This window comes from Trichocoleus sp. DQ-U1 (assembly GCF_039961925.1).
Taxonomy (GTDB): Bacteria; Cyanobacteriota; Cyanobacteriia; order Cyanobacteriales; family FACHB-T130; genus FACHB-T130.
On record NZ_JAMPKB010000004.1, the window covers coordinates 57,672 to 115,342 of the forward strand.

At 47.0% G+C, this 57,671-nt stretch carries 50 protein-coding genes and 1 riboswitch (2 of these 51 cut by a window edge); of the genes, 22 read left to right on the forward strand and 28 right to left on the reverse strand.

Features of this window, described 5'->3' with window-relative positions; genetic code table 11:
- From NDI34_RS02750 to NDI34_RS02780, 7 genes are all read right to left on the reverse strand, one after another.
- Positions 1–824: the 5' portion of a carbohydrate ABC transporter permease gene (locus NDI34_RS02750; RefSeq protein WP_348231776.1), read on the reverse strand. The gene continues 55 nt to the left of window position 1, outside the view; only the first 824 of its 879 coding nucleotides appear in the window; it begins with the start codon at positions 822–824; the stop codon falls past the left edge of the window.
- A gap of 241 nt (positions 825–1,065) precedes the next feature.
- Complete coding sequence (locus NDI34_RS02755) at positions 1,066–1,638, reverse strand: 5-formyltetrahydrofolate cyclo-ligase (protein WP_348231777.1); 573 nt, start codon at positions 1,636–1,638, stop codon at positions 1,066–1,068.
- 161 nt (positions 1,639–1,799) lie between these two features.
- A complete protein-coding gene (locus tag NDI34_RS02760) occupies positions 1,800–2,744 on the reverse strand; it encodes a GDP-L-fucose synthase (protein WP_190410679.1) in 945 nt (314 codons plus the stop codon).
- A gap of 129 nt (positions 2,745–2,873) precedes the next feature.
- Positions 2,874–3,953 (reverse strand): GDP-mannose 4,6-dehydratase, encoded by a 1,080-nt coding sequence (gene gmd, locus NDI34_RS02765; RefSeq protein ID WP_190410680.1) that lies wholly within the window; start codon positions 3,951–3,953, stop codon positions 2,874–2,876.
- Between the two features lie 553 nt (positions 3,954–4,506).
- Positions 4,507–5,256 carry a sugar transferase gene (locus NDI34_RS02770; protein WP_190535423.1) on the reverse strand — a complete coding sequence of 250 codons (750 nt, stop codon included), beginning with the start codon at positions 5,254–5,256 and terminating at the stop codon, positions 4,507–4,509.
- A gap of 160 nt (positions 5,257–5,416) precedes the next feature.
- A complete protein-coding gene (locus tag NDI34_RS02775; RefSeq protein WP_190530367.1) occupies positions 5,417–6,571 on the reverse strand; it encodes a glycosyltransferase in 1,155 nt (384 codons plus the stop codon).
- A gap of 252 nt (positions 6,572–6,823) precedes the next feature.
- Positions 6,824–7,135 (reverse strand): hypothetical protein, encoded by a 312-nt coding sequence (locus tag NDI34_RS02780; protein ID WP_190410682.1) that lies wholly within the window; start codon positions 7,133–7,135, stop codon positions 6,824–6,826.
- A gap of 27 nt (positions 7,136–7,162) precedes the next feature.
- On the opposite strand from NDI34_RS02780, the gene NDI34_RS02785 reads away from it, so the two are divergent.
- Positions 7,163–7,309, forward strand: coding sequence for a hypothetical protein (locus NDI34_RS02785; protein ID WP_190432807.1), 147 nt, complete (start codon positions 7,163–7,165; stop codon positions 7,307–7,309).
- Between the two features lie 44 nt (positions 7,310–7,353).
- On the opposite strand, the gene NDI34_RS02790 is transcribed toward NDI34_RS02785, so the two are convergent.
- The 3 genes from NDI34_RS02790 to NDI34_RS02800 form a co-directional block, all read right to left on the reverse strand.
- On the reverse strand, positions 7,354–7,755 hold the full coding sequence (locus tag NDI34_RS02790) for a hypothetical protein (RefSeq protein ID WP_190410684.1): 402 nt from the start codon (positions 7,753–7,755) through the stop codon (positions 7,354–7,356).
- Positions 7,748–8,746 carry a UDP-glucose 4-epimerase GalE gene (galE, locus tag NDI34_RS02795; RefSeq protein WP_190410685.1) on the reverse strand — a complete coding sequence of 333 codons (999 nt, stop codon included), beginning with the start codon at positions 8,744–8,746 and terminating at the stop codon, positions 7,748–7,750. Before galE ends, NDI34_RS02790 begins: the two co-directional genes overlap by 8 nt.
- A gap of 248 nt (positions 8,747–8,994) precedes the next feature.
- On the reverse strand, positions 8,995–11,649 hold the full coding sequence (locus NDI34_RS02800) for a filamentous hemagglutinin N-terminal domain-containing protein (protein ID WP_348231778.1): 2,655 nt from the start codon (positions 11,647–11,649) through the stop codon (positions 8,995–8,997).
- A 652-nt stretch (positions 11,650–12,301) separates the two neighbouring features.
- Here NDI34_RS02800 and NDI34_RS02805 point away from each other — a divergent pair.
- From NDI34_RS02805 to NDI34_RS02820, 4 genes are all read left to right on the forward strand, one after another.
- On the forward strand, positions 12,302–13,792 hold the full coding sequence (locus NDI34_RS02805) for a choice-of-anchor Q domain-containing protein (RefSeq protein WP_348231779.1): 1,491 nt from the start codon (positions 12,302–12,304) through the stop codon (positions 13,790–13,792).
- Positions 13,793–14,018: 226 nt separating this feature from the next.
- On the forward strand, positions 14,019–15,506 hold the full coding sequence (pap, locus tag NDI34_RS02810) for a polyphosphate:AMP phosphotransferase (RefSeq protein ID WP_348231780.1): 1,488 nt from the start codon (positions 14,019–14,021) through the stop codon (positions 15,504–15,506).
- Between the two features lie 75 nt (positions 15,507–15,581).
- A complete protein-coding gene (locus NDI34_RS02815) occupies positions 15,582–16,628 on the forward strand; it encodes a YdcF family protein (RefSeq protein ID WP_190410690.1) in 1,047 nt (348 codons plus the stop codon).
- A gap of 128 nt (positions 16,629–16,756) precedes the next feature.
- Positions 16,757–18,505 carry an ABC transporter ATP-binding protein gene (locus NDI34_RS02820; protein ID WP_190410691.1) on the forward strand — a complete coding sequence of 583 codons (1,749 nt, stop codon included), beginning with the start codon at positions 16,757–16,759 and terminating at the stop codon, positions 18,503–18,505.
- 12 nt (positions 18,506–18,517) lie between these two features.
- On the opposite strand, the gene NDI34_RS02825 is transcribed toward NDI34_RS02820, so the two are convergent.
- On the reverse strand, positions 18,518–18,643 hold the full coding sequence (locus NDI34_RS02825; RefSeq protein WP_277877478.1) for a hypothetical protein: 126 nt from the start codon (positions 18,641–18,643) through the stop codon (positions 18,518–18,520).
- 95 nt (positions 18,644–18,738) lie between these two features.
- Positions 18,739–18,889: riboswitch (cobalamin riboswitch) on the forward strand.
- 21 nt (positions 18,890–18,910) lie between these two features.
- Between NDI34_RS02825 and NDI34_RS02830 the strand changes: the two genes are divergently transcribed.
- The gene (locus tag NDI34_RS02830; protein WP_190410692.1) at positions 18,911–19,573 is read left to right on the forward strand and encodes a HupE/UreJ family protein; all 663 of its coding nucleotides are present in this window, start codon (positions 18,911–18,913) and stop codon (positions 19,571–19,573) included.
- 97 nt (positions 19,574–19,670) lie between these two features.
- On the opposite strand, the gene NDI34_RS02835 is transcribed toward NDI34_RS02830, so the two are convergent.
- Together NDI34_RS02835 and NDI34_RS02840 are read right to left on the reverse strand one after the other, a co-directional pair.
- Positions 19,671–20,513 (reverse strand): M56 family metallopeptidase, encoded by an 843-nt coding sequence (locus NDI34_RS02835; protein WP_190410693.1) that lies wholly within the window; start codon positions 20,511–20,513, stop codon positions 19,671–19,673.
- Complete coding sequence (locus NDI34_RS02840; RefSeq protein ID WP_190410694.1) at positions 20,504–20,935, reverse strand: BlaI/MecI/CopY family transcriptional regulator; 432 nt, start codon at positions 20,933–20,935, stop codon at positions 20,504–20,506. Before NDI34_RS02840 ends, NDI34_RS02835 begins: the two co-directional genes overlap by 10 nt.
- A 222-nt stretch (positions 20,936–21,157) precedes the next feature.
- On the opposite strand from NDI34_RS02840, the gene NDI34_RS02845 reads away from it, so the two are divergent.
- The 3 genes from NDI34_RS02845 to NDI34_RS02855 all read left to right on the forward strand — a co-directional run bounded on the left by NDI34_RS02845 (position 21,158) and on the right by NDI34_RS02855 (position 25,248).
- On the forward strand, positions 21,158–21,838 hold the full coding sequence (locus NDI34_RS02845; protein WP_348231782.1) for a tetratricopeptide repeat protein: 681 nt from the start codon (positions 21,158–21,160) through the stop codon (positions 21,836–21,838).
- A 92-nt stretch (positions 21,839–21,930) separates the two neighbouring features.
- Positions 21,931–24,288: a TonB-dependent receptor gene (locus tag NDI34_RS02850; protein ID WP_348231783.1), complete on the forward strand. Its 2,358-nt coding sequence runs from the start codon at positions 21,931–21,933 to the stop codon at positions 24,286–24,288.
- 180 nt (positions 24,289–24,468) lie between these two features.
- Positions 24,469–25,248 (forward strand): superoxide dismutase, encoded by a 780-nt coding sequence (locus NDI34_RS02855; RefSeq protein WP_348231784.1) that lies wholly within the window; start codon positions 24,469–24,471, stop codon positions 25,246–25,248.
- Between the two features lie 153 nt (positions 25,249–25,401).
- Here NDI34_RS02855 and NDI34_RS02860 read toward each other — a convergent pair whose 3' ends face one another.
- Positions 25,402–25,530, reverse strand: a complete 129-nt coding sequence (locus tag NDI34_RS02860; protein WP_348231785.1) for a hypothetical protein — start codon at positions 25,528–25,530, stop codon at positions 25,402–25,404.
- A gap of 278 nt (positions 25,531–25,808) precedes the next feature.
- Here NDI34_RS02860 and NDI34_RS02865 point away from each other — a divergent pair, with 278 nt between their 5' ends.
- Together NDI34_RS02865 and NDI34_RS02870 are read left to right on the forward strand one after the other, a co-directional pair.
- Complete coding sequence (locus tag NDI34_RS02865; RefSeq protein ID WP_190666488.1) at positions 25,809–26,915, forward strand: extracellular solute-binding protein; 1,107 nt, start codon at positions 25,809–25,811, stop codon at positions 26,913–26,915.
- 125 nt (positions 26,916–27,040) lie between these two features.
- The gene (locus NDI34_RS02870) at positions 27,041–28,627 is read left to right on the forward strand and encodes an iron ABC transporter permease (RefSeq protein WP_348231787.1); all 1,587 of its coding nucleotides are present in this window, start codon (positions 27,041–27,043) and stop codon (positions 28,625–28,627) included.
- A gap of 338 nt (positions 28,628–28,965) precedes the next feature.
- Here the strand turns inward: NDI34_RS02870 and NDI34_RS02875 are convergent, their stop codons facing one another.
- Positions 28,966–30,207, reverse strand: a complete 1,242-nt coding sequence (locus NDI34_RS02875) for a hypothetical protein (RefSeq protein WP_348231788.1) — start codon at positions 30,205–30,207, stop codon at positions 28,966–28,968.
- A gap of 582 nt (positions 30,208–30,789) precedes the next feature.
- On the opposite strand from NDI34_RS02875, the gene NDI34_RS02880 reads away from it, so the two are divergent.
- A complete protein-coding gene (locus tag NDI34_RS02880) occupies positions 30,790–31,848 on the forward strand; it encodes an ABC transporter ATP-binding protein (protein ID WP_348231789.1) in 1,059 nt (352 codons plus the stop codon).
- Positions 31,849–31,979: 131 nt separating this feature from the next.
- On the opposite strand, the gene dacB is transcribed toward NDI34_RS02880, so the two are convergent.
- Positions 31,980–33,485 carry a D-alanyl-D-alanine carboxypeptidase/D-alanyl-D-alanine-endopeptidase gene (gene dacB / locus NDI34_RS02885; protein WP_348231790.1) on the reverse strand — a complete coding sequence of 502 codons (1,506 nt, stop codon included), beginning with the start codon at positions 33,483–33,485 and terminating at the stop codon, positions 31,980–31,982.
- 343 nt (positions 33,486–33,828) lie between these two features.
- On the opposite strand from dacB, the gene NDI34_RS02890 reads away from it, so the two are divergent.
- The 5 genes from NDI34_RS02890 (at position 33,829) to NDI34_RS02910 (ending at position 39,796) form a co-directional block, all read left to right on the forward strand.
- A complete protein-coding gene (locus NDI34_RS02890; RefSeq protein ID WP_199300549.1) occupies positions 33,829–34,980 on the forward strand; it encodes a hypothetical protein in 1,152 nt (383 codons plus the stop codon).
- 124 nt (positions 34,981–35,104) lie between these two features.
- Entirely contained in the window at positions 35,105–35,743 is a 639-nt protein-coding gene (locus NDI34_RS02895) for a hypothetical protein (protein WP_190535458.1), read from the forward strand.
- Positions 35,744–35,957: 214 nt separating this feature from the next.
- Positions 35,958–37,040, forward strand: a complete 1,083-nt coding sequence (gene uvsE, locus NDI34_RS02900; protein ID WP_348231792.1) for a UV DNA damage repair endonuclease UvsE — start codon at positions 35,958–35,960, stop codon at positions 37,038–37,040.
- Positions 37,041–37,519: 479 nt separating this feature from the next.
- Entirely contained in the window at positions 37,520–39,067 is a 1,548-nt protein-coding gene (locus tag NDI34_RS02905) for an alpha/beta fold hydrolase (RefSeq protein WP_348231793.1), read from the forward strand.
- 279 nt (positions 39,068–39,346) lie between these two features.
- A complete protein-coding gene (locus NDI34_RS02910; RefSeq protein WP_190410707.1) occupies positions 39,347–39,796 on the forward strand; it encodes a hypothetical protein in 450 nt (149 codons plus the stop codon).
- Between the two features lie 73 nt (positions 39,797–39,869).
- On the opposite strand, the gene NDI34_RS02915 is transcribed toward NDI34_RS02910, so the two are convergent.
- The 4 genes from NDI34_RS02915 to NDI34_RS02930 all read right to left on the reverse strand — a co-directional run bounded on the left by NDI34_RS02915 (position 39,870) and on the right by NDI34_RS02930 (position 42,895).
- Entirely contained in the window at positions 39,870–40,220 is a 351-nt protein-coding gene (locus NDI34_RS02915; protein ID WP_190985621.1) for a hypothetical protein, read from the reverse strand.
- 278 nt (positions 40,221–40,498) lie between these two features.
- A complete protein-coding gene (locus NDI34_RS02920; RefSeq protein WP_190410709.1) occupies positions 40,499–40,924 on the reverse strand; it encodes a thioesterase family protein in 426 nt (141 codons plus the stop codon).
- Positions 40,925–41,004: 80 nt separating this feature from the next.
- The gene (locus NDI34_RS02925; RefSeq protein ID WP_190430590.1) at positions 41,005–42,075 is read right to left on the reverse strand and encodes a CHAD domain-containing protein; all 1,071 of its coding nucleotides are present in this window, start codon (positions 42,073–42,075) and stop codon (positions 41,005–41,007) included.
- Positions 42,076–42,181: 106 nt separating this feature from the next.
- Positions 42,182–42,895, reverse strand: coding sequence for a hypothetical protein (locus NDI34_RS02930; protein ID WP_348231794.1), 714 nt, complete (start codon positions 42,893–42,895; stop codon positions 42,182–42,184).
- A 454-nt stretch (positions 42,896–43,349) separates the two neighbouring features.
- Here NDI34_RS02930 and NDI34_RS02935 point away from each other — a divergent pair, with 454 nt between their 5' ends.
- A complete protein-coding gene (locus tag NDI34_RS02935; RefSeq protein WP_348231795.1) occupies positions 43,350–43,652 on the forward strand; it encodes a DUF6464 family protein in 303 nt (100 codons plus the stop codon).
- 118 nt (positions 43,653–43,770) lie between these two features.
- Here NDI34_RS02935 and NDI34_RS02940 read toward each other — a convergent pair whose 3' ends face one another.
- A complete protein-coding gene (locus tag NDI34_RS02940; RefSeq protein WP_190679057.1) occupies positions 43,771–44,334 on the reverse strand; it encodes an NUDIX hydrolase in 564 nt (187 codons plus the stop codon).
- A gap of 43 nt (positions 44,335–44,377) precedes the next feature.
- Here NDI34_RS02940 and NDI34_RS02945 point away from each other — a divergent pair, with 43 nt between their 5' ends.
- A complete protein-coding gene (locus NDI34_RS02945) occupies positions 44,378–45,469 on the forward strand; it encodes a dipeptide epimerase (RefSeq protein ID WP_190410714.1) in 1,092 nt (363 codons plus the stop codon).
- 38 nt (positions 45,470–45,507) lie between these two features.
- Positions 45,508–46,557 (forward strand): DUF1611 domain-containing protein, encoded by a 1,050-nt coding sequence (locus NDI34_RS02950; protein ID WP_348231796.1) that lies wholly within the window; start codon positions 45,508–45,510, stop codon positions 46,555–46,557.
- On the opposite strand, the gene NDI34_RS02955 is transcribed toward NDI34_RS02950, so the two are convergent.
- The 4 genes from NDI34_RS02955 to NDI34_RS02970 form a co-directional block, all read right to left on the reverse strand.
- Positions 46,547–48,202 (reverse strand): glycosyltransferase family 39 protein, encoded by a 1,656-nt coding sequence (locus NDI34_RS02955; RefSeq protein ID WP_348231797.1) that lies wholly within the window; start codon positions 48,200–48,202, stop codon positions 46,547–46,549. The two genes, NDI34_RS02950 and NDI34_RS02955, sit on opposite strands and share 11 nt — an antisense overlap.
- A 609-nt stretch (positions 48,203–48,811) precedes the next feature.
- Positions 48,812–50,086, reverse strand: coding sequence for a recombinase family protein (locus tag NDI34_RS02960; RefSeq protein ID WP_348231798.1), 1,275 nt, complete (start codon positions 50,084–50,086; stop codon positions 48,812–48,814).
- 164 nt (positions 50,087–50,250) lie between these two features.
- Complete coding sequence (locus NDI34_RS02965; protein WP_348231799.1) at positions 50,251–50,610, reverse strand: VOC family protein; 360 nt, start codon at positions 50,608–50,610, stop codon at positions 50,251–50,253.
- Positions 50,611–50,795: 185 nt separating this feature from the next.
- Positions 50,796–51,494 carry a pirin family protein gene (locus tag NDI34_RS02970; protein ID WP_348231800.1) on the reverse strand — a complete coding sequence of 233 codons (699 nt, stop codon included), beginning with the start codon at positions 51,492–51,494 and terminating at the stop codon, positions 50,796–50,798.
- A gap of 522 nt (positions 51,495–52,016) precedes the next feature.
- Between NDI34_RS02970 and NDI34_RS02975 the strand changes: the two genes are divergently transcribed.
- Complete coding sequence (locus NDI34_RS02975) at positions 52,017–52,337, forward strand: helix-turn-helix domain-containing protein (RefSeq protein ID WP_190410721.1); 321 nt, start codon at positions 52,017–52,019, stop codon at positions 52,335–52,337.
- Between the two features lie 29 nt (positions 52,338–52,366).
- Here the strand turns inward: NDI34_RS02975 and NDI34_RS02980 are convergent, their stop codons facing one another.
- The gene (locus tag NDI34_RS02980) at positions 52,367–53,938 is read right to left on the reverse strand and encodes a phenylacetate--CoA ligase family protein (RefSeq protein WP_348231837.1); all 1,572 of its coding nucleotides are present in this window, start codon (positions 53,936–53,938) and stop codon (positions 52,367–52,369) included.
- Between the two features lie 151 nt (positions 53,939–54,089).
- On the opposite strand from NDI34_RS02980, the gene NDI34_RS02985 reads away from it, so the two are divergent.
- Positions 54,090–56,276 carry a serine/threonine-protein kinase gene (locus NDI34_RS02985; protein WP_348231801.1) on the forward strand — a complete coding sequence of 729 codons (2,187 nt, stop codon included), beginning with the start codon at positions 54,090–54,092 and terminating at the stop codon, positions 56,274–56,276.
- Positions 56,277–56,342: 66 nt separating this feature from the next.
- Here the strand turns inward: NDI34_RS02985 and NDI34_RS02990 are convergent, their stop codons facing one another.
- Both NDI34_RS02990 and NDI34_RS02995 read right to left on the reverse strand, forming a co-directional pair.
- On the reverse strand, positions 56,343–57,350 hold the full coding sequence (locus NDI34_RS02990) for a DnaJ C-terminal domain-containing protein (RefSeq protein WP_348231802.1): 1,008 nt from the start codon (positions 57,348–57,350) through the stop codon (positions 56,343–56,345).
- Between the two features lie 76 nt (positions 57,351–57,426).
- On the reverse strand, positions 57,427–57,671 hold the end of the coding sequence (locus NDI34_RS02995; protein WP_348231803.1) for an AAA family ATPase. It continues 271 nt past the right edge of the window; the window shows 245 of its 516 coding nt (coding positions 272–516); the start codon falls outside the window, past its right edge; its stop codon occupies positions 57,427–57,429.

Genomic DNA, 57,671 nt, shown 5'->3' on the forward strand with positions numbered 1-57,671 from the left:
AGGAAGACAAGCAGCACTGGAGTAATGGAAATGACAGAACCCGCTGCAACCAGTCGCCAATCTAGAGATAATGCCCCGGCAAGGGTGGCGACGCCTAAGGGGAGGGTGTAATATTCGGGTCGGTCGAGGACAATTAAGGGCCAGAGAAAGTCACTCCAAGAACCGATAAAGACAAAAATTGCCAGCGTTACCAGTGCTGGGCGAATTGCTGGAAGCATGACGTGCCACCACAAGCCTAGCTCCGAGCAGCCATCCATCCGAGCCGCTTCTTCTAGTTCTTTGGGCACGCCCTGAAATGCTTGCCGCAGCAAGAAAATCCCGAAGGCAGAGGCGATGCTTGGCAAAATAACACCCAAATAGGTATTTCTCAAACCTAGCTGTACGGTCAAGATGTACAGGGGAATCATCACGATTTGGAACGGAATCATAATCGTGGAGACGACAGCCGCAAAAACCATGTCCCGCCCCCGAAAATCCAGCCGTGCCAAGGGGTAAGCGGCAAGCGAGCAGAATAGCAGATTTAAGCCCACTGTCAGCACTGCCACCAGGGTACTGTTGAACAAATACTGACCAAAGGGATTGGTTTGCCAAACGGTGATGAAGTTCTGGAATGTCGGCTCTTGTGGCACTATCTGGGGTGGGAACTGAAAGATATTTTCAGTGGGAGATTTTAAGGAAGTACTGATGAGCCAAAGTAGAGGAAAAAGCATCACTAGCGCGATCGCTCCCAGGAACCCATACATCCAAAAAGTTTTAACTTTTGAGTTTTGAGTTGTAAAAACGCGATATATCGCGTTTGTTTTTTGAGTTTTGGAATTTATCATTGGGTGACAATAGCTGTTTTCTTTAATTGGAATCAGTCAATAAAAAATAAATAATTATTTCTATTATTATTAATAATTTATGATGTTTATTTTTGGAAAAATCTTGCTTTTAATCTAATTAAGTCATATTATAGTAAGTGTATTGGTCTAATCAAATGCTTGTTCTAAGTAGGTGGTTGGAGCGCAGAGGACAATGTCCTCTGCGCGGAAATTAAAAAATAAAAATTGAGAAATTGAGATTTCATCGCATCATCCTCAACCCCGTTTCTGTACAGATGCCCTGCAAAGATTTATCCCAGCTATCAATTGGCAACTCTAGGGAAAAAGCAAAGTCAAAGACAATGCCGATAGTTAATTTGGTTGCCCATTCAGATGAATTGAGCAAGCGATCGTAATAACCACCACCATAACCTAAACGATATCCCCGCACATCACAAGCTACAGATGGCACAAGAATTAAATCTACCTCTGTTGAGTGTAAAACAGGGCTATCTGGGTGCGGTTCAAGAATACCATAGGCACCTTTTTGTAGGGAGTCTCCAGGTTTCCAGAGATGCCAAATAAGACGATCGCCAACACACCGAGGAAATCCCCATTGGCGACGAGCGCTAATGAGAGGGCTAAGGTCAGGTTCTTGCCGAAAACTGAAATAAGCTAAGACCGTTTTGGATTGGGTAAATAGGTGGGAAGATTCCAGGTGGGTACAGATGCGATCGCTCTTTTCTCTCCATTCCTCTACAGGCAGCAATTGCCGTGTTTTGAGAAGAGATCGCCTCAATTGCTGTTTATCCAGTTGATGATCGACTTTGTTCACAAGTCTTATAACTTAAGGTTTGTGGCGAGGGGGGGCTATCGTCCATTCCGTGACTCGATATCCTGCGGACTTATTTTGCGATCGCTATTTTCGCTCCTGACAACGCAGAAACCCGTTTTGTTCGGCAAAACGGGTTCTTTACACTGGCGAGTTTTTCACGCTTACTCAGCGTGCTGCCGATACCAATCGATCGTGTTCTTCAGCCCTTGCTTGAAGTCCACTTGGGCTGTGAAGCCAAACTCTTGCTTCGCCCGTTCTGTATCTAAACAGCGGCGCGGTTGACCGTTCGGCTTATCGGTTTCCCAGATAATTTCGCCCTGATAGCCCATCAGTTCGCAAATCAGTTCTACCAAATCCTTAATAGAGATTTCATAACCCGTTCCCAAATTGACGGGTTCTGCGCCATTGTAGTCCTGGGTACCCATGACGATACCCAAAGCCGCATCTGTAGAGTAGAGAAACTCACGAGTGGGACTCCCATCGCCCCATACAGGTAGCTGCTTATCGCCTCTAGCTTGAGCTTCGTGGACTTTGCGAATTAAGGCGGGGATCACGTGGGAACTCTTGGGATCGAAGTTATCTTCCGGGCCGTACAAGTTCACTGGTAACAGGTAAATGCCGTTAAAGCCGTACTGCTGCCGGTAGGATTGGAGTTGCACCAGTAAAGCTTTCTTCGCAACGCCATAGGGGGCGTTAGTTTCTTCCGGATAGCCATTCCAGAGGTCATCTTCTTTGAATGGTACTGGCGTGAACTTGGGATAAGCGCAGATAGTCCCTACACAAACAAATTTTTGAACCCCTGCTTGATAGGCAGCATGAATCAGTTGAGTGCCCATCATCAGGTTGTCGTAGAATAATTCAGCGGGTTTTACCAGATTCAGACCGATGCCACCGACGTGAGCGGCGAGGTGAATCACGACATCCTGCTGCTCAACGGCGCGTTGACAGTGTTCTAAGGAGCGGAGATCGTACTCGCGCGATCGCGGTATCGTAATCTTGTTTTGATCGGCTCCGGCTTTACACAACCGATCTACGACCTGACGCCCCAAAAAACCAGCTCCGCCAGTGACGAGAATCCGTTTATCGCTTAAATCTAAAGTAGCCATATCTCTTGCCATCCTCCACTGGATTCAGGATATCTCCAAAAATTGATGAGTGATGAGTTTTGCATTAACTCATCACTCATTACTCAGTAGGGAACGGGGATCGCTCTTGCCCCTACAAGTCAAAACGACTTAATCGTGCATACTACCTACATTCTGGCGAATCGTAGCAAGATCCAGAGGTGAGTGCGAACCATTACCATTTGGACAATTCAAGCCCAAAGCTTGCATATCCGCTTCTACCATCAAGCGAACTAATTCTTCAAAAGTAACCGATGGTTTCCAACCCAGCTTTTGGTGCGCCTTCGTGGGATCGCCAATCAGTAAATCTACTTCCGCTGGGCGCAAATAGCGTTCGTCAAACTCTACGTAGTCTTTCCAATCTAGATTGACGTGTTCAAAGGCAATATCCAGGAATTGACGAATGGAGTAAGTTTCTCCTGTGGCTACAACGTAATCATCCGCTTCCTGTTGCTGTAGCATCAGCCACATTGCTCTTACATAGTCTTTTGCATAGCCCCAGTCCCGCTTGGAATCGAGATTGCCCAGGTAGATTTTTTTCTGCTTCCCGGCAACAATGCGAGCGATCGCTCTGGTAATCTTGCGCGTTACAAACGTCTCTCCTCGCCGCGGACTTTCATGGTTAAAAAGTATCCCGTTACACGCAAACAGCCCGTAGGATTCTCGGTAATTCACCGTTTGCCAGTGAGCGTAAAGCTTCGCACAAGCATAAGGACTGCGAGGATAAAACGGTGTGGTTTCCTTCTGAGGCACTTCTTGTACCTTACCAAACATCTCAGAAGAACCCGCCTGATAAAACCGTACCTCAATGCCAGTACGTTGTTGGTAGTCCCGAATCGCTTCCAAAAGGCGTAGCGTCCCCATCCCAACCGCATCAACGGTGTATTCCGGCGAGTCAAAACTAACGCGGACGTGGGATTGGGCACCTAAATTATAAATTTCTACCGGCTGGACTTGTTCTAAAATCCGGCGTAGAGTTGTGCCATCGGTTAAATCGCCATAGTGCAGAAACAACCGCACCCCCTCTTTGTGAGGGTCTTCATACATATAATCGATTCGGTCTGTATTAAATGTAGAAGTCCGGCGAATGATCCCGTGAACCTCATAGCCTTGCTCAAGCAAAAATTCGCTCAAGTAAGAACCGTCTTGTCCCGTAATGCCCGTAATTAGCGCTCGCTTGCGTTGCGTCATACTTAGTATTCCCTATAGCCTGTGACGAAACAATCGTCTTAACAGTAACTGGTAATTATCCTGTAAGCTTTCTCTCGCTAACATTGCAGCAAGAGTCACTTGCACCCAAATTTATGAAAAATCCCTCTGTAAGTAGAGGAAATCCTTAATTCACTCCTTACGTTAACGCAAAATCTCTGGCGCAACATCAGGAATATACGTAGATTCTTCTAAGCCTCGGCAATAAGACTTACGTATTTCGACGGTGGACTAAATGTTGAGCAAAGAAGAGGGGAAAAGCTTCTTGCAAGAGTACCTACAATACCTGTTGCATAAATTCTGAGCGACACAAATTAATTAATCGCCATTACAACAACCAATTTATCTAAACTCTGAAATTAGACATGAAGAGTTTACCTGCTGTAGAGGCAAGCGTAACTCCCAGCGCTGTACTAACTCATCAAACGATGAACGACAAAATACTACAGCTCTCTCTACACAAGGAGGAAAGCTGTAGGAGCCGTTGTTCAAAGAACTTGACTTGAGTTATAGATTGCCGAACATTAGCTATGTTTCAGTAGGCACCATTGTCTTTGGGGGAAACGACAACGCCAATTGTTTTTACAACTAGCCACAAATCCAGCCAGAAATTCCTGGCATTGACGTAATAGACATCTATCTGGACTCGGCGCGGATAAGGGATGTCATTGCGCCCAGAAACTTGCCATAATCCGGTGATTCCAGGTCGAATCGTCAGCACTTTGTCAATGTGATGTCCGTATTTTGACAACTCCTCGGCAACGAGAGGTCTTGGCCCGACAACGCTCATGTCCCCTTTAAGAACGTTCCAGAATTGGGGAAACTCATCCAGGCTAGTTACCCGTAGGAATTTACCAATCCATGTAATTCGAGGGTCGTCTTTGAGTTTGAAATTATCCTCGAATTCCTGACGCAGATGAGGTGAGGTTGCCATCATTTGCAGCAAAACTTCGTCTGCATTTGGCACCATCGTTCTGAATTTGAGACAGCCAAAAGGCTGATGATTTTTCCCGATTCGTTCCTGGACATAAAAAATGGGACCTCGTGTGCTAAGAGCAATCAGCAAGGCCAACAACAGGTAAACGGGAGAAAACAAAATCAAAACCGACAGTGAAAACAGAACATCAAAACATCGCTTAGCGAAATCTCGGTCTAGACGCTGTAGGGGGAGGTCTTGCTGTTTGCTCAAACCTCTGGGCCTACCTGTCGGCGCGAGTGGTTGAAAACCTCGCTTCACGAACGCCCACAACATCTTGCCGGAGATAAGTTGGCTTTCGGCAGTCATCTTACTCCTTCACTTCACACCACACAGTCCCGATCATAAAGCCACAAGACGCCTGAAGACAGCTAATGGAGTCCCAGAAAGTAGAATTTGGTCATTAGTCATAGGTCATTGGTCATTAGTCATGGGTTTTTAGCAATCGGCTAAAGAGCATGACTGATGATTAGGGACGAATGGCTGAGGATGACTGAAATTCTTGATAACAGCTCTCTAGAAAGGCTAGATAGCGCTTCTGGAAAGTTTGAGGGGCAAACTGAGAAGCGCGGACTCTAGCAATCTCCGGATTAAATAATCCTTGCGATGCTTCAAAGGTTTTTACCGCTTCTATCAAAGCCGCTTCTGTTTGGGCTGGAAAAAATAAGCCAGTTCCCTGTGTCGGGTGTTCCCGAATATCCAGAACGGTTTCTAATGCCCCACCAGCACCATAGGCGATCGCAGGAGTGCCACAAGCTTGGGCTTCTACCAACGCCATGCCAAAGTCTTCACAGGCTGCATATACAAATGCTTTTGCTTGAGCCATATACTGCTCAACAACATCATCTGGTTGTGACCCTAGCACTTTTACATTGGGTTTCGCTAGCTGGCGCATTTCGTCAAGTTCCGGCCCCGTGCCAATCACCACAAGCGGGCGTCCCAGTTGGTTAAAAGATCGGACAATTAAAGATACTTGCTTGTAACTCACCAGCCGGGAAACGGTGAGGTAAAAATCTTCTTTTTGGGGCTGAAAGGAAAACCGCTCAACATTGACGGGTGGATAAATGACTTCTGCTTGCCGCCGATAGCAGCGCCAGATGCGACGTGCGGTGTGTTGGGAGTTGGCGATGAAATAATCAACGCGGTTTGCGGAGAGTACATCCCACTGACGCAGTTGATGAAGGAGATACCGCGTCAGGATGCCTGGGAGACCCCGCCCTAGTCGGCTACTGTCTAGATAATCAAAAGTTAAATCCCAGGCGTAGCGCATGGGCGTATGGCAGTAGCAGATATGCAGTTGTTGTGGGCTGGTGAGGACTCCTTTGGCGACAGCGTGGGCAGAGGAGAGAATTACGTCATAGTCGCGTAAGTCTAGTTGTTCAATTGCTAGCGGCAATAGAGGGAGATATTTTTGGACGCCACTACGGGCTTTCGGGAAGTGTTGCAGGAATGTGGTGCCAATGGGGCGATTGAAGAGATAACTTTCAGGATTGGTGGATTCAAAGTCAATTAGGGCATAGAGGTCGGCATCAATGTGCTTGAGGATTTCACGGACAACGAGTTCTGACCCGCCAGTAGCTTCGGGGGTCAACCATTCATGGACGAGAGCATATTTTAATGACAAAGCTGACTTCACAGTTGCGCGTACTTAAGGGCTGAGTGTAAATTTTACTCACTCCTCAGCCCGCGATCGCTAGCTCAAGAGCGATCGCTGTAGACTCTAAGTGCATTACCGCACTTTTGCACGCCTGACACTGGATTACAGGGAATTAAAAATAGACTTCCTAGAACTTAGCTTAGAAAAATAGCCTGATTCTTCTCTTCTACTACTTTTTTGAGCTTTAGAGAGCGAGTGGAAATCGCAGGCAGCTTTTGGTTAACTTCCACAGTAACTGTTTATCCCGTTTACTAAATTTTTTTCTGGATTATAGGATTTCTGCAATTTTTTAAATCCAGCGTCAACTGCGGGAAAATCCCTTTTTTTGAGAGCTGAAACATATTCGCGAGTTGCCTTACTACTCTCTCGATACATTCTAATAAAATCAGCTTGAAACTTTTTAAGCTTTGGATCGTTGACGCTAATATTTTTCATTTTTTGAGCTGATTTATCCCAAATCTCGGCTGTTTTAGCTAGCGCTTCTGGAGAGCTATTCTGACCTCCATTGGTCACGGTTTTGGTTTCATTCACCGTTTCATTGGTAATCTTGAAAATCTTTTGACACTGAGTGATTTTGCTTTCGGTGCAACTGACAATCGAGAAACTGACGGCGGCAGTCACGGGAAGGATGACAGCGTACCGACGAAGAAAGTGCATGAAAACTCTCCTGATGAGTTGATGGGTACTTCCACTTTATTTCCCTAGGATTGACAGCCAATCGGGATACGATGGCAAACCAGAGACCGAGATTAAGATTCGGTCTCTTCGGTTGCTTCAATGGCATCCACAAGGCGTTGTAAAGCTTCTGTTAGCTGCATCAACCGCACAAGAGAATCATCTTGGGTTTCTGCCAAGGTTTGCACCGCATCGCTTAAGGCAAAAATTTGATAGTGCTGCTGTTGGACTTGATGCCCCTGTTCTTGTACTTGAATGGTCAGGGCATCCACTCGGTCAGCAAGGCGGTTAATTGTCTCATTAGTGGCAATTACTGCCTCCCTAAGGTTTCCCTGTTGTTGTACTTGAATTGTGAGAGCATCTACTCGCTCGCCAAGACGGTCAATTGTGTCAGCGCTGGCAAGTACTGCCTCTGCAATTTGTTCAACAATCGATTCTAAACGACCTAATCTAACTTCCACTCCAGAATTATCCATGACGATGCTGATGCCATTGCCAAGCGTCAGCAACGATTTTACTCAGGTCTGCGTATTGCGGACACCAACCGAGGATTTTTTTTGCTTTATCGCTGCTGCCGACTAAAATAGGGGCGTCCCCGGCACGGCGATCGCGTTCTACTGCTTTGATCTCCCGCCCCGTGACCGCCTTGGCTGTCTCAATCACTTCTCTGACTGAGAAACCGTTGCCATTGCCTAAGTTAAAGACATCGCTCGTTCCCCCTTGCAGGAGATACTCTAGCCCTAAAACGTGAGCATCTGCTAAGTCGCTGACGTGGATGTAGTCCCGAATTCCGGTGCCATCTGGGGTCGGGTAATCGGTGCCGAGAATGAAGATAGATTCCCGTTTGCCCAAAGCTGTCTGAAGTACTAGGGGAATCAGGTGCGTCTCTGGCTCGTGATCCTCACCGAGTAAGCCATCGGGATTCGCACCAGAAGCATTGAAATAGCGGAACGCCACGGACTTTAAATCGTAGGCAATATCAAAATCTGCCAGAATTTTCTCTACCATCCACTTACTCGTCGCGTAAGGACTGAGGGGATTTTGGGGATGGTGTTCGGTCATGGGAACTTCCTGGGGCATCCCGTAGATGGCGCAAGTGGAAGAAAAGACAAATTTCTTCACGTTTGCTGCCACCATTGCTTCTAGCAGTGTCAAAGTGCCAACGACGTTGTTCTGGTAGTATTTGGCGGGATCGGTGACGGACTCTCCCACCGCAATATAGGCGGCAAAGTGCATAACTGCCGCAATGTTGCGAGTGGCAAAGAGTTGGTCGAGGAGAGCGCGATCGCTCATATCTCCCACTACCAGTTCTACTTTGAGTACATTTTCCACCAATTCCCGATGTCCGTACACCAGGTTATCTAATACCACTACCCCATAGCCTGCCTTGATCAGCGCCAGTACAGCATGGGTTCCAATATATCCAGCTCCACCCGTCACCAGAATGGTTGGTTTGACTTGCGACACGTTCAATACCTTCTCAAACTTTGAATCAGTGCTTTATAAGGATAGCTAACTGAGGGCAATGCGTTGTCCTCAGTAAGAGAGCCTGTGTTCCTTATAAATACTTTCCTTCACCAAACTAGCGATCGCATACCTCTTTCGTCTGAAAATCGCACAGAAACGCGGAAGCATCCCCATTTCTGTGCGATTCAAAATTATATCTTAGAGATTTTTGCGGCTAAGCTTACAACCCAGCGCTTTAGTGACCTTGATTACTTTTGAGGGAGCGCGCGATCGCTTTGTTGTCGGGGAACAAACAGGGTTTTAGAGCTTGCCGGTGGTTGATTGCGGCGATCGCGGTGTTCTTGACAGCGAGGCAACCTGTGTAAAAGTGGCAGCTTTTCATCTTCGAGACTCTCTACCGTACACAAAATCGGTCTTTGATTTTCTGCACCCGCTACTGGTACAGGTGAGAGTGTATTTCCTTGAAAGTCTGTCACAATTTCTGTCTTGGGTTGGTTCCCAGGTTCCGGTTGGGGATTTGAACTGGGTATGGGGGTAGGAGTTGGCGCAGGACTTGGCACGGGAGTTGGCGCAGGACTTGGTGCAGGAATTGGCGCGGGAATTGGCGGTGGAGGAGTGGTATTGATCGTAATATTGCCCTGAACAGTTCCACCGGGGAAAGATTCGGGGGGCGAAATTGTCGAAGTGCCCGTGGTGATGGCTTGGGCAGTTCCATTCGTCGTGGGATCGCCAACAACAAATGGAGTCGAGGGGACTGGAACTCCCCCGTGATGATTGATATTAATGGCTCCACCCCCGCCCGTTCCGGTCGTGTTAATGCTGGGGTTATTGTAGGTAAAAGTAACAAACTTATTATCAACGGTGAGATTCTGTCCCGCCGCGATAGTTACATTACCGCCAGTGCCACTGCCAAGACTCTGAGCATCGATGATTTTGGCGGCGATATCATTACCAGCAATCAGCGTGATGTCACCGCCATTGCCAGAGGAAGAGCAAGAATTGCACTTAGAACTGGAATCTATGGTTTCAGTCTTGATATTGCCTCCGGCGCTAATTGCGATCGCGCCGCCAGTCCCAGCAGCAGCCGTGCCAAAGTTATCAGAAGAGGAAAAGATATCTCCGGTTGTAATATTTCCCGATGGGGCGCTGAGGGTAATTGCACCTGCATTACCAGGGCGATTGCGAGAGTCTAAATTGTAAACTTGATTAACTGGATCGGCGGCATTAATAGAACCGCTGGTGCTGCTAATACTTATATTTCCACCAGACGACTGAATGGTTTGAACATTAATATCACCCGGTGCCGAAAAGGTAACATTTAAAGGTTCCGCTGGTCCCAATAAATCATCAGATTTAATGGTTCCTGCAACTGTAATCGTTCCATCTGAGGTAGGAGATTTCACAAAGGTTGTGTAGGAGGGATTTGCCCCTGCATCGTCAAAATATTCGGGAGGGGCACCCGGAAAGGGTTCGGCGAAGGGTACGTTATCAGTTGTCCCAGTCGCACCTGCTTGTAAAATCAGGGCACGACTATTAGGATCTACCTCTGGATCGATCGCATTAATGACGATATCTCCACTAATCGTAATTTTTCCGGCTGCGATTATCTTCAGGGAAGCACCCGTATAAGAATCAAGCATGACATCACCATCAGACGTAATGATGGGGTCATAAATACTTTGAAACTTGCCGCCAGCTCCCGATAAGTTGAGAATTGAGAAATTCCCCCCTGCTGAATAGTGAGCATCTCCAGAAATCACTCCATCACTGATTAAACTGAGATTGCCGCCACTTTGAAAGGGTGTTTCTGGGTGATTCAGTGCCAAAATATCAACCGCTTTATTGCCTTGAACGGTGAGATTCCCTCCCGCCTTTGCCACAAAAGGAGTCGCGACGCTATCCCGCACTCGCACGGTATCTTTTGCCAGCAAATTCATATCCCCAGATGTCTGTATTTGGCTTTCAACCAGAGTCAAATTATGGTTGGCTGAAAGTGTAGCTGTTCCCGCATTGAGCTGACGGACTACCACATCCCCCGCTTCTACTTTGATACCAGAACCTGTTAGTTCTACCTCTCCTTTGCTATTTGTAGTCAGTCCAGTGGCATTTCCCGCTTTGCTACCTGTTAGTAGCTGGGGTAGAGAGGAAACTGTTGCGGTTGAGGACTGACTAGCATCAGGAGAAATGGGTTGAATCTCCAAACTTAGCAATTGTCCGGGTTGACTAATCCGGACTGTATTCTGACCCGGTACTGCTGCCACAATTAGTTTACCGCTTGGTGCTGACAGAGTTCCCTGGCTAACAACAGTGCCACCCAGCAAGGTAAGATTTTGCCCTTCTTTAACTGCTAGTTCTCCGGAGTTGACAATAGCACTCGGTTGAGCAGTATTAAACGAATAACTGCTGGGCATTCCCGTTAAGGTTGCGTAATTATTATCGCCGCTAGCATTAAAAGAATTAGAGCCAAAACCAATCCCTGTGGCACTGGTTGCGGTAAAGCTTCCCGGCACATCCAATCTGGCATTGGCACCAAATATAATCCCCGATGGATTCATCAGGTATAAATTAGAATTTCCTCCGCTGACTTTAATTAAGCCATCGATTGTAGAGGGATTGCCACCCACCACTCTACCTAAAATATTTTCAATTTTTGGATTAGAAATAAAGTTAGCGATTTGGTCTGCATTGAGGTTAAATTGCTCAAAGCTGTGGAAAAGGTTTGCTCCATCACCAGACAGTTTTCCTCCGCCGATATTGATTGTATTGCCTTCAGGAGCGGCAATTGTGCCCGTACCGTCTTGAGCTGGAACAATCGTTTCTGCCTGTGCCGGTTTCACAGCGATCGCTGGTGCAACGGCTAGTAAGCCAAGCAATACGCCAGAACTTTCAAAAGCTGATTTCATCTGGTGTTAACCCATTGGGATCATGATTTATCCTGCTCCTCATTACCAGGATTGATAGAACTATCAGGATCTCAAACAGGCTTCATTAATAAATAAATTAAATATTTTTAAAAGCGAATTTTATTAAACTCTATTTGTGTAAATATAGGGATAAAAATACTTTTATATTGTACGCAAAAATACGAATCAATAGCTAATTCTACGGTTAACTATAATTTCTATTTTTAAATAAAAATATATTTGTACTTTGGCAATGCTTTAATAATATAAAACCTGTGTAAATTTACTGAAAATCGAAAAGTTTTCCGGATTGACAGCTATAACAAAGAACTATTTAACAAGGCTTGTTGCAAGAAATTTTACAAAGTTAAAATTACGTATATTCGCGGAGGATTAAAATTCCTATTTTTGGTAAAGGCTCTATTTCAGATTACAACTTATTCCTCGATCTGAGACTGCCGGATTTGTTAGGAAACCGACAAATATTGAGTCTGTCAAATATCTGGGTTGTTAGCTCAGCTTCTAACCTTTCTCACTTCCAACCTTTTTTTGCAATTGCACCATATTCTACATCTAAAAATAAGTAAGCTCATTTGGTCATGCAATTGCAAACAATAAATCTCTTCTAATATTGAATAATGAGGTTTTTGGTATGAAACAACCACTCTATTTCTTAACTCTCGTTTTCTGTGTTGCCTTAACGATTTCCTCACATCAAAAAGCTGAGGCGGCTGGAACTGTCGGGAACGGAACCGCTGCAAGTTGTACTGAAGCTGCTTTAGATACTGCTTTAGTAGGCGGGGGGACTGTAACCTTTAATTGTGGTTCTAGTCCGCATACGATTGTAGTGAAAGAAAAGGTACTTTCCGCGAATACAGTAATCGACGGACGAAGTGTAGTAACTCTCAGCGGAAATGGAACTAATCGGATTTTTTCCACTGATAGCCTCGTTCAACTGACTCTAAGAAATCTCACTATTGCGAATGGCTTTAGTACCGAAAATGGTGGCGGCGTTTATAGCGGCTACAGAGGTAAGTTAGTGGTACTGAACTGTACCTTTAACAACAACAAATCAACAATGCCGGGAGAGGCGGGAGGCGGTGCAATCTATAGTAAGAGTGAAAGTACAATTGTTGTAGATAAAAGCACTTTTACCGGAAATCAAGCTAGCCTCGGCGGAGCAATCTATGACTTGCTCAGCGACTTAACCGTAACGAATAGCACTTTCAAGGGAAATACCGCTGGAATTGTGGCTCCTGGTGGGGCAGGTGGTGCTATTTATAATGATGGTGTGAATGGTAATCTAGGTAAAATTATTCTCCGGAATAACACCTTCACAAACAATATTGCCACCAATCAAGGTGGGGCTTTCTTTAACCAACTTTATAACAACAATACGACGACAATCGAAAATAATACCTTCTCTGGAAATAGCGTTACGGGCACTGGCGACAAAGGATTTGGCGGTGCTATTTTCGTGGTCGGTGGCACCACAACTGCCCCTAATTACACTGCCGGAACAAACAGCACTATTTTTGTAGTGAGGAACACTACTTTTTCTGGCAACATTTCTGCGAATCAGGGCGGGGGACTATGGACGGGAAATGACGTAAGCGCAGAAGTTTCTAATACTACTTTTTCAGGGAATCGTGCTGTGACTCCAGATGCCAAGGGGGGTCTAGGCGGCGCAATCATGAGAACCAGTGGCAAGATGACCATCAATAATGTCACGATTGCTAACAATTATGCTGGGTTTATGGGGGCTGGTATTTTTGGCAGCAGTCCAGATATAACGCTGAGGAACACAATCATCGCTAACAATAAGGCGGACAATGGGGGGAATACCTGGAATATTAAACAGAATTGTTCTGACGAAATGACTAATGGCGGCAACAATATCCAATTTCCCGCCAAAAACCCAAACGATCCCACTGACAAAAACTGCGCGGTTGGCATCACGATTGTTGAACCAATGCTAGGTGCACTTTCTGCGACTGGTGGTTTGACTCAGACTCTACTCTTATTAGCAGGGAGTCCAGCGATTAATACAGGAAATAACGCGACTTGCTTGGCAACGGATCAACGAGGTGTTGCCAGACCGCAAGGTGGTGTTTGCGATATCGGAGCATTTGAAGCAAAATAATCAGATGGGTAGTTGGTAACGGGATGTAATTTACCAATTACCGATTTTCAAACTATCTAGTGCTTGGAGCCAAAAACAAGAAGAAAAAAGCACTTTTTCTTCTTGTTTTTGGCTCCTGTATTTTTATGTCTAAGCTTTGACATTTGCAGATTGTTACTAAATAGTCAGCGCAACAAGTGCAAGACTAGGAGATAGTTAAAGGTACTGCTCTTTTCTAGTCAACATCATGCTAGATACGCTGGACTTGGATCTTTGCCTCGATAAAAATATCTATGATTCTCAGATTGAGACGCTAATGCGTCAAGTGCGATCGCTCCAAAAGGCTTGCTGGGACAAAAAGCTACCCATGATTGTCGTGCTGGAAGGTTGGGCGGCAGCGGGGAAAGGTGCTTTAGTCAAGAAAATGGTCAATTACATGGACCCGCGAGGGTTTACGGTTCACCCGATTTGGCCTCCCAACCAGGAAGAGCAACAATACCCTTTTTTGTGGCGCTTCTGGCGGAGACTGCCAGTCAAGGGCAGTATTGGGATTTTTTATCATAGCTGGTACACCCATGTTTTAGAAGACCGGCTGTTTGCACGAATCGAGGACTCAAAAATCCCAAGCGTGATGGCCCAGATAAACGCCTTTGAGCGCCAACTGGTGGATGATGGAAATGCGATCGCTAAATTCTGGATTCATCTAAGCCGCAAAGAATTAAAGCACCGACTCAAAGAATATGCCAAAGATCCGTTAGACGCTTGGCGAGTGCGTCCGGAAGACTGGAAACAAGAGAAACACTACGGTAAATATGTAGATTATGCCGAAGAAATGCTCGTCCAAACCAGCACTGGCTCCGCCCCCTGGACATTAGTGGAGGGCAACTGCCAACGCTGGGCGCAGGTCAAAGTCCTCACCCAATTCGCTGCCACTCTTACAGAAGCCCTCGACCGACTTCACATTCGGACGCCTATCACCCCTGTACCCCCTCAAAAACACCTCAACCCAGCAGAGCCGGATCTCTTAGCGCAAGTCGATCTCAATCTTGCTCTCTCCAGGGATGAGTACAAAAAGCAGTTACGCGATGCCCAAGTAGAACTGCTGAAGCTTCAGATGAAGATTCACAAACATCAAGTGCCCGTCTTGGTGCTGTTTGAAGGTTGGGATGCGGCTGGGAAAGGAGGAGCCATCAAACGCTTAACCGATGTCCTCGACCCCCGCAGTTATGCCGTTCATCCCTTCGCAGCACCTACGGATGAAGAGAAAGCGCATCACTACCTCTGGCGGTTCTGGCGGTGGTTGCCAACAGCAGGGACAATTGGCATTGATGACCGCAGCTGGTACGGGCGAGTGTTAGTAGAGCGTGTTGAAGGTTTTGCCACAGAACTGGAATGGCGCAGAGCCTACCAGGAAATCAATGAGTTTGAGAGCCAACTGACGAATGCAGGCTACGTTTTGGTCAAGTTCTGGCTGCATATTAGTCCTGAAGAACAGTATCAGCGATTCATATCGCGTCAGAATGACCCCTTTAAAGAATACAAACTCACCGCCGAAGATTGGCGAAATCGGGACAATTGGGCTTTCTATGAAGTGGCAGTCAATCAAGCAATTCAGCGGACGAACACTCCTAACGCTCCCTGGACAATTGTTGCTGCGAATGATAAATACTATGCCCGTGTTAAGGTAATTCAAACCGTAACCGAGGCGATTCGGGCAAAATTGAAACGTCAATAAGAGGCAGTCGGTAATCGCTGGTGAATAGTCGTTACCAATTACCCATTACCAATTACCCATTACCAATTACCTACTATGTTTTTACTACTAACGCGGGTTCTGCTGTGGCTGCTGATTGGCACCTTAGTCTATTTTTTGTTAGTGCGATGGATTCCCAAACAATATCTCGCTTGGTTGGGCGGGCTGCTGTTGTTTGTCATCATGGTGATGGCGTTTTACAACCCCAATGAAAGGTTGGTATCGAGTGCCTGGAACATTCTTTCGTTTCCGCTCAAACCGTTGGGGTTGTCGATTATGCTTTTGTTGTTCGCCATTGGTGGAGTGAAAAAGAATGCGCTAACAGGCGTAGCCTGGAACCAACTTAGGATAGCCTTCTTCGTTTTGCTGTTGTCTAGTTTGCCAATCGTTGCCTACTGGCTGGCTCAGCAAGCGGAAGTGGAGGCGATTCAACTGGAGCAACGACGGCAACTGATTTGTCAAACTCAATGTCCGGCTGATATTACGCCGACCGGATCTCAAATTGTGGGGGCGATTGTGGTGCTGGGGCGAGGGACGACACAACCCAATCTTCCCTACCGGACGCAGATTCAATTAACTGATACAGGCGATCGCATTCTATACTCTGCTCAGCTGTATCAAGAACAGCTACGGAGCGGTAATGACCCCTTAGTGATTGTCAGTGCAGGACCTAGAGCGGAGCTGACAGGAAATCAAGATAGTGTTAACGAGGCTAACGATGTCGCGGCGCTGCTGGTCAGGATGGGTGTACCCCGCAACCGAATTGTGATTGAACCGCGTGGGGTTGATCTCCGCACCAGTGCCGTCAGGGTTGAGGAAATCTTGAGGCAGCGCGGTATTCGATCGCGCCGGATTATTCTCGTTGCCTCCGGCTTAAATATTCGCCGTGCCAACCTTACGTTTGCCAATTTGGGCGTCACGGTCATTCCCAGAGCTACAGATTTCTTTACCTTTCAAAGTGGGGCAACGCCTGCCCGACGCATCACCGTCACGGATTTTGTTCCCACCGTGGAAGCGCTAGTCACGACAACGCGAGTGGTAGAAGAATATCTCACTTTCATCTACTACTTCTTACGCGGCTGGTTGACACCCCTCGTTTTATAGAAGCAGCACGAGCGCCAATTCGTCTACGATGGTTTGGGATTGGATGTTAGGCGAAAGCTTCTTGCAGGTTGCAAGAAAGTTTTTTGTCTGTTGCCTTTTCTCAGTTTTTAATCCTCAGTCCTCACAGAATGGCTCACTCTCGGCTGCAAAAATTGGGTGCTTATCTGCGTCCCCACTGGCGACAGGCTACCTTAGGCGTTATCGCGCTGTTTGTTGTGAATGCAGTGGGCGTTTATATCCCTTTGCTGATTCGAGATAGCGTTGACGAACTCCGCCAAGCGTTCGACTTCGCTCAAATCTGGAAGTATGTAGCGCTAATCCTGATTCTGGCTTCGGCAATGTGGGTAGTGCGGATGGCTTCGCGCATCTTGCTGTTTGGAGTCGGGCGACAAGTAGAATTTGACCTGAAACAAAAGATTTTTCAGCATTTACTCACTCTGGAACCGTCTTATTTTGCTAGCAACACAGCGGGAGATTTGATTAACCGGGCGACTAGCGATGTGGATAATATCCGGCGTCTGCTGGGATTTGCGGTATTGAGTTTGGCGAATACAGTTTTTGCCTACGGACTGACATTGCCGGTGATGCTGTCGATTAATTTGAAGCTGAGTCTGCTGGCGATCGCAGTCTATCCGTTTATGCTGATTGCTGTGCAGCTATTTAGCGATCGCCTACGGAACGAACAGCTGGTGTTGCAAGAGGAACTCTCTAGCATCAGCGAGTTGATTCAAGAGGATATGAGCGGGATTGGTCTGATCAAAATCTACGCTCAGGAGGAGAACGAACGCCGCGCCTTCTCCCGGTTAAATAATCGCCTGTTGCAAGCCAATATCCAATTAGCAAAGACCAGAAATGTCTTGTTTCCAATCATTCAAGGCATGGCTTTTATCAGCTTACTGATATTGCTATGGGTTGGAGCGCGATCAATTGTGGCGGGTGCGATCACAATTGGCGATTTTCTGGCATTGATTCTCTATACTGAACGATTAGTTTTCCCCACTGCTCTACTGGGTTTTACGATTACTGCCTACCAACGAGGTGAGGTGAGTATCGACCGCATTGAGTCAATTCTGATGGCAGAAGCCAAAATTAAAGATTCTCCGAATGCACTCGCATTACCCGTTGAAAAAGTAAGCGGTAAATTAACAGCCCGTCAACTCAGTTATACGTTTCCGGGAGCCGAAACTCCCGCGCTTAAGAATGTTAGCTTTACGATTGAACCAGGGGAAACCGTGGCGATTGTGGGACCAATTGGCTCCGGAAAATCGACACTTGCCAATGCCTTGCCGCGATTAGTGGATATTCCAAGCGATAGTTTGTTCGTAGATGGCAATGATATTACGCAGATCAAATTGCCCGATTTGCGCGGAGCGATCGCTTATGTCCCGCAAGACAGCTTTCTGTTTAGTACCACCATCAAAAACAACATTCGCTACGGCAATCCTCTGAGCGAACAGACAGAGATTATTAATGCTGCCAAGCAAGCGCAAATTCACCCGGAAATTCTCAATTTTCCCCAGCAATACGAAACCGTTGTGGGTGAGCGCGGCATTACCCTCTCAGGGGGACAGCGACAACGGACGGCTCTCGCCCGTGCTTTACTGATGGATTCCCCGATTCTGATTTTGGATGATGCTCTCTCCAGCGTTGATAATCAAACTGCCACAGCCATTTTGAATAATCTTTCGGAAGGCATCCAGCGCAAAACGGTTATTTTTATCTCTCACCAATTGTCTGCGGCTGCAACTGCCGATCGCATTTTTGTGATGGATCGAGGTCAAATTGTGCAGTCTGGGACTCATGCCGAACTTTTGCAACAACCTGGACTTTACCGTTCACTTTGGAACCAGCACGAGCTAAAGGAAATCCTCAGCTAATTTTAGTGGCACTCAAGCAGCGATCGCTATTTGAGTTTCTTGAGGTAATGCAATTTGATTCGTCGGGTTGGATGGTACTTCGGAAACCCTGGGTGTAAAGAACATTAAAGCCGAACCCAGCAGACAATTAACGCACATTTTTCCGATTCCTCCTCAAATAAAGCGGCTCTTGGAGTCATCTGTTTGAGGTTCATTTTACCCATACTTTTTAAAATGCCAGCACTGAAGTGATATGATTGCCCTACTCAATCGGTTCTGGTGGGGAGCAGCCACCAGAGGTAACGGGGAAAGTTCGGTGTAAAACCGTCGCTGTCCCGCAGCTGTAATGAGATCCGTCGTTTTGGTCTCTCAGCCAGAATACCCGCCGAGAGAAATTGATTTGCGAAATCTGCGAGGTACAGAATTATGTCTAAAGATAGACGCTTTGCTTTCTTAAATCTGATGCAAAGCCGAACAGTAATTGTATTTTTGGTTTTAATTAGCACTTTCCTATGCGCCCAGCGGGCGATCGCTCACCATCCAATGGGTGGCAAGACGCCGTCTAATTTATTTGAAGGGTTCTTTTCAGGACTAGCCCATCCCTTAATTGGACTGGATCATTTTGCGTTTGTGGTGGCGATTGGGCTACTGGCGGTTGGGCAAGTGCGGGGCGCGTTCATCCCAGTCGGGTTTGTATTGGCAGCCTTGGCGGGAACTGGGATTCATTTACTCAATCTAGATTTACCGGCAGATGAGATAGCGATCGCCGGTTCCGTGATTGTCTTTGGGGCGCTGCTGCTAACGCCAAACAAACCAAACTGGATGGTTCTTATAGCGCTGGGAGCGCTTGCTGGTTTATTTCACGGCTATGCTTATGGCGAGGCAATCGTCGGTGCTGGTATGACGCCGCTTGTTGCTTACCTTCTGGGTTTCACTTTCATTCAATATGGCGTTGCCTTGGTTGCCATGCTGCTTGGCAATGCAGTGAGCCGGAAATCTGCCACTCAACCGTTACCCTGGCAGCGATTCGCCGGTTTGGCTATCTGCTCGATTGGAGTGGTTTTCTTGAGTAATTCCGTCCTCGGTTAATGATAATCTCGCGCAAAGGTGCAAAGACGCTAACAAAAACTTTGCGTCTTTGCGCGAAATTTGAAAGGAAATTATCCTGATTGTGCAACACCAAAATTTAAGTGTGAAACGGCACGGTTACTAGCGGCAGAAACCCTAGTAGTATCCAATGCCAAAGCCATAAGCTGGGTGAAGCTGACTCCTCTGATGGTGCCAAAAGCGCTTCGATTCTCTCCTCTAAACGATTTCGAGGGGTCATGGCACTGAACGCTGCACAGAAACTTTCAGACTGTACTGGCGAGACACTCACCACCAATAGCAGAGATTCTGCTAACAATAAGGGATCTACCTGTTGCGCCGCCCATCGATCCGCACGAAGTTCCCGCAATAGTAAAAGTTCTTGCCACAAAGCTTCTGTATTCGGCAACCAAGCGGTTATCTGGCGCACCCAGCCAAGCCAGAAAAACCAAAACGTATCCCGATAATAGTAATGCGCTTGTTCGTGGGCGAGAACTGCTTCTAGATGATCTCGATCGAGGGTTTCTAACAATCCCTGACTGACGACTAATTCAGGCTGCCAGAAACCAATTTGGGCGCTAAATAGAACGCTGGCATTGAGAAGGCGACCCAATTTACCTTCAAGCTCGATTTGGGGATAAGTGCGTGTCTGTTGTACCGAACGCCATCCTTCATGTGCCAGCTTTAGACATAAAATTCCGGCAACGCCTAAAAATCCCCAGGCGAAGGAGTAACTGAACCATCCGGCTTGCAGTCCTCCCATTTTTCCGTCTGCACCCATACAAATAACCGCGATCGCTGTCACGATCAATAGCAGCGGCGGAAACAAAAATAACCCAAAGGATCGTTGCCAGCGTTGCGTCCAAGTTCCCGATGGCTCTAACCCTGTGCATCTCAGACACCACGCCAATCCTAACGCCGTCAGAATCATCGCTAGATGCATGATTTTCCCTCCTCTCTCGCTTTGCGTGCGGATTGAAGACGAAGCGCGATCGCTTCTATTTGCTCTACGCTAGCGCTATCTAGGCTATCTGCAAAGGCGGCGACGACATCTGGGTTCCCCACTGCCAAAAACTGGTGTAACTGTTCGTGAGCTTTAATGACTTGCGCTTCTTCCCGCGATACCAAAGGTTGCCAGCAAAAGCTTCGTTCTTGTTTATCGCAAGCTAGCCAACCTTTTTGGGTCAGGCGACGCAGCACCGTAGTTACAGAAGTATAAGCTAACTCCCGGTCTGGGTCAGCCAGAATGCGATCGTGTACATCCTTAACGGTGGCAGAGCCGAGTTCCCAGACGATATTTAAAATCTCCGCTTCCAAAGGGCCAAGGGAAAGTTGTTTGGGACGGTAGTTAGGTAGAGGAACCATACATCTGAACTTTGTGCCTTGTGCAATCTCTGAATAAGCTTACACTCCAAACTTGCACTCTTGTTCAAGTTTGACAGCTTGTCTTTTGACGGCAACAACGACTCAACTCAAAATAATGGGGTTGCATCCCAATCAGAGCAAAATCTGCTGACATTGAGCCTGCGTAGGCAGGCTTTGTTTGTGTAGCCACAAACTTACAGCCTGTGAGCAATTAGCTACTAAATGACGGGTGTTACGCAGTGCTTTCTCAACATCTATGTTCTCAACGTCTATGTTATGAGTCGCCTTTCCCGCAAGATTGTCATCTTCAGCATTATCTTCAGCATTGTAATGCCACTGCTGAATTCGTCGCCGATGGCTCAAGCTCAGCCATTACAAATCACGCTAATGGCGAGTACCGATACAGCTCAAATGAGTGCTGAAGGCTTCTTCAAGCGCGGAGTTTACGAGGTATTGAGCGGAGATTACCGAGAAGCGATCGCTGATTTAAACCAAGCAATTCGGCTCAATCCCAATAATGCCCAAGCTTACACGAATCAAGGTCTTGCCCGCGCTGCCCTCGGAGATACGCAAGGAGCGATCGCTGACTTTAGCCAAGCAATTGAGATCGACCCCAGCCTCGCTTTAGCTTACTATAATCGGGGTTTTGTCCGCTCCCAACTACAAGATTATCCGGGAGCAATAGAAGACTTTAGCCAAGCGATTGAACTCAATCCTCAGGATGGCGATGCCTATCACTGTCGCTGTCTCATTCACTACACGTTGGGAGATAAGCAGGGAGTGAGAGCAGATTTTGAGAAAGCCACCGATCTCTATCTACAACAAGGGAAACGACAACAATATCAAAGTTTACTACAAGAAATTAAAGAGCTTCATTCGTCAAGTCATTTTCTGTTTTCTTAATCATTTGTTACCTTGAATCATCCATGCGATCGCTAAAACTCAAAGCAATTAGCTAAAACGATTATTAACTAAAACTTTATTGAAAAAAATATATGAATAAACACTTACTGTTCAATAGCTTTTTGGTAGCGAATGCTGTAGCAGTATTAGTTTGCCATCCAGTTCTAGCTGAAGTTACGCAAGTCACTAGCATTCGTTTAATTCCAACAAGTAACGGCATTCAGGTAATTTTAGAAACTACGGGTGGTACACTTTCTCAAATTTTGACATCCAGCAACAACGATATCTTTACCGCTAACATCATCAATGCTCAGTTGAGCTTACCCGAAGGGAGTCGTTTCTATCAAAACAACCCTACTGATGCAATTACTGCTGTATCTGTTACTCCTTTGGATTCTAATAGTATTCAGGTAGTCATAATTGGAAAAGCTGGGATTCCGCCCGGAGAAGTTAATCAAAGTGATTCCGCGCTTATTTTCAACCTAGATAATACTACTGATTCCATAGCATCTGAGCCTGATAGCGAGTCTGATGAAACGCCTGAAGCATTTGAATCAAGCGAGTTGGCAACTGAGCCAGAAGTTCAAGTAGGAACAAATGAAGAAATTGAATTAGTCGTAACGGCGAAAAGAGAAATTTTTCCAGAAACATCTACGCCCGTCTATACAATTAATCAAGAAGAAATTCAGAAGCAAGGCGCTAATAGTGCAGCAGAAGTATTGAGAGGGCTTCCTGGATTTGCCATTAATGATGCCGGTTTCGGGGCAGATATTCATACAGGTACTTACTACCGAGGGCATTCGATTAATCAATCTGTTTTTCTCCTCAATGGCCGACCAATCAACACGAATATTAATACCTATCATGGCGCTACTGACCTCAATAGCATTCCAGTAGAAGCAATTGAACAAGTGGAATTATCTAGCGGCACCAGTTCTACTTTATATGGTTCGGAAGCTTTTGGAGGAGTTGTTAATATCATCACCAAACAAGGGCAAGAAGTTCCTAAACTCAATGCTTCAGTTGAATATGGCTCTTTTAATCAGTCCAACTATCGGATTAGCTACGGGGGTTCTGCGGACAATCTAAGATTTAATCTCGGCTATGAAGAGTACGAAGCAGATAATCGTTATGCTGTCCCTAAAGGTGCAGCAAATCGAGATTCTGAAGGTCTTCTATTTAACGGAGATACCGCAACTAGTAACTACTTTGGCGGGATCTCGCTAGATTTGAATTTGAGAAATACTCTTAGTTTAGATGCTTCTAAAATTAGCAGTCGTCGGGGGTTACTTTATTTCGGGTTTCCTCTGCAAAGAGACAGATTAGACCACGATGCTTTTAATATTGGGTTATCTTGGAAGGCTTTGCTAGGAGAAGGTGAAGATTCTGTTCTGAGAACGACACTTTCGTACAATCAGGATTACTTTAATACTTATGGCCCGACTCAAAATATCTTCTACCGGACTGGTACTCTGAATTCCCAAGCTCTCAATGCTAGGGTAGAGCATCAATGGCAAACATCTCCTCGAAATACTCTAACTTGGGGCTTCGATGTACAAAATAGCTACTTAAATGGGAATGTTTTAAGTACAGTCCCTAATCAGCTTACCCTGAACGAAAGTGAAAACAGAGATAGGTTTCATACAGCAATATTTGCTTTAAATACTTGGAAAATAAGCAACTCATTACAGGCAGATTTTGGTCTGCGACAAAATTTTAATAGTGACTTTGGGAGCTATTTGAATCCCAGTGTCGGGGGACGGTGGGCTGTTACTCCAACGGTGGCTGTGCGGGGCAGTTGGGCTTCGGTTCAGCGCAATCCTGGATTAGATCAATTGTATGTTTTTGATACGGTTCATAACTGGTTGCCGAACCCGGATCTAAATCCAGAAACCGGCTCTTCTTGGACGGCTGGAGTCGATATCCAGTTTTTAGAAAATTTGGCAGGACAGTTTACCTATTTCGGCAGCCGTTTAAACGACCGCCTCGGAGTTATATCAGGACGCTGGGCGAATATTGGTCTAGTTAATACAAATGGTTTAGAAGCCGCATTACGGTGGCAAATGACTCCGCAATGGTCAACTTTTCTTAACTATACTTATACAGATGCGCGAATCGAGACCGGCTTGGAGAAGGGATTACAACTAGGTTTAATTCCTTACTCAGTAGGACAATTCGGGATTGGTTATGCGAGTGGAGGATGGCAATTGAATCTATATGCAAGTTACCACGGCGGGGCACGGAGAGCTTTCTTTAATAATCCTGGGGAGAGTAACAAAGATTTTTCCCCGTCCTTTTTAAATTTAGATTTGAGCGGTCGGATTCCGATTACTAAGAATTTTGGGATTACAGTGAATTTAGAAAATTTAGCTGATGTAAGGTACGAGAAAGCTAATCGAATCTATCATCCCGGTTTAACTTTACGAGTTGGCTTACAGTCGAATTTTTAAAAATTTTGGATAGGTATTAGATAGGGTAAGAGTAGAATTTTACTGCTTTTTGTCAGAGCGATCGCTTAACGCAATCCTGTCATCATCCCGAAATTACCTCCTTGAGATAGAGGTATTTATGCCGCTAGACAGGTGTAATTTTTGATGAAAGCGCAACTTTCTACCGAAATTGATTGAATTATGGCTCTTTATCGTCGAAATTTCCTGTTTCTGCTAGGTGGCACTGCCGGAGCAGCCGTCATTGGGGCTTTCCCCGCAGCTTGTGCAGCTCAAACAACTCCAAAAAGTGAAAACCAGCAAGCACAGCAGCAGACACCGCAAGCACAACAGCAGGGGCAAACGGCAAATACTTTTACACTGCCGCCTTTACCTTATGCCTACAATGCTCTGGAACCCCATATTGATGAGGCGACGATGCGGTTTCACCATGATAAACACCATGCCGCCTACGTCAAAAATCTGAATGAAGCCGTGAATAAATACTCGCAACTCAAAGGCAAGAGTCCTGAAGAATTGCTTCGTGACATCAATAGCGTGCCAGAAGATATTCGTACTACAGTACGCAATAACGGCGGCGGTCACGTAAATCATACGATGTTTTGGGAAATCATGGCCCCCAATGCTGGTGGAGCGCCGACGGGAAGAATTGCCGAAGCGATTAATCAAAGCTTTGGCAGTTTTGACGCTTTCAAAAAGCAATTTAATGAAGCCGGTAGCAAGCGTTTTGGCAGCGGCTGGGCTTGGCTGGTTCGCGGCAAGGATGGGAAGTTGCAAGTGATGAGTACGGCGAATCAAGATAGTCCGTGGATGGAAGGAATGTATCCGATTATGGGCAATGATGTCTGGGAACACGCTTACTATTTGAAATACCAAAATAAGCGTGCTGATTATTTAGATACTTGGTGGAACGTCGTTAATTGGAATGCAGTAAACCAGCGATTTGAGAAAGCATCAGCTTAGTTGAATGCCGCTGATTTCAGCCCTAAACTAAAGTTTGGGCTAATAGTTTAAACCCGTTTAAACGGGTTTAAAGGCTGACCAGTAAGTTAAAGCTTACTTTAGCTTTAATCCGGAAATTTATTTGCAAACTCTTTGTGTTAGTGCCATCCCGGCCTAGCCTAGTTGCTCGAAGCCTTGGTTAGCAGGCTCAATTGAGGCTGTGAAGCGCGAGGTGGCTCTTGCAGTGCTAGATGGACTTCGTTTGTCTCGCCGGATTCCCGCCTCTGGGCAATTTGCTCTCATCAGGATGCTCCCGATCCTGGGAACCCAATGCATCTACAGCGCTATTTTTGTAGCTTAATGATAATAATTGACAATAACTCTTTTTGCAGCTATATTCAAAGGTTGTCAATTACGTTACTAAAAGTTGATAACACAGGCTATAGAAGATGGCTTCAAAGAAAAGCAACCCTTTGTACAGGTAGTGGGTGGAGAATTTGTTTGTGGTAACTTAACAAACGGTTCTTAGCTACCTAGTTAAAAAACATTGTCAATATAAGATTTTATTGAGGAGTAACCTGGTGAAGCGTCGAAAGTTTGTGTTTTTAATGGGACTGGCAACTGCGAGCGGTGGGTTAGCGATCGCCTGCTCTGACAACCAGAGTGCCACGACTCCCAATGCAACCTCCCCAACCAGCAGCCCTGCCAGTACGAATGCCGCCAGTCCATCTGCCAGCCCAGTTGCCGCCACCGGCCCATTGGAAAAAGAACTGGTGGTCTACTCAGGACGGGACGAGAAACTGGTTGGCGACCTGATTAAACAGTTTGAAAAGGAAACTGGGGCGAAAGTACAAGTCCGCTATGGCGACACCGCTGAGTTAGCAGCAGCCATTCTGGAAGAAGGTAAAAATAGTCCGGCTGACGTTTTCTTTGCTCAAGATGCCGGGGCACTCGGAGCAATGCAAAAGGCAGGTAGGGCATCGCAGTTGCCAACTTCACTGCTCGATCGGGTAGAAAGCCGCTACCGCTCACCGGATGGGAAGTGGGTTGGAATTACGGGTCGAGTGCGGACAGTAGACTACAACACCAAGTTAGTTAAGGCAGCAGATTTACCAGAATCTATCACTGGCTTTACCGATCCAAAGTGGAAAGGAAAAATTGGTTGGGCACCTACGAATGGCTCCTTCCAGTCCTTTGTCACCGCTTTGCGCGTCTCGCAAGGGGATGAGAAAGCTAAGCAATGGCTAGAAGGCATTAAAGCCAACAATCCCAAAACTTACCCCAAAAATGCGGCAATTGTAGAAGCGCTATCCCGTGGGGAAATTGCGGTCGGATTTGTCAATCACTATTACTTAGAAAAGTTCAAGCAAGAAAATCCCCAAGCTCCGGTGGATCATCACTTTACCAATGATGTTGGTTCCTTAGTTAACGTGGCAGGCGTGGCAATTTTAGAGGGTGCAAAACATCCCAATATTGCTCAGAAGTTTGTGGACTTCATGTTGGCTCAGGATGCTCAGAAATACTTTGCCACCAAGACTTATGAGTATCCACTAGCTTCGGGAATCGCTCCGGCGGGGAATTTAAAAGCACTGAACGGAATTCCCAGCCAAGCGACTGCCATTGACTTAAGCAATCTGAACGACTTGGATGCAACGTTGAAGCTTTTGCAGGAGACACAGGTAATTTAAGTCGTTTGTGGGAATGGGGAATAAGTACTGATAACTCTTATTACCCATTACTAGCCTTCAAAAGTGATGTTATTTCCGCACTTTTGTTGAATTGCTGGTTGTTAATCCTCATATCGATTAACTGATTGGAGAAAGCAGCTCGACCCCCTTTATTTCTGACTTTAACAGCAGCGGCAGTAGCGATCGCGATCGCTCTGCCTCTGACTTATTTGGTCATCCGGACGGCTGGTGTCGGTGGGGAAGCGCTCTGGGAATTAGTTTCCCGTGCCCGAACTCTCACCATTTTGCTCAACAGTGCGGCAATGGCGGCAATCGTGACCCTGTGTTCGGCATTGATTGCCGTGCCACTGGCATTTTTAACCGTGCGAACCGATTTACCGGGACGCCGATTTTGGCTAATAGCGACTACCTTACCCTTGGCAGTTCCTAGCTATGTAGGGAGTTTTACGCTGATTGCCACTTTTGGGCCACGGGGTAGTTTGTTGCAGTTGTTGCTGGAACCTTTGGGGGTGCAGGAATTACCTTCGATCTACGGCTGGCCTGGGGTGATTTTGGCACTCACCTTATTTACCTACCCTTATCTGCTATTGAGTGTCCGTTCTGGATTGCAAGGAATTGATCCCACCCTGGAGGAAGCCGCCCGGAGTTTAGGTCAAAGCGGTCAAGCTACTTTCTTTCGCGTTATCTTGCCCCAGTTGCGCCCGTCATTGGTGGCTGGGGGTTTATTGGTGGCGTTGTACTCGCTGCGGGACTTTGGGACGCCGTCGTTAATGCGGTTTGATGCCTTTACGCGAGCGATTTTTTTGCAGTACAAGGCAAGTTTTAACCGCAATTCAGCGGCGGCTTTGGCGTTGGTATTGGTGGGACTGGTGTTGTTGATTTTGTGGTTAGAGTACCGAGCGCGATCGCGTGCAGCATACTATAGTCGCGGCTCCACCTCCCAGCGCCCCCCTAAAGTCTTGCTGCTGGGGCGTTGGAAGTGGCCTGCGGTGGCTTTTTGTGCGGTCGTGACAGCGATCGCTTTAGTGCTTCCTATTGGCATTACCGTGTTCTGGCTGATTCGCGGACTCCATAATGGCTACAGCCTTCCGAATCTGGTACCGGCTGCACTCAATTCCATTTTGGCGTCAGGAATTACAGCGGGTGTCGCCACTCTTTTTGCCTTACCTGTGGCAATTTTAGCGGTGCGGTTTCCTGGGCGAATTACTTCAATAATTGAACGCTGTTCTTACATTGGCTTTGGCTTGCCTGGAATTGTGGTGGCGCTGTCGCTGGTATTTTTTGGGGCAAACTACTTGCCACAGTTGTATCAAACCCTGCCGATGTTGGTGTTTGCCTATCTTGTCTTGTTTCTACCCCAGTCGGTGGGAACCGTGCGGGGTTCGCTTTTACAGGTGAATCCGCAGCTGGAAGAATCGGCGCGGAGTTTGGGTAGAAGTTCGTGGCAAACTCTCAGAGAAGTTACGCTTCCGCTGGTGCGCCCAGGTGTTATTGCTGGAGCTGTGTTGGTGTTTCTGACGGCAATTAAAGAATTACCGGCTACTTTGCTATTAGCACCGATTGGCTTTGAAACCCTGGCTGTAAAGATTTGGAAAGCTACGGAAAATGTTGAGTTTGCTGAGGCAGCAACTGGCTCTCTATTTATGTTGTTAGTTTCGATTGGCTCGACTTTATTACTGTTATCTCAAGAGCGTGTGAGGAGTTATAAGTAGGCGGAAATGGTTTGTAGGAGATTTTTTTGACGAACCGCCAAGGACGCGCTAGCGTTCGCGAAGCGGCGCGAATGCGCTAGAGAGATGCGCTCTCTTCGCTATAGGACGCCAAGGAAGAGAGTTTCAAGAATTACTTAAGATTGCTATCTAGATGGTTTTTATCGAATTCAAGACTTACGCAACTGGTACTGCGATAGCGAAGCGCTGCTGCGAAGCGCAGATCGCATAAGAACACCACGAAAGCGCGATCGCTCAGAAGAACTACGCTATGCCCCGTATGGCAAGGCGTTTCTCCTCATGCACGCGATCCTTCCTGATGGATGATGGCGATCGCTGTGCTAATCTTTGCGGACATACTGGCGGATACGTTGAGCCGTCTCTTCTGCCCGAACTTGTGCGGTTGCCTGCTTGCCACTTTCGGGTTTCCAGTTGTACTCGCGGCTGAAATAGTGCTGAATTGCAACCTGTCTGTTGGAAGTCAACACTAAAACGATCTGATAGTTGACATCGTAGAATTTGTCACCATCACCATCTTCTTTTGGAACTAGTCTTCTACTAGGAGTCAGCTGAACCCGAACATCAACAAAATCCCTCAGCGTGTAGGTCTTGACCGTATTACTGTCCTGGGAAATGATACAGTGGGCTGACCGATCGAAGACCCAAACTTTAGATGATTGCACGTTCGCTTTCAACCACTGTGCGGTCATTTTTGCGTATGGGTTTGGAGCTACATATTTGTCAATCCAGGTTTGCCCAAATCCAAGTGCCAATTGCCAGGGACAGTAAACTCTACGACTGACCTCATCTGCTATTGGCTGCACTTGTTGCCACTCTGCTCCCTCCCAGGGAGACTTTACAGATGGGTGAGCCTGCCCACACAGACACAGTAACTCGCCCGATCGCATTTCGACAAAGAGCCGTACCTTTGCCCAAGGGTCTACATCTAAAACAACCCGATGAATATCTGAAAAATCATAATGTTCCTGGCGTTGTCTCCACAGACTCCCATATTGGTAAGTCAGTCGATTCTGGGTTTGGTCAATGCAATAAGACTCGATTAATTTAGAGCGGATACTCAAAAGACTGACATACAGCGCGTTGATTCCCACAAGGAAGAACATACCAGGGAGTAACCCAGACCACTGCAACCAGTCCACCTGTGCAATGCTTAAGCGATTTGCTGTAGGGTCTTTTAGGAAGGTGTTGATGCGATCAACACTCTCCTGTGTATTATCCAACCCAGAAGTTTTATATTCCCTTAAAGGAACTTCACCTTCACTGGTTTGTAACAGAACTTGGTAAAATACCCCATCATCTATATTTGTTGTCAACTCCACAGCCTGCAAATTACGAATGGGTGTGTTCTGCCACACCCCCAACCCCAACCAGCCCGGTTTGCTTAACTGACACGTAACCTGCGTCGGTTCTATCCGTTGGCAGTTCAATTTTGCAGGCCCGGTCCAGAGAAGGAATCCAACTCCTATCCCGGTCACGAGAATTTCTCGGAACACACGACCGAAGGACACGTAATTCTGGCGGAGAACTAATTTATTTGGAGACTGTTCAGCAATTTGCGTCATAGCAACTTTGAAGCAAGGATTGAAAACAAGAAATGTTGATGTTTCAGCTTTAGCAACCGAAGACGACTTCCTACAAGAACCTAACAAATTGGTTTTGCCATGCTGGGGCTATCAGCATTGCTACAGGCATCAGAGCTTCTGTTTAATTTAATACGCTTCGCTGGTGCTATATATTTGTTCTTAGGAGTACAAATGTTGATGAGCAAGCAGCAGGTTCAGTCATCGAAAACGGTTACTCCGATTGTTTACCGAAGACTTTTCTGGACTGGATTGGTCACCAGTATCACTAATCCAAAGGGAATTTTATTCTTCTTTGCATTCCTGCCAGAGCTTGTTGTTACCACTACAGGTCCCGTACCATTGCAAATGTTTGTCGTAGGGTTGACATTCAGGTTCTCAGGAGAAAATTAGTTGCTCAACTCAGGCGTCCAGCGTTAGCCATGTCCTTGGCCTAATTGTGGAGATGCAATCTGCGCTTCGCAGCAGCGCTTCGCTATCGCATGTGACAGTTGTGTAAGTCCTGAAATTATTTGTTGTGCCAAAGAGCTATTTAATCAAGCCGCCTATTTTAAATTTTGAGTTATGCAACCACCGGCAATTTTACGCTTACAGAATGTAACGAAGCAGTTTAGCCAAAATACAGTTCCGGCTGTTGAAGATGTAACGTTGACTTTGCAGCCAGGGGATTTGTTAGGATTGCTGGGGCCATCTGGCTGCGGTAAAACTACACTGTTGCGGCTGATTGCAGGTTTTGAACGACCTTACCGCGGAAGCGTGGAGATTGCGGGGCGAACGGTTGCTGATTCCCATTGTTGGGTGCCGCCAGAGCATCGGGACGTGGGAATTGTCTTTCAAGACTATGCTCTGTTTCCTCATCTGAGTGTGGCGGAGAATGTTGCTTTTGGGTTGCAACAGTTGAGTAAACAGCAGGTCAAGGAACGCACGCAAGATGCGATCGCGCTTGTCGGTCTGCAAGGATTAGAAAAGCGTTATCCTCACGAACTCTCTGGCGGTCAGCAGCAACGGGTTGCCCTCGCCCGTGCCTTAGCACCGCGACCAAAGCTGGTTCTCCTCGATGAACCTCTGAGCAATCTCGATATCCAAGTACGTTTGAGGTTGCGCGAAGAAGTGCGAGAGATTCTCAAGGCAATTGGCACTTCAGCAATTTTTGTCACCCACGACCAGGAAGAAGCACTTGCCATCTCTGATTGGGTGGGTGTTATGCGTCAAGGACATTTAGAGCAATTGGGCACGCCGGAAGATATCTACACCCACCCCGCCTCGCGGTTTGTTGCCGAATTTGTCACTCAAGCCAACTTCCTTCCCGCCCAACGCCAAGGTCATCTGTGGGAAACAGAAGTCGGTTGTTTTGATGTCGCCCTTAACGGACGGCAAGACCCCATTTCTAGCCTCACCGGCGAACTCATGATTCGCCAGGAAGACTTGATCTTACAGCCATTTCCTGATGCACCTGTTGTCATCCGAACCCGACGGTTTTTAGGACGCGAGTACCGATATTGCCTCCAAACTCCCTCTGGTAAAGAACTCCACGCTCGCACGATGACTGATACCGCCTTGCCGGTAGGAACGCGAGTGCAGCTATCGATTGCCGGTGATAGCGTTCGAGTTTTCCCCAACTAAAACTCTCGATAAATTAGGGAAATTGCTCATAGCCCCCTTTTTAAGGGGGTTGGGGGATCTCCAAATCCGACCCGGCGAACTGGGCTTGGTCGGGGCTTTTTGATTGCCATGCCCCTACAGATGTATCGCACTCAACAGCGACGCAAGCGAGTGAGTAGCAGCACAATTTCGTCCATCGCCTGCCGTATCGTTGGGGCAGATTGGTCCGATTGATTGACGAGAATGCTAAAAACGATCGTTTGATACTCTGGGTGATTCATATACCCAGATAAGGAAACCGTTCCACTCATCGTTCCTGTCTTCGCTTGCACAATGCCTTGGGCTGGGGTATTTTGAAAGCGACTTTTTAGGGTGCCACTGACACCGGCAACCGGGAGAGAGGCGCGGTAAATTGCGGCTTCTTTGGTTTGCGCGATCGCTTCTAGCGTTTGTACCAGTGCTTTTGGACTCACTAAGTTATGACGAGACAACCCGGAACCATCAGCCATCACGTAACTATTAGGATCGACGCCTAATTCCGTTAAAGTCTGCTTGACAGCAGCCAATCCCATTGCCGCAGAATTCTCTGAAGGTGGGGTTTCCTCGCCTTTGCTGGTGGCACCCAGAGTTTGCAATAAAGCTTCTGCGTAGAGATTATTGCTATTCTGGTTCGTTTCCACCAACAGAGTTTCTAACGGCGGCGACTCCACAGCAGCTAATTCCCGTTCCTCCCGGCTTTCCTTGCCAGATCCCACCTGCGACTGTGCGACAGGAATCCCCGCAATTACTAAAGCCCGCCGGAAGTGCTGCAAAAAATACTGGGCGGGGTCGAGAACTGCCACACCCAAGGATGCAGGTTCGGCACCCGCAGGCAACTGACCTTTAATCTGTAATACGGGTTTCCCCAGTACAGCGCTAACGGCGATCGCTGCCGGTGATTTCGCTTCCGCTGTCACCGTATTATTTTCCAGTCGCCATTGCGCGATCGCAATTGGATCGATCCAAGCGGTTTGTAGCGGTTGCCCAGGCGATCGCGGTGATAGGGTTAGCACAGTGGCATTTTGATTCAAAATCAAACTATTAACGGGTGCCGCATAAGCTGCCCGAAGGTCTCCCCATTCCCAACTGGGATTTACTGCCTGCCCTTGAAAGTAATCATCCTCGACAATGAGCTGCTGCACCTGACGAATTCCCTGGCGCTTTAGCTGTTGTGCCAAGCCTCTTATCTGGGTATCGCTAAAACTGGGGTCGCCTCGTCCGACAACGCGCAATTCTCCCCCGTTTGTGCCATAAACTGAGGTGCGAATCCGAAACTGAGAACCTAATTTGTTTAAAACCGCTGCTGTTGTCAACAGCTTTGTATTCGATGCGGGGATAAAGTAACGGTCTGGTTCGCGGCTGTAGAGGGTGCGTTCTGGAAATTTTGAATTTGTCGATAATGGTTCTATTAAAATTCCCCAACGAGTACGAGAAAATTCCGGGCGGTTGGTGACAGCTTCAATCGCGTTTCCTAGTTGGGCAGGACAAACCAACGCAGGGGATTGAGGTTTTTCTGCTTGAGAAACCTGCTTTGAATTTATCGAAGGATCCGGAGAAACAGCGGGATTATTTGCCCTCGCCGCTTCCTGCCAGGCTAGCAATTGTGTGTTTAGGAGCAACAGGAAACTCAGGCATTTACTGATTTTAGTAATTTTTAGGAATAAGTAGGGCCGCGGGAAAAACCTAAAAATAGATAAACTTGTTTTTTTGGAACTACAGATTTTTTTATGCTGGGATAAGCTGATACTTTCTTTTGACAACCTACTTACCATTCAGATTTTTCCGAATAAAACTGATTTGTTAGTGAAAATATTACCTTAGATAGGTGCAAAAGCACAACTTGGTTTAGCAATAAAAATATTTCTAATGGTAGAGCTTATTGAGTCTTGAAAAGTGAATAAAATACAGAATAATCATAGCTTTTTTTGTATTTACAACCGAAAAAAATAGGTACTTATAATCATGGCACTTCAAGAGCGCGATTTTGAGAAAAGCAATCGCCATACAGAGGGACCCCGTCGGAACAACGGAAGTAAATATTTTTTGGTTGCTCTATTAAGCGCACTTTCGACATTGGGTTTAGTTGCTGCTGGTTGGTGGCTGTATCAGCGAATGCAACAAGAAAATGCGATCGCTCCCGCAGAAGTTCCAGTGACGACTGCTAGCCCAATCGTCAGCCCAACCATTAGCCCCACCATCGCCCCAACTGCTCCAGTCGCCCCAGCACCCAGCCTTGGCATTCAACCCGGTCAATTTGTTCAGCCTGCTTTAAGCAACAAAGGGCAGGTAGAATTAATCGCTGTCCGCAGAATTCTCGGTGCGCCCGATGAAGTCAGCGTGGATATGCGAATTAATCGTCTTGCAGACGATGTGGTGGGAGGAGACCTGATTAATGCCGGTGGGACAACCGCCCGGAATCCGATTACCAGCGAAACTTATCAAGCACTCGATCCCTTAAAGCGTTCATCAGGAACGGTTTCTTTATATCAGATGCGCCGGGGGCAACCGCAAGAAGGCTATGTCGTGCTAAAAGTCCCCGCAGGTGTTAGTACCCTCGATATCTATGTCGATCAAACGCAGGCGTTTAAAAATGTGCCGATTGCGGATGCGAACACCAGCCCAGTGGGTGGAACCGCCCCCGCTTCCCCAGTACCCACCATCGCGCCATCGCCCCAAGCTCAAGCACCCGCGACTACTGCGCCAGCTGCGCCAGCGCCCAGCGCTGACATTCAACCCGGTCAATTTGTACAGCCTGCCTTGGGCACCAAAGGACAAGTAGAGTTGCTGTCTGTGAAGCGAATTCAAGATCCCGAATCCAGAAACCGCGACGTGGTAAACGTGCAGATGCGCGTCCGGCGTCTGTCAGCGGATCGAGTGGTTGGAGGTGACATCATTACTGTGGGCGGAACCACTGGACGGAATCCAGAGACGAGCGAAACCTACAAAGCCGTTGACTTGATTAATCGCTCGACGGGAAGCGTTTCTTTGTTCCAGCTGCGCCCACAAGCCTCGGCAGATGCCTATGTCTGGCTGAGGGTGCCAGAAAACGTCAATTCTATTGACCTCTACGTGCCGGAGGTACAGGCATTTAAGAATGTGCCCATTTCTAAATAGGAGGGAATCGGTAATGGATCGTGGAGATTTGTCAGTCATTATTCGTCCATAATCATGAGTCTTTAGTCATTTCTTCTGAGTTCGTTGCTTCTGACTCACGATCCATTACCCCTTACCAAAACGTATGAGCAATTTTTTATCTGGCATCGCAGTTGTACTTTCAATTTTGGCGATTATTGGCAGTGGCTTCAGTGCCTATCAAGTTTTTGAACTGCGGGAGGAACTCAACGCGATCGCTAATTTAAAAAGCGGTTCGACGCCTATCGGAGAGCCAACATCTAGCCCAACACCAGATGCAGACAGCACTCCCACCGTCAGCCCTACTAGCGCCGCCTCTCCAGTGCTTACTCCGACTAACGCCACCAACACCAACGCCAAAATTCAACCAGGGCAGTTTGTGCAACCGGCTTTTAACAGCAAGGCACAAGTAGAATTACTCTCGGTAAGGCGCGTTGCCGATCCAGAAACGGGATCTCGGAATGTCGTAAATATGCAGTTTCGGATTCGACGGGTTGCAAGTCCGACCGATCCAGATATAGATGTTTTAAACCCATCTGCAATAACTGCCCGCAATCCGAATACAAACGAGACTTACAAGGCGGTTTCTCCTAAACGTGCGACTCCTTCAGTGGATTTTGGCAGCATTGGACAAGGTGCCTCAGCCGATGCCTATGTTTGGCTACAAGTTCCGCAGGGAATCAATACGTTAGACATTTATATTCCCAATACCCAGCCATTTAAAGGCGTGCCGGTTTCTAATTAATTTAGCGAGGGTAAATGCAAAGTTCGGATAACATGGCTCGTTAAACAGCGAGATTGTAGAGACGCAATTCATCGCGTCTCTACGCAGCGAAAATTCTCGCGTTTTTTTACGAACAAAACTGGATTGAGTCCTATTGAATTTGTCAAATATTTTTTTAACAAACCGCTTTGGCGAGCTAAATTTTTGAAACCAAACGAAGACTAAGGATAAAACAATGATGATAAGCAATCTGCCTAACCGGACAAACGCGCATTCCACTTCTACAAAATCACCACCCCAATTGGGGTTGGTGTGCATCACAACGTCTGACAAAGTGCGTTACCGCGCCCTCACTCGCAAACGACTATTGCAACTAGAAACAGCGGAACAGCAGCAAGTGCTGCGGGAGCTGTATACCGACAATTTGCAACGCCTAAATAATGCGCTGGATTTCTGCGTAGAAAATAATCTCCGGCTTTATCGACTTCCCTCAGGGATATTTCCTTTTGCCGATACTGATTTGGGTGAGGCGATGCTAGAGGAATTTACGGAACAGGTGCGAGCAACAGGCGATCGCGCAACGGTTCTTGGTATCCGATTAGTCGTACACCCGGATCAGTTCGTTGTCCTCAGTTCAGATACACCCTCTGTGATTGAGAACAGTATCAAGATTCTCCAGATGCACGCCCGGAATATGGATTTATTGGGGCAACCCCGATCGCCTTGGGCGATGATGGAGATACATGGTGGTAAGGGCGATCGCGCTGAGCGGCTGATCCAAGTCATCCGCGATTTACCCGATGAAATTCGCTCAAGATTAGCCCTAGAAAACGACGAATACGCCTATAGCGCAGCCGAAATTCTCGCTGTTTGCCAGGAAGCTGGCGTGCCAATGGTCTTTGACGCCCATCACCACGTTATTCACGAAAAGCTGGACAGCTACGAACACCCCAGCATCGCTCAGATGAAAGCAGCAGCACGGACGACTTGGCCCGTACCTGAATGGCAGCTAGTTCATATCTCCAACGGGCGGGAATCCTTTGGCGATCCGCATCATAGCGATTTTATCACCGTGATGCCCAGTGCCTACTGCAACGTTCCCTGGATTGAGATAGAAGCGAAACTGAAGGAAGAAGCGATCGCGAAACTGCGAGAAGAATGGTCGCCTGTCTTTGGCACCGCACCCCCACCCAAACCGCTAGAAGAGAAGCCACAGGACAAGGTTACTAAACCGAAAACTCAGCAAAAAAAACGGACTTCTAAGAAAGCTGAACAACCCAAGGACAAAGTTTTGAGTTCAAACTTGGACGGCGACTAATATTTCTTTGCAAACCTTGGCGTTGTCCTTGGCGTACCTTTGCGTTGAATATTGCAACTTAATTTGGTAGTCCTAAACAGGTAATGATGCGTTGTAGTAATGCACAAAATACCAAATTGCCCAGAAGTGTTGAGCTATCTTTCAACACTTCTGCCAGTTTTTAAGAAAATTTGTCCTGTCACTCATCTTTATAATTATCGCAACAGATATAGAAAAAAGATTATGGAACACGCCAAATAAGGATTTTAGCCAGGTTCAATCAAGTTGAACCATCAAGTTGAAATAGATGTCTTGCAAACTGTTATTTAGCTGACATAATTTTAGAATTTATAATTATAGGATTGACTCAAAACTTACAATCAAGTTTATTAATCTTAGAGTATTTTGTTGCTTGTTTTATGATATAGAAATCGCAGCGGTACCGATAATCAAGGGCATCTGATACCACTTGACACGCACTACCAGAGGCAAAGGCTGATATGGGATTTGAGAGAACGCATTCATTCCAAAAGCAGAAGTCTTACATACCACAGCCGACGATTCAGTTTAGAAGTCGCCCGTTTGCGGCTCCCATACAGATGAAGCCGAAGGAGCAACAGACACCAGAAGAGTTAGCGAATCAAGCTTTTAATCAGAACAAGTTTGAAGCTTTTGGACTTCAGCTCAAGGAAGAGCGTGGCACCATCACCCCTGTCGAGCAGGAACAGTTAGGTCTGTTGCAAGCGAAAATGAATGATTACTGGGAGCAGAACCAGGAAAGGGCATCGCGAAGCGGATTTGACTTTTCTAAGGTTGCGGTTACTTTGCCTGGGGAACAAGCTGCCCCACAAATCCAGCCTATGGGTCGGCTAGGGACACCTGGAGTGCAACTGGGGGGAAAGCGATCGCCCTTGAACTCTTCGCAACAGTTGTCAGAACCACCAATACAGGCAAAGTTGACCATTGGGGAGCCAGGAAATAAGTATGAGCAGGAAGCGGATCGTGTTGCGGCTCAAGTAATCAATCGCTTAAATTCTCCAACAACCTTGCAACCTTCACTGGGAAAAACTGTACAGCAAAATAGGGGAACTATTCAGCGCCAGTTACAACTACAGCACGAAGGAAAGTTAGTTACTCATGTGAATCATAGCCCTACACTCCAGCGTGCGAAAACAGTAGCAAATGATGTAGCTGGTGTAGCCCGGAATGAGCTTTTTGGGGACGAGACTGCTCGTCGTAATACCTCGGGTGGTGGATTTATTGATCCCAACGTTATCGCTACGCAAGTGGTCTCAATTCAAAGCACCAATGGAAATACTCTTACAGGAAAACTCTATACCCCCGTTGCTGGTGGAGCAAACACAACAGTTCTGACTTTATCGGGAAGTGATGGTTCAGCAGAGAAATATATGACAAAGATTGCTCGTGAGTATGTCCCTACTGGGGCACAAGTTTTAGCTATAAACTATCGAGGGTTTGGAGGCAGTTACAAGACCGTCAATGGACCCGGTAACGGCGGGGGCGATCCAAGCGAAGCCGGACTCTATGAAGATGCCGAAGCCATGTATGACTATGTGAGAAATACATTGAATGTCCAATCAACTGACATCATTGTTCATGGCTATTCTTTAGGAGGTCCAGTAGCCGCTACTTTAGTGAAGCGAGTTATGAAGAGTCGGGGCGAAAACGTAAAAGCTTTGATTTTAGACCGGGCAATGCCAAGCACCTACAAAGCAGCGCAAGCGCATGGTAGCAATAAAGTAGAGGCACGTATTGGTCAAGCTTTAGCAGGCAGCATGGATACGAAAGCAAAACTTAAAAAAATATTGAATCTGCCAGGAGGAGCCAATTTACCTGTACTCTTTACAAGCGGTGGAAGAGCAGACCTATTGTCTGCGGAAGATCGGGCACTTGCAGCTTGGGCAGGGCAAAATAATAAGTTTGGCAACAATGCGACCTCTCTTGTAGATCGGAATGCTGGTCACGAAGATCATCAGCTAATTATGAATATGCTAATTCCTGAATTACAAGTGCAAGGGTTAATCTAGAGGTCGATGTCAAACAAAATTTCATGTATTGAAATAAATTCTCAATAAAAAACGTGGTACAAAAGAAAGAATTTCTGCAATTTTCTAACGGAATCTAATGTGAAATTCTCTTTTTAGGTTCAATAACGCAATTGATAGTTATCTAAATCCCTGTACATCGGCAACTGTCCATTAAGCATTCCTATCCACCAGGACTCAAGAATCGCTGAAATTGTCCTGTTTATTGCATCTCATGAGTGATACTCACAACTAACCTCTAAAACATCAATCAACACTGCCATGCTCAACCTGTCCCCCAAATTTTCAGTGGCGATCGCTATTGTCACTCTTGGTTCTGCTGCGATCGCAACCAGTCAAGCCCAAGCGTCTATCGTTACCTATGACTTCACGGTTAATGTGACTCAAGGGTCATTAGCCGGACAATCATATAGTGGAACGCTTAGCTACGATGATTCAACCTTAAAAGGCACTGGAGTTGAAAAATTGGGCGTTGCTCAGGGCTTAAGAGTTTGCATGAATTATTTCGGACGCAATTACTCAGAAACGAGCGATCGCGACTATCCAAAATTTCCAACGCTTGTGTTTAAAAACGGCGATATCAACCATCTAGACTTTTGGATACAGCCGCAAAAGCGTGTTGTCTGGTGGAACTTACCTGGATGGGAAGTCAATTTATCAAAGAGACAAGCTGGTGCTGACGTTCCAAATTGCGCTAAGTCTAATCCCTAATTATTACGCCATTTGTCATGAGTCATTAATCCGTAGCAAGGGCTAATGACTCACGAATCAATTACCCAAATAGCTATTTGCTATCGCCTTGACCTGTTACTTTCTCAACCAGTTCTTTGGCTCCTTCAACTAAGCCATTCTCTGCCTGTGGCCCTTTGTTTGCTTTTACACTTTCGTTGTAAATCTCATCCTGCTTATCTGGATTCCGAGCTTGTTCTGCGGCTTCTTCGTAAGCTTCTTCTCGAAAACTAGCGTCTTCAGTAGGGTCTGAAGTACGGTTAATATTTGCACTTGAGCTTGTCGCTGCATAAGCAGGCTGATTTTCAAAAATGAATAAATTGGAGAGGCTAAGCAAACTCACCGTAACCAGAATCAAAATACTGTTGCGAAATGCTTGCCCTAATGCTGAAAAAATGCGCTGCATTATTTAATTCTCCTTGTTGTTGTATTTCGTAGAATCTGGCAATACGCGAGAATCGCTGACCATCAAGGTCATTTATAGAACCAGTGGTCAATTGATTAGACCAGAGAGATTCTACGGGTATGGCGATCGCGCACCCTTCTGCCGCAAGATATATTCAAGGAGTCAAAATAATTAAAGATTGTTACAAGTCATAGGTCATGGGTCAGTAACAAAGAATGCATGACCCATAACGATGGACTGGTGACTAATGACTTAATTAGCCTTAGGCAAGGGATTTTTTATTCGGATACTGCAGACTCAAACAATTGCCCAAAGGCATCTAGGATCTGCTTAGGGATGGCTCGCGGACGCATTGCGGCAAGATCCACCCACACCCACAACGCCTCTGCTGTGACTAATAGAGGAGCTTCTTCCTGTTTGCGGATTTCATAGCGGCGGATAGCACGGGTTCCTTGAATTAGGTGCAGCCAGGTGGTGATTTCTAAGCGATCGCCTGCAACAGCAGAACGCAGATAGTCTATCTCGATCCGCCGCATTACAAAGCCGCCGCCGAGTTCCTGGTAGACTTTCTGGTTAAAGCCGAGATGTTCATCGTGTTCGACTGCTGCATGTTCTAGGTAATGCTGATAGACTGCATTGTTAACGTGCCCCAAGGAGTCCATCTCGTGGTATCGCACGCGCAGTCGGCTTATGAACTTTTGCATCCGTTAATCAGAATATTTTTTCCAACTTTCAGGCTAGCCCATCGTTTTACAGAATAAAAGCTCCTTTTGCATCCCTAAAGCTATGTGCCAAAACCGATACCGCTAGTCCCATCTTTTAAGCCACTTTGTTGATTCTTGTGTTCGTTTGTATGTTCATTTTTCGGTTCATTGTCAATATCACTTTCATCGCGCGGCTGCAACAATGCCAGGTGAAAGGCTTGTCGTGTTTGGGAATTTAAGTAACGCTCTTGTAGGGGTTGCCACTCTTGCCACGCTTCGTAAACAGTTTGATCTAGCTGTTCAGTCAGTGTTGGCAGTTGGTGTTTGAGTTTGGAGTGCAAGACCTCACTCAGCACATCTACTAAAACAACGCAGTCTTGAATTTTCCCCAGAGTTTCTTGAACTGACTTTACGTCTTGCAGATAACCTGCATAAGCAGGGCCATAGAAGTCAGAAAATAGTTCCATTTGGTAGCGCACGCGCTTGGCTTCTTTCCGCAAGCTGTGGAGAACTTCTCCCTCATCTGCTAAAAGTCGCGATACAGCTGATTGTTTTAGTTCTTTACCTTCAATCTGTCCAGCTTTAAATTCAATTCCTAGCAACCAACCTGGATGGAGCAATAACTGACTTATCTCTGGCAACAGTAAATCTGGCAGAACCGGCTCTACCGGCATCTGAGCAATTTCTTGATAAGTCGGATGCTTCAACCACCCTTGCAACGATTGCTTGAGTTTGTTGTATTGCTGATGCTCCAGGGTATCCCGGACTTGTTCTAGCGCGTGCTGGCGTTGTTTATCCAGAGCATTCATCGCCTCTTTTAAAGATTTCTGTTCTTTAGAGGGTAAATTCGGATGGTAACGATTTTTTAGGGCGTCCTGAAGCACGTCTAAATCCCGCAAACCGCCAAGACGATGACCAATTTTGCCAATCTTGTTTTCTTGGGCTGACTTGGGAAGATCCAGCGCGGGTGCAAAACCTTTTACCGCCGAACGTAGGCGACGAATTCCCACGCGCATCTGGTGTAACGCTTCTGGATCTTTGTCTTTGATAACGTCAGATTCGTGCTTAATCGTTTTTTGAAAGTGTTTTTCAATCGCTAGGTATGCCCAGTCTCCTAAAGTCTTGGCTTTTTCTTGAGTATGCTTTTTCATGACAATATTGGCTCTAAACGCGATGGATTGGATTAGTTAATAGCAGGACAGGGTTGAGTTGAACGGTTAAAGTACCACATTTCCACCCAGGTTTTGGTATTGGAGTCTATTGCATCCAGGGAGTATTTGTGATATGACCCGGATAGGAAACCCACAAGTCGTATCGGGTTACGGCTTCGCCAGTCTGTAGGTTTTTGAGGAACGGCTTGCCAGTCCAGATTTGGCAGCTACAGAGGTTTTTTACTTCCTGAATCTCAAAAAATTCAGCTTCGGCGGGTTGCAGTCGAAAAAACTCAATATGCCAATGAGCGGGTTCAACGGCAACATGAGTAGTAGAGGAAGTCTTTTCAGTTAGCTGGGAATTTCGGTTATCAAGCTCAATGGCGCTGGGGAGAAAATCGATATCCAGTACATAAGATTCAAACCCGTGCTGTCGGGCAAATTCTATGATTTGCTGCCAATCATAGATGGGTTTTTGCTCTCCCTGCTGGGGAGTATCGTCTCCAAAGCAGTAACCGCCAAACAGCCAAACCAGTTTTGACAGGATCGCTTCTACACGCAGGCGATCGCTTCTTAAAAGTTCTATATCTTCCGGTAGCAAGATGCGCCCCGGAACACACCACCAATATTCCCAGAAAGTATTCGCATCTAACGAAACTATCCGCTTGACGACTCCCGGAATGCGATCGCGTTGTTGGATCTGACGAATTTTTTCCTTAGATGCGCTTTGTCCCGAAATCGGCAAATCTCGATTTGCTGCTAGGGGATGTTCGGGCGCGGTCGTCATTTCTTGGGGGAAGAAGGAGTCGAGGTTCAGCACGGATATTCTCTCACTACACCTAATGCAGTGTTCCATTCTAGATCCTAGAATAGGCTCTTGGATCTAGAGATTTGTATACCTTTGGTTGAATAAGTTTAAGCTTCATCGGCTCTCTTTCGAGATAGATGGAAATCACGCTAGCCTTAAAAATAGAATGGTTAGTGTAGCGGTACGCTCCTTGCAGACTGAAGACTAAAGAATAGACATTAATAACTTCCATCAATTAGGAATGTGGCGTTTCAGACCACTTAACCTAGAGAATGTCTGGAAAGTTATAATCGAGATGCTTAAACGGCAAAGCGAATTTAGCCTTAACTTGAACAATACAGAAACCCATTATTCGCAAAGTTTCAATGGGTAGTGCACAAGCTAAACTGACTTTACAAATACTTACGGCTACCTACTTATATGAATCGGGTAGAATTGTATAAGGATAAGATGAAGGGATAAGCGTGTGTTAGAAATTCTCCTCATTTTTGTTGTTAGTCTAATACCAGGGCTGCTTTCAGTGTGGCACGTTCGCAGGATAGAAGCACAAAACATGGCGGGTTTGCAAGCAGCGATGCGGAGGATAGAAGCTCGGCAACTGCAAAGAATGCAAATGCCTTCAGATCAACATTACATTGAAGGCGTGGGTTATTTAATTGGGGATATTACTTGTCAGTTTAATGCTCATTCTGCTTATATCCGTTGTGCAGTAAACCCCTTTGGGCCTTGCCAAGAATGTTCTCATTATCAATCTAGAGAATACAATTAAGTTAAATCAATAAAAACATGAATCTGTCTGAGCTGGGAATGGACACTAGAAAAATATTAGTAAAATTTAGCTAAATTACCCTTATCAGCTTTTAGAAATTTAGATTATTTGTATCAACTTACTGAGCAGCTCGACAAGATAAAAAATTCAACCCTAAGAAAATAGCAGCAATTGTTCCAGAAACGCAAATTTTCCCCTGGGCAATTGTTTCTATAACTTCTGAAACAGGAATCAAGACAACTTCAATATCTTCGGTAACATCTAGCCTTTGTTGACTAGCTAAATGAACATTTTCAGCTAAAAACAAATGGATATTATTTGTATCTTTTGGCGGATTATCATATAAAGTTGCCAATTGAATGAGTTGCTCGGCAACATATCCCGTTTCTTCTTCTAATTCTCTGGCGGCGGCTACAACACTATCCTCTTCCTCTGGATGAAAAGCACCCGCAGGGAGTTCTAATAAAATTGCTCCGACGGCATGACGATATTGCCGCACAAAAACAATTTCTTTTTGCTGAGTGATTGGTAAAATAACAGCAATATCAGGTCGAATATTTACAAAAAAGTCATCAACGATTTGCCCGTTGGGTAATTCGACTTCATCTTGCCTAACTTTACACCATTGATTATTTATCACCATTTTAGAATTTAAAATTTTCCACTTGCTAAGGTTTTTCATAAACTAATCCAAAGTAGATTCAAAAATCATAAAGCATACAACAATGCAGATTAGCGTAGAAACCTTCACGGTAAACAAGCGATTTCCTTTAACCATCAGTCGCGGGACAACAGCGCAAACCATGAATGTGTGGGTACGCGCGATCGCAGAGGGGATTGAAGGCTGGGGGGAAGCTTCGCCTTTTTCCATTGGAGTCGGACAACCGCGACAAACCACAGAGATTCTCTTGGAGGCATTGCAAGGCATCGCGCCGCTGTTGGAGGCATATAGCCCTTGGGAAAAGCAGAAAATTGAGGAAGTATTGCAAGCAGCGCAAATCCCTTCTGCGGCGTGGGCGGCAATTGATATGGCGTTGCACGATTGGCAGGGAAAGCGGCTAGGATTACCGTTGTGGCGTCTGTGGGGGTTGGATCGAGATCGGATTGTTCCCATCTCTGTGACGATTGGGATTAATTCCCCATCGGGTGCTTTACAGCGATTGCGCGACTGGCGGCAGGTGACAGGGGCAAATGTTTTGAAGGTGAAGTTGGGTAGTTCTGAGGGAATTGAAGCGGATCAAGCGATGCTGATGGCGATTCGGGAGACAGCACCGGATGCTCAGCTAAGCGTCGATGCCAATGGAGGTTGGAATCTGGAAGACGCTGTGATGATGTGCAGTTGGCTGGCAAAGATGGGTGTTAAGTATGTGGAACAGCCGCTGGGACGAGAAGCAGAAGTCGGGATAATGGGGGAATCGTCGTTTAAGGAATTGTACACGCGATCGCCTCTACCCATTTTTGTAGATGAAAGTTGCTTTACTCGCAAGGATATCCCGCAACTGGCAGACCGCGTTCATGGCGTTAACATCAAACTAATGAAGTGTGGCGGCTTAACGGAAGCGATTCGCATGGTACATACAGCGAAAGCTTGTGGATTGCAGGTAATGTTCGGTTGCTATTCTGACAGCGCCATCTCGAATACGGCGGCGGCACAACTCTCCCCCCTAGCGGATTATCTAGATTTAGATAGTCATCTGAATCTCATCGACGATCCTTTTAGCGGCGCATCCATACAAGATGGGCGATTGCTACCCAACGATTTACCCGGATTGGGAGTTATCAGAAGGACGGAGAATATTAGCGAAGCAGCGCCTTAGTGCCGAATAGATTTCTGTTCCCTATTTTCTAAAAAGCTGTGCATTTGACATCTAAACATCGAGTCGCAATTCTGCTGCATGAAGGGATTCGCGGCATCCACGGCAAAACCGGACTGGCGCTATTGCGCTACAGTGAAGCGCTAGTGGTGGCAGTCATCGATCGCCAGTGTGCGGGAGAGTCGTTGCGGGAATTGACAGGTATCCCCCGCGAGGTTCCGATTGTCGCTTCTCTGGAAGAGGCGCTAGCTTATACACCCGATATCCTAGCGATTGGGATTGCACCGCCTGGGGGTGCCCTGCCAGCCGAATGGTGGCAGGAAGTAAAACAAGGGATAGCAGCGGGGTTGTCCGTCGTCAATGGACTGCATACTCCAATGGCGTCCCATCCGGAGATCCAGACATTGTTGAAAGATGGGCAGTGGATTTGGGATGTGCGTCAGGAACCCGCAGGATTAAAGATAGGAAGCGGACAAGCGCGATCGCTCCCTTGCAAACGGGTTCTCGCAGTCGGCACGGATATGGCAATTGGCAAAATGTCAACCTGTTTGGAACTCAATAAAGCCGCATTGCAGCGCGGTTTGCGTTCCAAGTTCCTAGCTACAGGTCAAGCTGGTTTAATGATAGCGGGGGATGGTATACCGCTGGATGCCGTGCGGGTTGACTTTGCTGCGGGTGCTATCGAACAAATGGTGATGCTGTTTGGCGAAGAGCATGAGATTCTGTTCGTTGAGGGGCAAGGTTCCCTGTTGCATCCTGGTTCAACCGCAACGCTGCCACTGATTCGCGGGACTCAGCCGACGCATCTGGTGCTGGTACATCGAGCGCAACAAGCAACCATTCGCAATCATCCCCACGTTCCGATTCCGCCGCTGCCAGAAGTCATACAGCTTTACGAGACACTGGCAGCCGCAGCTGGTGCATTTGCGCCAGTGCCCGTGGTCGCGATCGCTCTCAACACTGCCCATCTTGACGCCGACACTGCACAACGGGCGATCGAGCAGATACAGGCAGAAACAAAGCGTCCCTGCACCGATCCAGTCCGCTTTGGTGCTGACACGCTATTAGATGCCGTAATGTCTAATCCTTAATCTGGGGCTTCTGACTCTTCGCTGGTTTGACGGCTGCCGGTTTCGTAATTAGCAGCCAACCCTCCGCCTGATTAATCGCTTTTACCGGCTTTAAATTCAGCTGCTTAAAGGTGGGTTGGTCAAGTAAAAAATAAGGTTGAGCGTCACCTTTCCAACGTTGCTGGAGTTCGGCATCCGTTGCGGGGATGACTTGGCGATCGCTATAAAAATTCAGAGAAGGACGACCATGATCGTAGGATGTGTAGATTGGCTTATTGATGGGAGTTTTGCGCTTAATCATCGCGGCAACGGGTTTAACCGGATAGGCTTCTGCGAGTTCCCAATTCCAGTGCGGCGATGTCATGAGTAGCAGTAGCGTTACATACGTACCCCAAAATAGCAGGGGAATAAATTGCAGGTCTTTTTGATAAATCAAAACTGCCGTTATCAATAAAGTCAAAGCAGCCGATGCAAACACCAGTTGCAAATTCCAGTTCGGTTGGGGGCCAAACGCAGCAAAATAAAAACTACCGCTTAGCGCCGCTAAACCCATGACTGTCAAAAGCGGTACCCAAGAGCGGGGATAGGATTTCTTACTCGGCGCATTCCAAATTTCAGCAAGCTGGGCACCTCCCAATAAAGCCACTGCTGGGTAAATCGGCAGTACATACCAGGGAAGCTTTGTTCCCATCACCGAAATGGCTACTAGATAAACACTCATCCACACCAGTACCAGTTTTGCCCAGCTCATATTGCGATTTTCCCAAGCAAGGCGCAATCCTTGGGGCAATAAGAATAACCAGGGCCAACCGTACTTTAAGATTTCCAACAGATAGTACCAGGGGGGACCCGCGTGATTCTCGACGGGTGCCCAAATCCGCTGCAAGGATTGACTGAAGATGCCGGTGTTTACGAAAGCCTGCCCGTAGTGGAGAAATTGGGCACCATACCAAGCGGCAACTGGCACACTGCCCAAGAGCAAACCAATCCAGAAATAGAGGGAAGTTAACAGTCTGGGAGTATCCCAAGCTAAAAATACCAGGGCAATATTTAAAAGTAATAATCCCATCATGCCTTTAGTCAGGCAAATCAACCCAAACCCGATACCGGCACCGAGAGCGTAGCGCAAGTTTCGACGCGATCGCAACACGCACCACATCATCAACAGGAAAAAGCACAGCACTGCCCCATCCAGCATCGCCAGACGCCCATGACGCACAACGGGTAGTAGCGTTAAGTAAATCAAAGCCGAGAAAAGAGCTGGAAGGCGTCGCCGGAATAGTTCCCGTCCAATGCCATACAAAAGCGGCACACAAGCGGCACTCAGCAGCGCCCCAGGTAGGCGCGTTGTCCACTCATTTACACCGCCGATTGCGTAGGCACCGGCAATCAGCAGATGCATTAAAGGCGGTTTATTGAAATACTCCGTACCTCCCAACGTCGGATACAGCCATCTCAAAGAATCAAACTTTGCCTGCCAAATCTCACGAGCAACCTGGGCAACCGTTCCCTCATCCCAATCCCGTAAAGGCAGTACGCCCAGATTGATTCCAAATAGCAGGATAGCCGCTAGGAATAACCCTAAGACCCACAGCCTTTCCACCCATCTGTCAGCTCCTCTAATCTTCTTTTTTGAACGACCCCACGCAAAAGTTTGACGATCCATATTTAACAAAGCTCGTGGTATTTAGCGGCAATCCAACTTCATTCCCTGCGATTTATCTAACTCAATCATCTGACTAAAATCACAAGGTAAGTTTCCATGTCCTTATGAAGTTTGCATAACTCTATAGAATAAAGCCGGATTTTCTATCTTAAAGTGACCGAGGAAAACTCTCGCCATGCCTGCTCTAACTCTGTAGGACAATCTCAGAGTTGGACACACTCGCAGCGTTTAGACTCAGTTTTACAGCGGTTAGACGCTCGTTGCGTTCCGAATTATAAAATTTATACCAGTAGTGCGAGTCATACGGAAAGTTTTTTTAGTCATCTATCGGCACATTTAGCATCGCCACCATGCAAGTGTAACGCCGACTTACTCTGTTCGCGTAAGTGTTCCTAGCATATGTGTTGCGGCTTTGTGAAGAGCGAACCGACAGGTCGGCGCTAGGCTAACGCCTTGCTTCGCTGTTTTCATGCCTAAAGGGCTGTACGCGATCGCACTCCTCAACGATTCGTGAAGGCGAGATAACTGACTGCTGTGAGAAGCGGGGTATCTGAAGTGCTGGCTCACAGCTCAAATAGAATTGCGATCGCAACACTTTATCGTTAATCGCTAAAAGATAAAAACTAGCTCGATCTCCCAAGATGAATCCTGGCGGTTAATTTCAATCTGGCGAATAAATTCTCGAAAGTAGAATCGTCGCTCTGATTCTGACAAATCTAGCCAAAATTGTGAGATAGATACAGCCTGCGCGATCGCTTGTAAATCTACTGGTGGCAGACTCGCCATCCGCGATTGTAATTGAGAGATTTCTGTGCGTAGCTTGTAGGCGCGTAACTGGGCAGTTTCTGAATCTAGAATGCCATTCTCTGTAAGCGTCGGCAACTGAGCTAAGATATCTTGCTTAGCGGCAATTTCATGGGTAATCGTGCCCTTAATTCCATCCATATTGGGAACATTCACCGTCGCTACTGCGCGGGGTAAATCCTGGCAGATTCTCTCAATCGTTTGCTCTAATACTTCCTGATAAGAAATAGCCCGACATTTGGGCTGTTTAAAACACTTGGTTGGGCGCAGATAAAGATATTCTCCCGGTTTGCGGGAAGCGGTGACGCGGGTAATCGTCATTGGCGACTGGCACTCTCCACAAACCACTAATCCCGCTAGAGAACGATTTGCACTAGCGGTACGAGGAGGCAAACGGCGGTTACGGCGCAGCAAGCGGTCAATTTGCGCGGCTTCTTCCCTAGATACGATGGCAGCATGGGTATCAGAGAGAATCTCACCATTCTTATATGCAGTGTCACCCCGATAGACTGGGTTCGTTAGCCAGCGTTGTCCAGTAGAAGCGGAAATTTTCTTGGCGTATTTCTTTTCTAGATACCGCACCGCACCGCGTAAAGAACCATACAGCAGAAATTGTTCAAAAAAATCTTTGACGACTGGCGCGGCGCTGCGGTCTAGGATATAGCGGTCTTTACCTCGTCGGTAGCCATAAGGAGCTTTTCCAGGCGCTGGCGACGCTTTGAGCCGCCGCTGAGCGTGTCCTTGACGGATGCGATCGCTGCGCTGCCGACTCTGAATTTCTTGCAGGAGTTGGAGGGGTGTCTGATGATACGCGGCTGACTCAGTAGTAATCATTTGAATGCCGAGGGATTCGAGATCCAGGATGCGATCGCATACTTCTTCCACCGAGTCTCCCAGTTCCGCCAGTCGTCGGATTAATAAATAATTAGCGGGTTCTTCTTTACAATCTTCTAACAGCTGTCGTAGTTGTTGACGTTCCCCTAAATCTTGATAAACGCTATCTATTTCCCAACCCCACATCAAGGGATCGGGTGCAACTTCAAGCAACGGGTCAGTATAGGAATATGCAATGATTTTCATTGCACAATTATGTACCAAGCTGCCAGGAGCAGCCTGAAGAGTTTAATTTTAGCTTGTGTAGGTAGGCTTCGTTTCTGTAGCCCCACGCTTCTATCGTGCAGACAGGTCTTCGCAATTCGCAGGATGCTCCCAAAGTACCCTGATTAGGATTCATGATTGACAGCTCATTCACCTAACTCAATGATGTTGCCATCAGGATCTTGAGTAAACAGCGCAGCGCGACCAGAAGCGCTCATTTGTAGGGGGTAGTTGTGAGCCATAAGCTTCTCCTTAGCAGTGTCTAAGTTGGCGACCAAGAAGGCTAAATGCCGATTCTGACCTAATTTCTCAGAATTGACTAAATCTGATGGTATAGAGTCGGCAACAATCAGATGAATTTGAAACTCGCCGACTTGATACCATGCGCCGGGAAATTTCAGCACTCTATCCACCTTCGATAATCCCAACACGTTACCGTAAAATTGCTCGGCTCGTTCCAAGTCAGAAACGAGAATGGCTGCATGGAGACATTGAGTAATCTGCATTGCTAGTTATACTTTTGCCTGTAATCATACCATTTTTACCTGGAGGTAAACGAATTCCTTAGAACCAAAAAATAAGTAAGAGAAATCAAGCGATCGCTCGATTTCTCTTACTTAAAGAACTGTTTACTTAAAAACCATGACCGGAATCATCCTCTTCGCCTAAAGGGTATATAAACCTTCGGCTGTCATGCCAAATCGAACAACAGAAATTCCGTGCTATTTTTGGCTTCTATGGCTATCTGGTTTTCATCACTGATTGCAGCGCCATCTCCAGCAGCCAGTGGCTTACCATTCAAACTGATATCGCCTTTGATAACTTGCAGCCAAGCATGGCGGTTAGGGTTGATTTGATAATTAACCTGCTGTCCTGCATCGAGCAAACTTGCGTAGAGATTGGCATCTTGGTGGATAGTAACCGAACCATCCCGACCATTTTGAGAAGCAATTAAACGGAGATTCCCGTGCTTTTCTTCAGCCGAATACATTTTCTGCTCATATCTAGGTTTTAATCCCTTTTGATTTGGCGTAATCCAAATTTGTAGAAAATGCACTAAGTCAGTTTTAGAATGGTTATATTCGCTGTGCGTAACTCCTGTACCAGCGCTCATAACTTGCACTTCACCCGGAAGAATAATGGAGCTGGTTCCCATGCTATCTTTATGCTCCAAAGCACCTTCTAGTACGTAGGAAATAATTTCCATATCTCGATGAGAATGTGTCCCGAAGCCTTGGTTCGCTTGCACTCTATCTTCGTTAATTACGCGCAGAGTTTTAAATCCCATGTGCTGGGGATCGTAATAGTTGGCGAAAGAGAATGAGTGATAGGAATTGAGCCAGCCATGATCGGCATGTCCGCGTTCTTCTGCTTTCCGAATTGCAATCATTTTCATCTCCTATTTAACTTAAATGCCAGCGGCTAGAGCCTAGAGTTATCCTGGTTGTAGAGAGGCGATTTATTGCGTCTCCCTTCGCAGACTAAAAAAATGGGATCTGTTGCCAGTTGGTGCAAGTAAAATTTATTTAGACAGACTACGCTTTTGTCATGAAGAATACTAAACCTTACTGTGCGAACCATCACAAAACAATGGATTTATGGTGTACTTACACTGGCATACTGCTACCTGTTTTTTGTCTTTCATTACAAACTTTACAGGGGGGGATTCCGTGTTTTGATGGGAACCATCGCCATAAGGTTGATTGTGAGATTGACCGCAACTGCACCAAAATTTAAGTACCCGATTCAAGCGCAAGCAGGATAGGTTTTGTATCAACAATAACGGGTTCACTCATTTTGCTTGTCCTTGGCTTTCTTTGGTGCCTTATTTTTGTATATTTATAGTTTAAAAAATGTAACCATAAAGTGTAAAGTATGCACTTTAAAGTAAGATAGTAACCAAAAAGATACTATGGAAGCTAAAAGCGAGAATTTTGAAAGGAAGACTTGTCCAGCAGAAACTACCTTAAAAGCAATTAGCGGACGCTGGAAGCTTTTGATTGTGGCAGAACTATGGTCAGGCGTTAAACGGTTTGGGGAACTGCAAAGAGGGCTGGAGGGAATCACTCAAAAGATGCTCACGCAGCAACTTAGAGAAATGGAAGAAGACGGAATTATCCATCGTCAGGTTTATCCGCAGATTCCCCCAAAAGTGGAATATTCTTTGACCCCTTTAGGAGAAAGTTTGAAACCGATTATTCAGGCAATGCACGAATTAGGCACGCAATTATAGAAATTATTGGCAGAAATTATTGGCAGAAATTATTGGCGAGTATAGCGATGCTTCACCCCAATTGGAAAATATTCTGGATCGCCGGTGGGAGTTAAGGTAACTTGCGGCATTTGGTAGGTTGGGGGGACATAGTTTGCAAACTCGCTGTTGAGGCGTTGTAGCTGGGACAGAATTGAAGATGCGATCGCTTCCTGCTTGTTTTCACTGGCTTCCACTTGGGGCGCTAACTCCACAACCACCGACAGGAAGCGGTTTTTATCTGCATCTTCCTGAACCTGCATGACAAACTTACCCGTCACCCACTCTCGAATCCTGGGTTGTTCTAACCCCACCGTCACATTTTCCGGGTAAATATTTGCGCCGAAATAGGAAACCGTGAAATTAGACCGTCCAAACACATAAACAAACGGTAATGGAGGAATTCCTCTTTGGGTAGCCCGCGCCGCCGGATTGAGTTCGGGTAGCCCTAAACCGGAGGTTTCGGGATGAGGAATGGCACTTTCACCTTGCAACGCCGCGACTGGATCGAAGTCCCATTCTGCTAAAAACTGGAGCATTTCATCGTAAGGGATTAAGCCTCCCGTATCGGAGATATGATAGCGGATCAGCGGAATCCCGTTATCGCCGGAAAACAGCAATGTGCCCTCGTGAACCTCGAAAAAGCGACTCAGTGGGTCATACTGTACCAGCGTTGGCAAGCGAGATTCCCCAAATAATGCCTTAGCAGCATCTGGATGTTCTGCCAGAAATCGACGGATGCGGATACTCAGCGGGGTTTCGTTGCCCAAGACGCCTGCATCGGCTGTCCCATAAAGCGAAGCAGAGTCATAACAAGGATTTTGAGAACCGACTCTTTCTCCGACAAGATTGCGCCATTCTTCGCTAAAGACTTCTCCCGCAAACACCATTTTGATGTGATATTGCTGCCACTCCACACCCCGCGCTATGCCACTATCAATGACATCCTTCAAAAATGGTGGATATCCCAGCAGCACGACTTGCTCAAATGCAGAACCCAGTTCTTGCACGACTCGAAATATCTCTTCTTTATTATTGCCAGGAATAATCACCGTAATCGGGTATCCTTTACTGGCGAGATAGCGACAGCAGTTTGCTGTGTATATTCCCCCAACCCAAGTCCCTAAGGTAAAGCAGATGACAGCCAAGGTGCGGCGGGTATCAGCCTGAAAACTATCATGAAATATCTGTTCAAAGCGAATCGCGATTTGCAGTTCATCCGTGAGGAAACGAGGCCAAAATGTCGGCTTTCCCGTTGAACCGGAGGAAACAGCAATCGTATCGCACGCTTCTAATTGTCCGTTGCGGCACAAGTCTGCAAGCGAATGACGCAACAGGTAATTTTCTTTGGTAATGAAGGGAAGTTTTTGGAAATCTTCAAAAGTTTGTATCGAATCCGGATCGATACCTTGTTCCTTCACAAAAGCTTGGTAGGCGGGGACACTCGCAGCAACCTCGTGGAATAATTGCATCGTAGCGGTTTCTGGGGAGGTGCTGCGATACTGTTGCAGCCGCCACTGGAGAGGAGTACCCAGGAACGATTGAAAAGCGGTGAGTACCCGTTGACGTTGTTCTTCTAGCATTGTCCTCCCTCTCAGTTTTGTATTTAAGATCAGGCTAACGTAGGGAAGGCGATCGCTTTCAATCGCTTTCATCAATCGCATTACTTGGTAGAATCTCGGTCAATTTGTTATACCGTTACTGGATCTTCCACAGAATTGCCCCAGGTTAATCATGCCCCTCTATTGCACCAAAGGACACGAGAATCCCATCGATGGTCGCTTTTGCCAGCATTGTGGCGAACCGCTACCTGCTGTGGTGAGTAATACTGTTTTACCGGGGATGACGCTGGGCGATCGCTATCGAATTGTGCGCGAATTGGGGCACGGTGGCTTTGGACGCACTTATTTGTCTGAAGACCTCAACCGCTTCAACGAACCCTGTGTTTTAAAGGAATTTGCCCCCAAGGTTCAAGGCACTTACGCTTTGCAAAAAGCTTCCGAACTGTTTGAGCGGGAAGCGGGGGTCCTTTACAAGCTGAAACACCCGCAAATTCCCAACTTTCGAGAGTTATTTCGGGTAAACCAGCGAGGGAACGGACGCCTCTTTCTAGTACAAGACTATGTGGAAGGTCAAACTTATCGCGCGCTTCTCGAAAGTCGGAAACATCAAGGAGCGCGGTTTAGCGAGGCAGAGGTACGGCAGATCCTGCTGCAAATTTTACCAGTTCTGGAATATATCCATTCGATGGGGGTCATTCACCGCGATATTGCCCCAGATAACATGATTTCGCGAGCTTCTGACCAACTGCCCGTTTTGATTGACTTCGGTGGCGTCAAGGAAGTCGCAGCCACCGTGGAATCGGAGTTTAACGAGACACCAGGGATGGAAACGGCGACCATCCATACTCGGTTAGGTAAGCCCGGATACGCCCCCGATGAACAGATGCAACGGGGAATTGTGTTTCCCCATAGCGATTTATATGCTTTGGCGGCAACAATGTTGGTGTTGCTCACGGGTAAACAGCCGCAAGAGCTAATCGACGATGGAACGCTTTTGTGGAACTGGCGGCGGGACGTGAACCTTAGCCCCGGTCTGGGGGCGGTGTTGGATAAAATGCTTTCACGACGACCGGGCGATCGCTATCAATCTGCCAGCGCTGTGTTACAGAGCCTTTCATCTGCCCACTCGCCTGCCCCAGCACCCGATCTTCCTCCCACTCAGCCACCCACCAAACCCCCGATGGCACCGACAATGGTGGTGGCTCGTGCCCAAATTCCCCCGCCCCCCCAGCCAATCGCCAACTCACCCCAGCCAATCCCAACCCCCCATCCATTACCACCCCCAACGCCCAATCCATTACCGCCGCCAACCCCCAAACCGCAATCTCCCTTTCTCGGTTTAGTGGGAAAAACTTTGGTCGTGTCGCTGCTGATTACGGGCGCGACTGGAATTGGCTGGTGGGCTGGCAATCTTTGGATACAATCACTATCGAACTCTGGGGAAGAAACCTCCGACGCCACACCGTCACCTAGTTCTTCGCCGCCCGTCGATCAGGAAAATCCTTCCTCGCAGTTTTCGCCTGCGGAACAGGCACGCAAGCAACAGCTGCGCGATCGCCGTCAAAGTCTCGGCGTTAACTACAATTTCTATGTCAACTGGGTGAATGAAGTTTTCTGGACTCAGAACCCCAATCAACGAGGGCGCACGCTGGGGAATGGGCCAGAAAATGAGCAATTACGAGAGCAATGGGATCGGATCGCAACTGAATTGCTCGATAAGCTAGATCAAGCGAAATTACCGGGCGCAGCCAGACAGCGTTTGGGAAGCTATGGTGCAGCGGATCGCGATCGCTGGAAAGGGCAAGTCAACCAGCGAAACCTGAGCAGTCGCGCCCTCTACGATCTCGCAGATGTGGCATTTTTCCAAGTATTTCCAGAGCAGCGGGGCAGAGATTTTCTCAATCAGCCAGTCGGTCAAATCTGGCACGCGATCGCTGGCGAGAAAGTCAAAGCAGTGCAATCTCAAGAGGCGCTGGAAACAATTCGCTTTGCTCCAGGGGCAGTGGGCAAACGAGTCAGCGGCACCCTCCAACCAGGAGAAGGAAAAGCCTACATCGGCAACTTTGCCCAAAATCAATTATTAGCAGTTAACTTTACGGGGAGTTCAAAACTGCGGCTTTCCCTTTACCCCCCAACCAGTACATTTCCCCCAATCCTCGAAGACTCCACCGAAAAAACTTGGTCGGGAACCCTGCCTCAATCAGGCTACTACGAATTCATCGTTGTTTCCGAAGCTTCCCAGCCCGTTGATTATCAACTTGATATCGGCGTGGAAAACCCTCCGGCTCCCTCACCTGAACCGGCTGAAACGACCACTGCTTCTCCTGAACCGGCACAAACAACCACTCCTTCCCCCTAAATGAAACCCCTTACCTCTTTGGGGGAGAGTAAGGGGTGGGGTTCAGATGAAAAGCTCGGATAACGTCTACAGCCGTACCTGCGGCAAATTGCTGCGGGGATTGAAGGTGCGGGTCTCCCGGATTTTCTCGTAATATTCTCGTTCCGTAGAACTGAGTTCTTTCGGCGTCACAATCAAAATCTTTACCAGCTGATCGGAACGTCCGCCTTTAGGATTGGGCCAACCTTTACCGCGCAACCGCAGAGATTGTCCCGAACGGACACCAGGGGGAACGTTGACAGTGACAGAACCATCCGGCGTCGGCACTTCCACGGGTGCCCCCAACACGGCCTCATCTGGCGTTACCGGCACTTCGCAGACGAGATTATCACCATCGAATTGGAAGAACGAGTGGGGCAGCAGCTCCACGGTTAAGTACAAGTCACCCCGCTGCTGAGTATAGGGGCTGACTGAACCTTTGCCTTTGACGCGAATTCGACTGCCTTGTTTTGTACCCGGAGGAATCCGAACGTCAATGGCTTCATTGCCTAAATCTAAACGCTTCTGGACGCCATGAAAAGCCTCGGATAGGCTGAGTTTGATGACCGCTTCTCGATCGGCGGCTGCGGCGGCTTGCGGATCGAAGCCAGAATACCCGCCAAAGTCTGTATACCCAGTGGGGCCTGTAGAAGTGCGATAAGTCGTGCGGCGTCCAGCACGGCTGCCAGAACGGGCACTGGCACCCCCTAAACCGCCCAGGAGATCGTTGACAAATTCATCAAAACTGCCGTACTGACTAAAGTCAAAGCCGCCAAAATCAACGTTCACTCCGCCTGGATAGGGTGACGCTCCTTCCCCGACTTGTTTCCAATACTGTCCGAACTGATCGTACTTTTTACGTTTTTCTGGGTCGGATAGCACTTCGTAGGCTTCGCTGACTTCCTTGAAGCGAGCTTCAGCTTCTTTGTTGCCAGGGTTCATGTCGGGGTGGTACTTTCGTGCCAGTCGCCGGTAGACTTTTTTGATTTCATCGGCACTGGCGGTTTTAGTAACTCCCAGGATGGCGTAATAGTCTTTAAAATCGGTCGCAGCCATCAACCTCCCTCCTCTCGTCTAAATATTTAGTTTAAGTTTTATTTTTTACCTTCTCAGAGATAGGGTATCAAATCAGTCAATGGATATAAGTTCGGCTTTTCCGCACTGATGCGATCGCGATTTCCGTACTTGTCGCTGAATAACGGATTAAACGATCGAGTCCATCAGCTAGGGTGGGCGGAGCGTCTACCAGTTGGCGGTGCATCTGTAAAATAACTTCTTCCGGGACTTGGCGCAGTCTTAATCGATTTCTTTCTAGACATTCCTGCACTGGCGTATCCAGCCACAAGCCGGTAATGTGGGTAAAACCGCGATCGCGAG

Excerpts from the sequence above, each read along its gene's own strand:
- NDI34_RS02770 (WP_190535423.1), bottom strand. The coding sequence starts at position 5,256 with ATGACTGCCGAAAGCCAACTTATCTCCGGCAAGATGTTGTGGGCGTTC.
- NDI34_RS02835 (WP_190410693.1), bottom strand. The coding sequence starts at position 20,513 with ATGCATCTAGCGATGATTCTGACGGCGTTAGGATTGGCGTGGTGTCTG.
- NDI34_RS02975 (WP_190410721.1), top strand. The coding sequence starts at position 52,017 with ATGGAAGCTAAAAGCGAGAATTTTGAAAGGAAGACTTGTCCAGCAGAA.
- NDI34_RS02825 (WP_277877478.1), bottom strand. The coding sequence starts at position 18,643 with ATGTGCGTTAATTGTCTGCTGGGTTCGGCTTTAATGTTCTTTACACCC.
- NDI34_RS02880 (WP_348231789.1), top strand. The coding sequence starts at position 30,790 with ATGCAACCACCGGCAATTTTACGCTTACAGAATGTAACGAAGCAGTTT.
- NDI34_RS02955 (WP_348231797.1), bottom strand. The coding sequence starts at position 48,202 with ATGGATCGTCAAACTTTTGCGTGGGGTCGTTCAAAAAAGAAGATTAGA.
- NDI34_RS02960 (WP_348231798.1), bottom strand. The coding sequence starts at position 50,086 with ATGAAAATCATTGCATATTCCTATACTGACCCGTTGCTTGAAGTTGCA.
- NDI34_RS02980 (WP_348231837.1), bottom strand. The coding sequence starts at position 53,938 with ATGCTAGAAGAACAACGTCAACGGGTACTCACCGCTTTTCAATCGTTC.
- NDI34_RS02985 (WP_348231801.1), top strand. The coding sequence starts at position 54,090 with ATGCCCCTCTATTGCACCAAAGGACACGAGAATCCCATCGATGGTCGC.
- NDI34_RS02895 (WP_190535458.1), top strand. The coding sequence starts at position 35,105 with ATGAGCAATTTTTTATCTGGCATCGCAGTTGTACTTTCAATTTTGGCG.
- NDI34_RS02925 (WP_190430590.1), bottom strand. The coding sequence starts at position 42,075 with ATGAAAAAGCATACTCAAGAAAAAGCCAAGACTTTAGGAGACTGGGCA.
- NDI34_RS02855 (WP_348231784.1), top strand. The coding sequence starts at position 24,469 with ATGGCTCTTTATCGTCGAAATTTCCTGTTTCTGCTAGGTGGCACTGCC.
- NDI34_RS02920 (WP_190410709.1), bottom strand. The coding sequence starts at position 40,924 with ATGCAAAAGTTCATAAGCCGACTGCGCGTGCGATACCACGAGATGGAC.
- NDI34_RS02890 (WP_199300549.1), top strand. The coding sequence starts at position 33,829 with ATGGCACTTCAAGAGCGCGATTTTGAGAAAAGCAATCGCCATACAGAG.
- NDI34_RS02820 (WP_190410691.1), top strand. The coding sequence starts at position 16,757 with ATGGCTCACTCTCGGCTGCAAAAATTGGGTGCTTATCTGCGTCCCCAC.
- gmd (WP_190410680.1), bottom strand. The coding sequence starts at position 3,953 with ATGACGCAACGCAAGCGAGCGCTAATTACGGGCATTACGGGACAAGAC.
- NDI34_RS02910 (WP_190410707.1), top strand. The coding sequence starts at position 39,347 with ATGCTCAACCTGTCCCCCAAATTTTCAGTGGCGATCGCTATTGTCACT.
- NDI34_RS02915 (WP_190985621.1), bottom strand. The coding sequence starts at position 40,220 with ATGCAGCGCATTTTTTCAGCATTAGGGCAAGCATTTCGCAACAGTATT.
- uvsE (WP_348231792.1), top strand. The coding sequence starts at position 35,958 with ATGATGATAAGCAATCTGCCTAACCGGACAAACGCGCATTCCACTTCT.
- NDI34_RS02800 (WP_348231778.1), bottom strand. The coding sequence starts at position 11,649 with ATGAAATCAGCTTTTGAAAGTTCTGGCGTATTGCTTGGCTTACTAGCC.
- NDI34_RS02815 (WP_190410690.1), top strand. The coding sequence starts at position 15,582 with ATGTTTTTACTACTAACGCGGGTTCTGCTGTGGCTGCTGATTGGCACC.
- NDI34_RS02805 (WP_348231779.1), top strand. The coding sequence starts at position 12,302 with ATGAAACAACCACTCTATTTCTTAACTCTCGTTTTCTGTGTTGCCTTA.
- NDI34_RS02875 (WP_348231788.1), bottom strand. The coding sequence starts at position 30,207 with ATGACGCAAATTGCTGAACAGTCTCCAAATAAATTAGTTCTCCGCCAG.
- NDI34_RS02965 (WP_348231799.1), bottom strand. The coding sequence starts at position 50,610 with ATGCAGATTACTCAATGTCTCCATGCAGCCATTCTCGTTTCTGACTTG.
- NDI34_RS02945 (WP_190410714.1), top strand. The coding sequence starts at position 44,378 with ATGCAGATTAGCGTAGAAACCTTCACGGTAAACAAGCGATTTCCTTTA.
- NDI34_RS02940 (WP_190679057.1), bottom strand. The coding sequence starts at position 44,334 with ATGAAAAACCTTAGCAAGTGGAAAATTTTAAATTCTAAAATGGTGATA.
- NDI34_RS02845 (WP_348231782.1), top strand. The coding sequence starts at position 21,158 with ATGACGGGTGTTACGCAGTGCTTTCTCAACATCTATGTTCTCAACGTC.
- NDI34_RS02860 (WP_348231785.1), bottom strand. The coding sequence starts at position 25,530 with ATGAGAGCAAATTGCCCAGAGGCGGGAATCCGGCGAGACAAACGAAGT.
- NDI34_RS02850 (WP_348231783.1), top strand. The coding sequence starts at position 21,931 with ATGAATAAACACTTACTGTTCAATAGCTTTTTGGTAGCGAATGCTGTA.
- NDI34_RS02840 (WP_190410694.1), bottom strand. The coding sequence starts at position 20,935 with ATGGTTCCTCTACCTAACTACCGTCCCAAACAACTTTCCCTTGGCCCT.
- NDI34_RS02990 (WP_348231802.1), bottom strand. The coding sequence starts at position 57,350 with ATGGCTGCGACCGATTTTAAAGACTATTACGCCATCCTGGGAGTTACT.
- NDI34_RS02970 (WP_348231800.1), bottom strand. The coding sequence starts at position 51,494 with ATGATTGCAATTCGGAAAGCAGAAGAACGCGGACATGCCGATCATGGC.
- NDI34_RS02760 (WP_190410679.1), bottom strand. The coding sequence starts at position 2,744 with ATGGCTACTTTAGATTTAAGCGATAAACGGATTCTCGTCACTGGCGGA.
- NDI34_RS02830 (WP_190410692.1), top strand. The coding sequence starts at position 18,911 with ATGTCTAAAGATAGACGCTTTGCTTTCTTAAATCTGATGCAAAGCCGA.
- NDI34_RS02790 (WP_190410684.1), bottom strand. The coding sequence starts at position 7,755 with ATGGATAATTCTGGAGTGGAAGTTAGATTAGGTCGTTTAGAATCGATT.
- NDI34_RS02905 (WP_348231793.1), top strand. The coding sequence starts at position 37,520 with ATGGGATTTGAGAGAACGCATTCATTCCAAAAGCAGAAGTCTTACATA.
- pap (WP_348231780.1), top strand. The coding sequence starts at position 14,019 with ATGCTAGATACGCTGGACTTGGATCTTTGCCTCGATAAAAATATCTAT.